Annotated in this window: 50 protein-coding genes and 4 pseudogenes; 30 read left to right on the plus strand and 24 right to left on the minus strand. The window is 59.1% G+C overall.

What is annotated here, in order from left to right:
* Positions 1-977: trans-sulfuration enzyme family protein (locus ACF8MI_RS04595; protein WP_392517382.1), on the minus strand; the 977-nt coding region annotated here is incomplete at its 3' end.
* Between the two features lie 163 nt (positions 978-1,140).
* Here ACF8MI_RS04595 and ACF8MI_RS04600 point away from each other — a divergent pair.
* Positions 1,141-1,752: a trimeric intracellular cation channel family protein gene (locus ACF8MI_RS04600; RefSeq protein WP_104834871.1), complete on the plus strand. Its 612-nt coding sequence runs from the start codon at positions 1,141-1,143 to the stop codon at positions 1,750-1,752.
* Between the two features lie 95 nt (positions 1,753-1,847).
* Here the strand turns inward: ACF8MI_RS04600 and ACF8MI_RS04605 are convergent, their stop codons facing one another.
* Positions 1,848-2,240, minus strand: a complete 393-nt coding sequence (locus ACF8MI_RS04605; protein WP_317851776.1) for an HD-GYP domain-containing protein — start codon at positions 2,238-2,240, stop codon at positions 1,848-1,850.
* A gap of 63 nt (positions 2,241-2,303) precedes the next feature.
* Here ACF8MI_RS04605 and ACF8MI_RS04610 point away from each other — a divergent pair, with 63 nt between their 5' ends.
* The 8 genes from ACF8MI_RS04610 to ACF8MI_RS04645 all read left to right on the plus strand — a co-directional run bounded on the left by ACF8MI_RS04610 (position 2,304) and on the right by ACF8MI_RS04645 (position 9,294).
* Positions 2,304-2,981 carry a thermostable hemolysin gene (locus ACF8MI_RS04610; RefSeq protein ID WP_104834869.1) on the plus strand — a complete coding sequence of 226 codons (678 nt, stop codon included), beginning with the start codon at positions 2,304-2,306 and terminating at the stop codon, positions 2,979-2,981.
* Positions 2,971-4,434 carry an AMP-binding protein gene (locus ACF8MI_RS04615; RefSeq protein WP_060501349.1) on the plus strand — a complete coding sequence of 488 codons (1,464 nt, stop codon included), beginning with the start codon at positions 2,971-2,973 and terminating at the stop codon, positions 4,432-4,434. Before ACF8MI_RS04610 ends, ACF8MI_RS04615 begins: the two co-directional genes overlap by 11 nt.
* A 7-nt stretch (positions 4,435-4,441) precedes the next feature.
* A complete protein-coding gene (locus ACF8MI_RS04620) occupies positions 4,442-5,122 on the plus strand; it encodes a TenA family transcriptional regulator (protein WP_156866712.1) in 681 nt (226 codons plus the stop codon).
* Positions 5,109-5,915, plus strand: coding sequence for an SDR family oxidoreductase (locus ACF8MI_RS04625; protein ID WP_186723055.1), 807 nt, complete (start codon positions 5,109-5,111; stop codon positions 5,913-5,915). The genes ACF8MI_RS04620 and ACF8MI_RS04625 overlap by 14 nt, the downstream gene beginning before the upstream one ends.
* Complete coding sequence (locus tag ACF8MI_RS04630) at positions 5,912-6,553, plus strand: hypothetical protein (protein ID WP_186723056.1); 642 nt, start codon at positions 5,912-5,914, stop codon at positions 6,551-6,553. The genes ACF8MI_RS04625 and ACF8MI_RS04630 overlap by 4 nt, the downstream gene beginning before the upstream one ends.
* Positions 6,554-6,555: 2 nt before the next feature.
* Positions 6,556-7,218: a response regulator gene (locus ACF8MI_RS04635; protein ID WP_060501341.1), complete on the plus strand. Its 663-nt coding sequence runs from the start codon at positions 6,556-6,558 to the stop codon at positions 7,216-7,218.
* Positions 7,215-8,579, plus strand: a complete 1,365-nt coding sequence (locus ACF8MI_RS04640; RefSeq protein WP_186723057.1) for an ATP-binding protein — start codon at positions 7,215-7,217, stop codon at positions 8,577-8,579. The genes ACF8MI_RS04635 and ACF8MI_RS04640 overlap by 4 nt, the downstream gene beginning before the upstream one ends.
* A 172-nt stretch (positions 8,580-8,751) precedes the next feature.
* Entirely contained in the window at positions 8,752-9,294 is a 543-nt protein-coding gene (locus ACF8MI_RS04645) for a cytochrome b (protein ID WP_186723058.1), read from the plus strand.
* Positions 9,295-9,419: 125 nt separating this feature from the next.
* Here ACF8MI_RS04645 and ACF8MI_RS04650 read toward each other — a convergent pair whose 3' ends face one another.
* Together ACF8MI_RS04650 and ACF8MI_RS04655 are read right to left on the minus strand one after the other, a co-directional pair.
* A complete protein-coding gene (locus tag ACF8MI_RS04650; RefSeq protein WP_060501335.1) occupies positions 9,420-9,599 on the minus strand; it encodes a CsbD family protein in 180 nt (59 codons plus the stop codon).
* Between the two features lie 72 nt (positions 9,600-9,671).
* Complete coding sequence (locus ACF8MI_RS04655) at positions 9,672-10,658, minus strand: hypothetical protein (protein WP_104834863.1); 987 nt, start codon at positions 10,656-10,658, stop codon at positions 9,672-9,674.
* Positions 10,659-10,855: 197 nt separating this feature from the next.
* Here ACF8MI_RS04655 and ACF8MI_RS04660 point away from each other — a divergent pair, with 197 nt between their 5' ends.
* Entirely contained in the window at positions 10,856-12,331 is a 1,476-nt protein-coding gene (locus ACF8MI_RS04660; protein WP_060501331.1) for a PAS domain S-box protein, read from the plus strand.
* Between the two features lie 146 nt (positions 12,332-12,477).
* Here ACF8MI_RS04660 and ACF8MI_RS04665 read toward each other — a convergent pair.
* Positions 12,478-12,696, minus strand: a pseudogene (locus ACF8MI_RS04665) (transposase domain-containing protein); the annotation flags it as partial.
* A 53-nt stretch (positions 12,697-12,749) separates the two neighbouring features.
* Positions 12,750-13,331, minus strand: coding sequence for an ABC transporter substrate-binding protein (locus ACF8MI_RS04670; RefSeq protein ID WP_233458177.1), 582 nt, complete (start codon positions 13,329-13,331; stop codon positions 12,750-12,752).
* Between the two features lie 217 nt (positions 13,332-13,548).
* On the opposite strand from ACF8MI_RS04670, the gene ACF8MI_RS04675 reads away from it, so the two are divergent.
* Entirely contained in the window at positions 13,549-13,806 is a 258-nt protein-coding gene (locus ACF8MI_RS04675; protein WP_060501327.1) for a type B 50S ribosomal protein L31, read from the plus strand.
* A gap of 91 nt (positions 13,807-13,897) precedes the next feature.
* On the opposite strand, the gene thrS is transcribed toward ACF8MI_RS04675, so the two are convergent.
* From thrS to ACF8MI_RS04705, 6 genes are read right to left on the minus strand one after another with little or no spacing between them, the layout of a single operon-like run.
* Complete coding sequence (gene thrS, locus ACF8MI_RS04680; protein ID WP_200928492.1) at positions 13,898-15,904, minus strand: threonine--tRNA ligase; 2,007 nt, start codon at positions 15,902-15,904, stop codon at positions 13,898-13,900.
* A gap of 3 nt (positions 15,905-15,907) precedes the next feature.
* Entirely contained in the window at positions 15,908-16,534 is a 627-nt protein-coding gene (locus tag ACF8MI_RS04685) for a 6-carboxytetrahydropterin synthase (RefSeq protein WP_060501323.1), read from the minus strand.
* Positions 16,528-17,958 carry a cysteine--tRNA ligase gene (gene cysS / locus ACF8MI_RS04690; protein ID WP_200928491.1) on the minus strand — a complete coding sequence of 477 codons (1,431 nt, stop codon included), beginning with the start codon at positions 17,956-17,958 and terminating at the stop codon, positions 16,528-16,530. Before cysS ends, ACF8MI_RS04685 begins: the two co-directional genes overlap by 7 nt.
* Positions 17,951-18,862, minus strand: coding sequence for a GTP cyclohydrolase FolE2 (gene folE2 / locus ACF8MI_RS04695; RefSeq protein WP_060501319.1), 912 nt, complete (start codon positions 18,860-18,862; stop codon positions 17,951-17,953). Before folE2 ends, cysS begins: the two co-directional genes overlap by 8 nt.
* Before the next feature lie 50 nt (positions 18,863-18,912).
* On the minus strand, positions 18,913-20,130 hold the full coding sequence (gene zigA / locus ACF8MI_RS04700; protein ID WP_104834857.1) for a zinc metallochaperone GTPase ZigA: 1,218 nt from the start codon (positions 20,128-20,130) through the stop codon (positions 18,913-18,915).
* Positions 20,131-20,176: 46 nt separating this feature from the next.
* The gene (locus ACF8MI_RS04705; protein WP_060501315.1) at positions 20,177-20,578 is read right to left on the minus strand and encodes a Fur family transcriptional regulator; all 402 of its coding nucleotides are present in this window, start codon (positions 20,576-20,578) and stop codon (positions 20,177-20,179) included.
* Between the two features lie 131 nt (positions 20,579-20,709).
* Here ACF8MI_RS04705 and ACF8MI_RS04710 point away from each other — a divergent pair, with 131 nt between their 5' ends.
* Entirely contained in the window at positions 20,710-21,876 is a 1,167-nt protein-coding gene (locus tag ACF8MI_RS04710) for an N-acetylmuramoyl-L-alanine amidase (protein ID WP_200928490.1), read from the plus strand.
* A 251-nt stretch (positions 21,877-22,127) separates the two neighbouring features.
* Positions 22,128-24,203: a TonB-dependent receptor gene (locus tag ACF8MI_RS04715; protein ID WP_200928489.1), complete on the plus strand. Its 2,076-nt coding sequence runs from the start codon at positions 22,128-22,130 to the stop codon at positions 24,201-24,203.
* Between the two features lie 50 nt (positions 24,204-24,253).
* Here ACF8MI_RS04715 and hemB read toward each other — a convergent pair whose 3' ends face one another.
* Positions 24,254-25,264: a porphobilinogen synthase gene (gene hemB, locus ACF8MI_RS04720; protein WP_060501309.1), complete on the minus strand. Its 1,011-nt coding sequence runs from the start codon at positions 25,262-25,264 to the stop codon at positions 24,254-24,256.
* Between the two features lie 5 nt (positions 25,265-25,269).
* Positions 25,270-25,704, minus strand: coding sequence for a DUF4440 domain-containing protein (locus tag ACF8MI_RS04725; RefSeq protein WP_060501307.1), 435 nt, complete (start codon positions 25,702-25,704; stop codon positions 25,270-25,272).
* A 97-nt stretch (positions 25,705-25,801) separates the two neighbouring features.
* Between ACF8MI_RS04725 and hisI the strand changes: the two genes are divergently transcribed.
* The 3 genes from hisI to dksA are packed head-to-tail and all read left to right on the plus strand — an operon-like array spanning position 25,802 to position 27,999.
* Positions 25,802-26,215 carry a phosphoribosyl-AMP cyclohydrolase gene (gene hisI, locus ACF8MI_RS04730; RefSeq protein ID WP_060501304.1) on the plus strand — a complete coding sequence of 138 codons (414 nt, stop codon included), beginning with the start codon at positions 25,802-25,804 and terminating at the stop codon, positions 26,213-26,215.
* A complete protein-coding gene (locus tag ACF8MI_RS04735; protein WP_392517383.1) occupies positions 26,212-27,558 on the plus strand; it encodes a dihydroorotase in 1,347 nt (448 codons plus the stop codon). Before hisI ends, ACF8MI_RS04735 begins: the two co-directional genes overlap by 4 nt.
* A gap of 36 nt (positions 27,559-27,594) precedes the next feature.
* Positions 27,595-27,999: an RNA polymerase-binding protein DksA gene (dksA, locus tag ACF8MI_RS04740; protein WP_104834852.1), complete on the plus strand. Its 405-nt coding sequence runs from the start codon at positions 27,595-27,597 to the stop codon at positions 27,997-27,999.
* An 81-nt stretch (positions 28,000-28,080) separates the two neighbouring features.
* Here dksA and ACF8MI_RS04745 read toward each other — a convergent pair.
* Positions 28,081-28,470 (minus strand): annotated as a pseudogene (locus ACF8MI_RS04745) (AMP-binding protein); the annotation flags it as partial.
* Here ACF8MI_RS04745 and ACF8MI_RS04750 point away from each other — a divergent pair.
* Positions 28,429-29,337 (plus strand): aldehyde dehydrogenase family protein, encoded by a 909-nt coding sequence (locus tag ACF8MI_RS04750; protein ID WP_233458176.1) that lies wholly within the window; start codon positions 28,429-28,431, stop codon positions 29,335-29,337. The pseudogene ACF8MI_RS04745 and the gene ACF8MI_RS04750 sit on opposite strands and share 42 nt — an antisense overlap.
* A gap of 239 nt (positions 29,338-29,576) precedes the next feature.
* On the opposite strand, the pseudogene ACF8MI_RS04755 reads toward ACF8MI_RS04750, so the two are convergent.
* From ACF8MI_RS04755 to ACF8MI_RS04765, 3 genes and pseudogenes are all read right to left on the minus strand, one after another.
* Positions 29,577-30,844, minus strand: a pseudogene (locus ACF8MI_RS04755) (tyrosine-type recombinase/integrase).
* A 334-nt stretch (positions 30,845-31,178) separates the two neighbouring features.
* On the minus strand, positions 31,179-31,640 hold the full coding sequence (locus ACF8MI_RS04760; RefSeq protein WP_186723060.1) for a type II toxin-antitoxin system YhaV family toxin: 462 nt from the start codon (positions 31,638-31,640) through the stop codon (positions 31,179-31,181).
* Positions 31,640-31,957: a type II toxin-antitoxin system PrlF family antitoxin gene (locus ACF8MI_RS04765; RefSeq protein ID WP_186723061.1), complete on the minus strand. Its 318-nt coding sequence runs from the start codon at positions 31,955-31,957 to the stop codon at positions 31,640-31,642. Before ACF8MI_RS04765 ends, ACF8MI_RS04760 begins: the two co-directional genes overlap by 1 nt.
* A gap of 362 nt (positions 31,958-32,319) precedes the next feature.
* Here ACF8MI_RS04765 and hchA point away from each other — a divergent pair, with 362 nt between their 5' ends.
* From hchA to ACF8MI_RS04795, 6 genes and pseudogenes are all read left to right on the plus strand, one after another.
* Positions 32,320-33,198, plus strand: coding sequence for a glyoxalase III HchA (hchA, locus tag ACF8MI_RS04770; RefSeq protein ID WP_200928486.1), 879 nt, complete (start codon positions 32,320-32,322; stop codon positions 33,196-33,198).
* A complete protein-coding gene (locus tag ACF8MI_RS04775) occupies positions 33,195-33,935 on the plus strand; it encodes a PA1136 family autoinducer-binding transcriptional regulator (protein ID WP_200928485.1) in 741 nt (246 codons plus the stop codon). The genes hchA and ACF8MI_RS04775 overlap by 4 nt, the downstream gene beginning before the upstream one ends.
* Complete coding sequence (locus tag ACF8MI_RS04780) at positions 33,925-34,695, plus strand: SDR family oxidoreductase (protein ID WP_200928484.1); 771 nt, start codon at positions 33,925-33,927, stop codon at positions 34,693-34,695. The genes ACF8MI_RS04775 and ACF8MI_RS04780 overlap by 11 nt, the downstream gene beginning before the upstream one ends.
* A 245-nt stretch (positions 34,696-34,940) precedes the next feature.
* Complete coding sequence (locus tag ACF8MI_RS04785) at positions 34,941-35,210, plus strand: hypothetical protein (RefSeq protein WP_200928483.1); 270 nt, start codon at positions 34,941-34,943, stop codon at positions 35,208-35,210.
* Between the two features lie 299 nt (positions 35,211-35,509).
* Positions 35,510-36,212 (plus strand): annotated as a pseudogene (locus tag ACF8MI_RS04790) (acetoacetate decarboxylase).
* Between the two features lie 16 nt (positions 36,213-36,228).
* Positions 36,229-36,594 carry a putative quinol monooxygenase gene (locus ACF8MI_RS04795; protein WP_392517384.1) on the plus strand — a complete coding sequence of 122 codons (366 nt, stop codon included), beginning with the start codon at positions 36,229-36,231 and terminating at the stop codon, positions 36,592-36,594.
* 94 nt (positions 36,595-36,688) lie between these two features.
* Here ACF8MI_RS04795 and ACF8MI_RS04800 read toward each other — a convergent pair whose 3' ends face one another.
* The 5 genes from ACF8MI_RS04800 to prpR all read right to left on the minus strand — a co-directional run bounded on the left by ACF8MI_RS04800 (position 36,689) and on the right by prpR (position 44,384).
* Positions 36,689-38,455, minus strand: coding sequence for an acyl-CoA dehydrogenase C-terminal domain-containing protein (locus ACF8MI_RS04800; protein ID WP_200928480.1), 1,767 nt, complete (start codon positions 38,453-38,455; stop codon positions 36,689-36,691).
* A 60-nt stretch (positions 38,456-38,515) separates the two neighbouring features.
* Entirely contained in the window at positions 38,516-40,177 is a 1,662-nt protein-coding gene (locus tag ACF8MI_RS04805) for a cation acetate symporter (RefSeq protein WP_392517387.1), read from the minus strand.
* A complete protein-coding gene (locus tag ACF8MI_RS04810) occupies positions 40,174-40,500 on the minus strand; it encodes a DUF485 domain-containing protein (protein WP_200928478.1) in 327 nt (108 codons plus the stop codon). Before ACF8MI_RS04810 ends, ACF8MI_RS04805 begins: the two co-directional genes overlap by 4 nt.
* A gap of 85 nt (positions 40,501-40,585) precedes the next feature.
* The gene (locus ACF8MI_RS04815; protein ID WP_392517385.1) at positions 40,586-42,181 is read right to left on the minus strand and encodes a long-chain fatty acid--CoA ligase; all 1,596 of its coding nucleotides are present in this window, start codon (positions 42,179-42,181) and stop codon (positions 40,586-40,588) included.
* A gap of 247 nt (positions 42,182-42,428) precedes the next feature.
* Positions 42,429-44,384, minus strand: a complete 1,956-nt coding sequence (prpR, locus tag ACF8MI_RS04820) for a propionate catabolism operon regulatory protein PrpR (protein ID WP_200929469.1) — start codon at positions 44,382-44,384, stop codon at positions 42,429-42,431.
* A gap of 196 nt (positions 44,385-44,580) precedes the next feature.
* Here prpR and ACF8MI_RS04825 point away from each other — a divergent pair, with 196 nt between their 5' ends.
* Genes ACF8MI_RS04825 through ACF8MI_RS04850 form a run of 6 tightly spaced genes read left to right on the plus strand, consistent with a single transcriptional unit; the run spans position 44,581 to position 49,025 of the window.
* Positions 44,581-45,639 carry a phosphotransferase family protein gene (locus ACF8MI_RS04825; protein ID WP_200928476.1) on the plus strand — a complete coding sequence of 353 codons (1,059 nt, stop codon included), beginning with the start codon at positions 44,581-44,583 and terminating at the stop codon, positions 45,637-45,639.
* A complete protein-coding gene (locus tag ACF8MI_RS04830) occupies positions 45,636-46,019 on the plus strand; it encodes a DUF6285 domain-containing protein (RefSeq protein ID WP_200928475.1) in 384 nt (127 codons plus the stop codon). The genes ACF8MI_RS04825 and ACF8MI_RS04830 overlap by 4 nt, the downstream gene beginning before the upstream one ends.
* Positions 46,009-46,722 carry a histidine phosphatase family protein gene (locus ACF8MI_RS04835; RefSeq protein ID WP_200928474.1) on the plus strand — a complete coding sequence of 238 codons (714 nt, stop codon included), beginning with the start codon at positions 46,009-46,011 and terminating at the stop codon, positions 46,720-46,722. The genes ACF8MI_RS04830 and ACF8MI_RS04835 overlap by 11 nt, the downstream gene beginning before the upstream one ends.
* A 25-nt stretch (positions 46,723-46,747) precedes the next feature.
* Positions 46,748-47,923, plus strand: a complete 1,176-nt coding sequence (locus tag ACF8MI_RS04840; protein WP_200928473.1) for an acyl-CoA dehydrogenase family protein — start codon at positions 46,748-46,750, stop codon at positions 47,921-47,923.
* Complete coding sequence (locus ACF8MI_RS04845) at positions 47,920-48,699, plus strand: SDR family NAD(P)-dependent oxidoreductase (protein WP_186723076.1); 780 nt, start codon at positions 47,920-47,922, stop codon at positions 48,697-48,699. Before ACF8MI_RS04840 ends, ACF8MI_RS04845 begins: the two co-directional genes overlap by 4 nt.
* 14 nt (positions 48,700-48,713) lie before the next feature.
* Positions 48,714-49,025 carry a monooxygenase gene (locus tag ACF8MI_RS04850; RefSeq protein ID WP_186723077.1) on the plus strand — a complete coding sequence of 104 codons (312 nt, stop codon included), beginning with the start codon at positions 48,714-48,716 and terminating at the stop codon, positions 49,023-49,025.
* A gap of 51 nt (positions 49,026-49,076) precedes the next feature.
* Here the strand turns inward: ACF8MI_RS04850 and ACF8MI_RS04855 are convergent, their stop codons facing one another.
* Positions 49,077-50,069 (minus strand): NAD(P)H-quinone oxidoreductase, encoded by a 993-nt coding sequence (locus ACF8MI_RS04855; RefSeq protein WP_200929468.1) that lies wholly within the window; start codon positions 50,067-50,069, stop codon positions 49,077-49,079.
* A gap of 166 nt (positions 50,070-50,235) precedes the next feature.
* Between ACF8MI_RS04855 and ACF8MI_RS04860 the strand changes: the two genes are divergently transcribed.
* Positions 50,236-50,545 (plus strand): LysR family transcriptional regulator (locus ACF8MI_RS04860; RefSeq protein ID WP_392517386.1); only part of this gene is annotated, 310 nt, incomplete at its 3' end.

Raw genomic sequence — 50,545 nt, forward strand, 5'->3', positions numbered from 1 at the left:
AGACTATGTGTGCCGCCCCAGCTTGCGCCAATTGCAAAGGTGCTAAGGGCATCAAAGAAGTTGCCAATACGCTCGTCTGATTTGAGCGAGAAGGAAAACAGCGAGCCTGGGCCGTTGAAGAGGTTTTTGTACAACTGGTGATCTTCAGCGCTCTCCAATGCTGGGTAGTACACCTTTTCAACCAGCGGGTGGGATTCCAGCCAATTGGCGATAGCGAGTGTGCTCTTGCCCTGGTGCTCGAGCCTCAGTGGATAAGTCTCCAGGCCCCGGAGGGTCAGGTAGCAATCATCTGGACTCACGTACATGCCCAGTAGGTCTTGCTGCAGACGCATGCGCTTGTAGAGCTCTGTGTCATTGGTCGTGACGCTTCCCATTAGGAGGTCGGAGTGCCCGCTGATCACCTTCGATAGCGCCTCGACAACCAGGTCGACCCCATGCGCAATGGGCTGGAAGTTCAGGGGGCTCGCCCAGGAGTTATCGATCAGCGTGAGGATGGAATGCTTCTTCGCAGTCCGCACGATGCTTTGAACGTCCTGCATCTCCATGGTGATCGACCCAGGAGACTCCACGAGGATTAGCTTGGTGTTGGGTTTGACGAAGTCCTCGATGGCCTGAGGCAATCCATCGGGGAGGAAAGTGACCTCGATACCGAATGACCGGATGTTGTTGGCGAGGAACTCGCGAATGGGCCCATAGCAGTTGTCTGGTGCGATCACGTGATCGCCGGCCTTCAGGAAGCTCAGCAGGACGAGTACCAGGGCAGCCTGCCCAGAGGGTAAAGCCACGGTATGTGCTGCACCGTGCAGCATAGAGATTGCCTGCTCCAGCTCACGGTTCGTCGGGGTTCCGGTCAGGCCGTAGCTGAAGCCATCAGGCTGACGCTCGCGACGGTTTGCAAAGTCGGCGAAGTTATCAAAGACGACTGTGGACGCCCGGTGAATGGTGGGCACGAGGCTCTTAAACGGTTGGGTTTTCATTGCTTTTTCATTCGTTTCGAAGGGGTGTGGACAGGCTATTCCCCGACCTTGAATGGATCAATATTCTGGGCTTATAGGGCGATAAGCGTGGCTTATTGAGTGCCAATGTATTTGTATGAAGTCAGAAGGTAGAGTTATCCATCTGATAATTTAGGTACTACCCATGCTTCATTACATATATTTAATGGCGATCACCGCAGAAGCGATGACAGGGGCATTGTCTGCAGGGCGAAGAGGCATGGATTGGTTTGGCGTAATACTGGTGGCTTGTGTCACAGCGCTAGGAGGTGGGTCGGTACGTGACATAGTGCTCGGTCATTATCCGCTCACCTGGGTAAAGCACCCCGAATATCTAATTCTTACCAGTATTGCAGCACTTTTCACCGTCATGATCGCACCATTGATGAGGCACTTGAGATCGCTATTTCTGGTTTTGGACGCCATTGGCCTCATCGCGTTTACTTTGATCGGATGCCAGACCGCGCTCGATATGGGGTACGGATTATTAATTGCTTCCTTGAGTGGCGTTGTGACAGGTGTTTTTGGTGGCGTACTTCGCGATATTTTTTGCAATGATATTCCGCTGGTGTTTAGGCGCGAACTCTATGCGGGTGTTGCATTCGTTGCTTCTTGGTTCTACTTCGCCTGCGACTACTTAGGGCTCTCACATAATCAAGCGATTCTCCTCACCTTTCTAGGAGGTTTTGCTTTCAGGCTTTTGGCTATTCGCTTCCACTGGGAAATGCCCAAGTTTCAATATAGCGATGAGGGGTAGTAAATATGTCCAATCTAAGGGATATAGGCTAGTGTGGTGTTTCAGAAACACCCCACTAGGTTTCACTGAAGGGGTAAGCGCGTGGGTGAGCACATTCAGCGCATCGGCGACGCATCGGTATTGATCGCTCGATCGATGGGACAGCCAGCCAACTGGTGCGAGCGCTTGAGAATGGCGGCGCCGATGCATGACCTCACATCGCAAAGCGCCACGATGCGCGCTTCAAGAGAGATTTGCTCGCCAGACAGCCCACGCGGGTGGCCGGTGCCATCCCATTTTTCGTGATGCCAGTATGCGATGTGCGCCGCCATCTCGGTCAGTTCATCCATCGTGCCATCATGCAGGATGCTATAGCCAATTTCTGGATGGCCCATGATCACTTGACGCTCTTGCGCCGTGAGGACGCCCTCCTTGAGCAAGATGTGGTCGGCAATCCCGATTTTGCATTTAGCCGTCAGGCCGAATTTACCTAAAGTCGAAAATGTCACTTCAGATTCTATTCAGATTCGACCCCGATAATCCCCCTGTCGAACCCAATTGGGGGGAGTTTCATGACCGAGTCTCAATGGAGCAGCCTGCTCCCGCTACCAATCGGTAGCCATGCCGACCACCGCGCGCAGCTTTCGCTTCATCTGGAGGGAGATGCTTCACGTGAGGATCTCGAGCAATTCATCCACGCGTGCTTTGCCGCCGTGCATCAAGCGAATGTGCAGCATTACCTACCAGAACTCTTGGCATTGCATGACAGCCACGGCCGCCTGATCGCCGCGGCCGGCATGCGCCCGGCCAGCCAGGGTCCCGTATTTCTCGAACGGTACCTGGACGTCTCATTGGAAACCGCCGTTTCTCAAGTTGCGGGCATTTCATTGGATCGCACCTGCATCGTCGAAGTTGGAAACCTGGCCTCCCTCAGCGCTGGCAGTGCTCGCATCATGATCATCGCGGTGACGTGGTTGTTGGCCAACCGTGGCCTTGAGTGGGTCACGTTCACTGGGGCGGCGACATTGATCAACAGTTTTCAACGACTAGGGTTGACCCCCACCGTGTTGGCCTCGGCCGATCCCGACCGTCTGGTGGGACAGATGGACCAGTGGGGAACCTACTACGAGCAACGTCCCCAGGTATTCGCCGGAAACATCGGCTATGGCTTCGACGCCCTGACCCGAGCCGGCGTGTTCCAAAGGCTGGGTTTCCCAGTGCTCGCCGAGGAGACTGGCCATGCCGCGTGAACTGGAGCGGTTTCAAGAGCTGCTGATGTCGTTCGCCCGCGATCACGCCGGTGCCGTGGCGGTGAAAGGTGATGCTCACAGCTACACATACCGGCAGTTACTCGGTGAAGTGGGACTGCGAGCCCATGCTCTGCACCGACAACCTGCTGGAGCGTTGGTGCTGGCCCTGGATAACGGCCCTAATCTGCTGTTCTGGGACCTGGCCGCCCTGTTCGCTGAACGCCCCTGCGTGATCGTGCCGTCGTTCTTCAGTGCGACGCAGTTTGATCACTGCATTGCCCAGAGTGGTGCTTCAACCGTGCTTTGCACGACGCAGTGGGAGCCGCGACTGGTCAGTGAGGGGTTTGTTCTGGAAGGTGAGTTCTGGGTGCGCGAGCGGTCGGTCAGCGCACCCTTGCCTGATGGTACCGCCAAGGTGACCTACACCTCTGGCAGCACCGGGCACCCTAAAGGGGTCTGCCTGAACGCTGACGCCATGCTGCGGGTAGCACGGGAATTGGAGGCGGCAAGCCGGCCCACTGAACCGCAGCAGTACCTGGCTGTGCTGCCTTTGGGCGTATTGCTGGAGAATCTCGGCGTCTATGCCGCACTGATGGCGGGGGCCTGCGTACAGCTTTATCCGCAGCATCAGCTGGGCATGGGGGGCGCAAGCCAGGTGGACTTCAAGCGACTGCTGGGCGCCATTGCCCTCAGTGGTGCGCAGAGCCTGATCCTCGTACCGCAGTTGCTGATGGGGCTGGTCACGGCCATCGAGCGCGGCCTGATGCGCGTTGGCCCGTTGCGGTTCGTGGCGGTGGGCGGTGCACGGGTATCCCCAAGCCTGCTAGCCAGGGCCGAGGCGGTCGGGCTGCCGGTGTTCGAAGGCTACGGCCTGTCGGAGTGCGCCTCCGTGGTCGCACTGAATCGCCCCGGTGCTGTACGCCACGGCAGCGTCGGCAAGCCATTGCCCCATGTGCAAGTGCGTATTGCCGAGGACGGCGAGGTGCTGGTGGCTGGCTCGACATTGCTTGGCTACCTGGAGGAGGCCCCGCTCACCCAGCAATGGTGGGCGACGGGCGACCTGGGCCACCTCGACGAAGAAGGTTATCTGTTCCTCGACGGGCGCAAGAAACACCAGTTCATCACCAGCTTCGGGCGCAACGTCAACCCCGAGTGGGTAGAGGCCGAACTCACTCAGAGCGGTGTCATTGCCCAGGCCTTTGTTCATGGAGAGGCCTTGCCGCACAACTTGGCACTGCTCTGGCCGCTGGATCCCAGCGCCAGCGATGAGGCCATCGAGCAAGCCGTGCAGCAGTGCAACGCGAAGCTGCCCGATTACGCCCGAGTGCACATCTGGCGCCGTTTGCTAGCCCCGCTTAGCACCCGTGACGAAACCTTGACTGCCAACGGCCGCCCGCGACGCGAGGCGATCTTGCAGCGTTACCACACCCTGTTATCCGACATCTCGTTGTGAGGTTCCCATGTCTTTTTTCGACACCCTGCAAATAGAAACAGCTCAAGAGCGTCAGGCGTTGTTCGCCGTGCCTGTGATCCGTGAAGCCTTGTCTGGTCAGGTCAGCCTGGACAGCTATGTCGCTTTCCTGAGCCAGGCCTACCACCACGTTCGCCACACCGTTCCACTGATGATGGCCTGTGGCGCACGTTTGCCGTCACGGCTGGAGTGGCTGCGTGGCGCGGTATGCGAGTATATCGACGAGGAATACGGCCATGAGCAATGGATCCTCAACGATATCAACGCGTGCGGCGGCAACTGGGAGGCGGTACGTGATGGTCGCCCGGCATTGTCGATCGAGCTGATGGTCGCCTACCTCTATGACCTGATCGCTCGCGGCAACCCCGTCGGGTTGTTCGGCATGGTCAATGTGCTCGAAGGCACCAGCATCGCGCTGGCCACTCAGGCGGCGGGTACCATCCAGAGCACCCTTGCCCTGCCTGATCAGGCGTTCAGCTACCTCAGTTCCCATGGTGCGCTCGATCAGGACCACATGGTGACCTACAAGCAGTTGATGGACCGCCTCGACGATGCCGCGGATCAACAGGCCGTCATCCATGCAGCGAAGGTCGTCTATCGCTTGTACACCGAAATGTTCCAGGGCTTGCCGCGTGCAGACCAGCCAGAGGTGCGCCATGCGCTTGCCTGAATCTGTGGTTATCCTCACCGGCGCCAGTGGGGGCATTGGCCTTGAGCTGGCCGAACAATTGTGCGCAGCTGGCGCCCAGGTGCTGGCTGTCAGTCGGCACATGGGCAAGCTGGCCGGTTTGATGAATCGGTATCCTGATCGCCTGCGCTGGCAAGAAGCGGACCTGCGCAGCCAAGCGGGGCGCGACCAGGTCATCGCCCGCGCCCGCGAGATGGGCACAGTCAACGTGCTGATCAACGCCGCTGGCGTGAACCGCTTCGCCTTGCTCGATCAGTTGGGCGAACACGCACTCGACGAACTGCTGGATATCAATTTGAAGGCGCCGCTGCAACTGACACGCGCCTGTCTTCCATTGCTACGCGCTCAGCCCAAGGCGCTGGTGGTCAATGTCGGGTCCACCTATGGCTCGATCGGGTATCCCGGCTATGCCACCTATTGCGCCAGCAAGTTCGCCTTGCGGGGTTTCTCCGAAGCATTGCGGCGTGAGTTGGCCGACACCACGGTCAATGTTCTGTATGCCGCCCCCCGGGCGACCCGCACCACCATGAACAGCAGCGCTGCGACGGCGCTCAATCAGGCGCTGAAAGTCGGCATGGACGACCCGGCCGATGTCGCCCGTGCAGTGCTCGAAGCCGTGCAGTCCGAGCGCAGTGAGCTGTATCTGGGGTGGCCGGAAAAACTCTTCGTGCGTATTAACGGCATGCTACCAGGCGTGGTCGATCGCGCGTTGCGCAAGCAACTGCCGGTCATTCGTCGCTACATCGGTAGCCATTCCAAGGAGTCGATCAAATGAATCGTCTGTTCGTCGCCAGCTTGTTGGCATTCGCCCCCTTCACCTGGGCACTGGACCAGGCCGGCACCCAGCACTTGAGCGAGCTCCAGCAGCGCTGGGCGCAGATCCAGTATCAATTGCCCAAGGACAAACGGGCCGATGCTTTTGAAAAGCTCTCTGCTGACGCGGCGGCTTTCGTTCACCAGTACCCTGGTACACCGGAGCCTCTGATCTGGGACGGCATCATCAACAGCAGCTGGGCGGGCGCCGTTGGCGGTCTGGGGGCACTGGGCAAGGTCAAAGCGGCGAAGACCAGCCTGGAACAGGCCATGAAACTGGACCCCAACGCACTGCAGGGGTCGGCCTACACCAGCCTTGGCACGCTCTACGACCAAGTGCCGGGCTGGCCGATCGGGTTCGGCGATGCCGACAAAGCGGACGCTTTGCTGCGCAAAGCGCTGCAAATCAACCCCAACGGTATCGACAGCAACTACTTCTGGGCCGATCATCTGTACCGACAAAAGCATTACCCTGAGGCTACTGCAGCCCTGCAGAAAGCCTTGCAGGCCCCAGCCCGGCCTGGGCGTGAATTGGCAGACCAAGGCCGGCGTGCCGATATCGATGCTTTAATGAAGGCGATCAAGGACAAACAGGACTGAACATGCGGCTGCTGTTGGTTGAGGACGACATCGCATTGGGTGAAGGGATCTGCGACGGCTTGCGTCAGGAGGGCTACACCCTCGACTGGTTGCGCGACGGTGTCAGTGGCTTGCATGCGTTGCAGCATGAAACCTTTGATCTGCTGATTCTGGATCTGGGGTTGCCCCGTATGGATGGGATTGAACTACTGCTGCGTTTACGCGCCGGCGGCGACAGCCTGCCGGTGCTGATTCTCACCGCACGAGACGCCCTCGACGATCGCATCACTGGCCTGGATGCCGGTGCCGACGATTATCTGGTGAAGCCGTTCGACCTCAACGAGTTGAAGGCGCGCCTGCGGGCGTTGCTGCGGCGCAGCGCCGGGCGCGCCAAGGTATTGATCGAGCATGCCGGCGTCAGCCTCGACCCGGCCACCCAGCAAGTGCACTACAACGGTGTCGAAGTGGTGCTGACCCCGAAGGAGTATGTGCTGTTGCACGAACTGTTGGCGCAACCGGGCAAGGTCTTCACCCGTGAGCGCCTGACCCAGCTGCTGTATGGCTGGGACGAAGAACCCGAGAGCAATACGCTGGAGGTAAACATCTATCACCTGCGCAAAAAATTGTTCAACGGTTTGATTCGGACGGTGCGTGGTATCGGCTATCTGGTCGAGGCCAAGGTATGAGCTCGCTGCGCCAGCGCACACTCTGGCGAGTGATGCTGTTGCTGATGCTTGGCACAGGTCTGCTCGCGCTCTACAACTACCATGACAGTCGCCGCGAAATTAACGAAGTGTATGACGCCCACCTGGCCCAGAATGCGCGCCTGCTACAGGGTGTCATGAGCATGCCGGTGCAGGAAGGATCGCGCGAGGCGCTCTATCGGGCGTTCAATGAGGCGCTGGGTAAGGCCGGACGACATCAGGTGGGCCACCCTTACGAAAGCAAATTGGCCTTCCAGGTTTGGCAGGATGGCGCTGGCTTGCTCGTGCACACACCCAGTGCGCCGACCATCGACCCTCCACCGACTGCTCCCGGTTTCTACGACTTTTCAACGAGTGGCCAACAATGGCGGGGTTTTGTCTTGCCAGTACCGGAGCATCACTGGGTGATCTGGGTCGGTGAGCGGGATGATGTGCGCTACGACCTGATCGACCGGATTGTTCGTCACACCTTGTTTCCGTTCCTGCTCGGCAGCCTGGCCTTGGCGCTGCTGGTCTGGGCTGCGATTGGCTGGGGACTGCGGCCGTTGCAGAACATGGCCAATGTCATCCGCGGGCGTCACGCCGACTCGCTGGAGCCTCTTCAGCTGGTACCGCTGCCCTCCGAGCTTGAACCCATGCAGGCGGCTATCAATCGCTTGTTGGCGCAAATTGAGGACCTGCTGCGGCGTGAGCATCGGTTCATTGCCGACGCTGCCCACGAAATGCGTACCCCCTTGGCGGTCCTGCGCCTGCACGCACAGAACGCGCTTGAAGCCAGCAACGATGCCGAGCGGCAAAAGGCACTGGGTTTTCTGATGGGCGGGGTCGACCGGCTGACCCGAGTGGTCAACCAACTGCTGACACTGGCCCGCGTCGAACCCAGGCTGGGACAGCGCGCCAATACCCGAGTCGATTTGGCCGAGGTCGTCACCGATACCCTGGCCGATCTGACCCCGTGGATACTGGATCGCGGCCTGGAGCCCTCGCTGGACATCGGCGAAGGCGACCATCACCTGGCGATCGATGCCGGCGCGCTAGGTATCGCGCTGCAGAACCTAGTATCCAATGCGGTTGAGCATTCACCGCCAGCAGGCCGCATTACCGTGTCACTCAGGCGTCTGGACAACGCTTTTGCGCTGGTGGTCGAAGATGAGGGGCCGGGTATCGATGAGGCGAGCCTCTCTCGCGTGTTCGAGCGCTTCTACAGCCGCAATAGCCCCAATGGGGCCGGCCTTGGGCTCTCTATAGTTGCAACGATTATCGATCGTCTAGGCGGGCAGGTGCGTTTGGATAACCGAGCAAGCGGGGGGCTAGCCGCCACCTTGCTCCTTCCAATCGATTGAGTCCGTCGGGCACACGCTTTCGAGATCGTGCAGGTTACCTGCAGCTGTAATTAATGCTGACGACTTCAGGCTTCCTTAAGCTTGGGCTGGCAACTTGAGGCTATCCAGTTGCCGGGAATGGCTTCACGCTTTATGGCAACGGATACCCCTCTAATTTTTCGAGGTCGTGGATATGAAGCACGATTCAACTTCCGACCGTTATGGTCGCCTATCCATCATCATGCACTGGAGCATGGTCGTCTTATTCATCGGTATCTATGCCTGTATCGAACTGCGCGGGGCATTGCCAAGAGGCAACGTGCTTAAGGGCCCATTGCTCGGATTTCATGCGCTGATGGGTATCGCCGTATTCGTGTTGGTTTGGGTGCGCTTGATGGGTCGGCTTAGCCCACGTCCTCCCATCTTGCCAAAACCGCCTACCTGGCAGACGGCAGTGGCTAGCGTCACACACCTGGCCTTGTACGGTTTGATGATTGTGACCCCCTTGTTGGCCTGGATGATGCTGAGCGCTGCCGGTAAGCCCCTGCCGTATTGGGGTATAAGTCTGCCTTCGCCGCTTCCTGTCGATCCCGCTTTGGCCAGGACACTGAAGGACTGGCATGAACTCATTGGGAATGCTGGCTACGCGTTGATTGGACTCCATGCCTGCGCAGGTCTGGCGCATCACTACTTGATCAAGGACAACACCCTCACACGCATGCTCCCTGGGCGTTGAGCTTGGGGGGCGGCAAGCAGGAGCTGAACCGCTCTACGCTTCTTTGTCCTGCAAAAGATCAGCAAAGATCGCCATGAATGAACGGTCGCCCTAAGACGACCGTTCATTTCTACCAGGTGGCTAGGTTAATCCTTGTTGACCGCATCCTTGACATCACCGACTACCTGCTGCGCTTCGCCTTTTTTCTCCTGCAGTTTGCCTTTCAACTCCAGTTCAGTGTCTCCTGTGGCCTTGCCTATGGCTTGTTTGACCTTGCCAACAGCCTCGTTGGCCATGCCTTTTACCTTATCCGAAGTGCTGCTCATGGTTTTCTCCTTCGACGACGATCAGTGAAGCGTGGGTTGGGTGAAACGTACGTGCATCGGTTGAAACGCGTGTCACTCAGCGATGACACGGATCTTGCGTGACGACAAGGCGAAGCGGCCTACCGCAAAGCTCAAGGCGGCACCGATCAACAGCGTTGCCAAGGTGCCCCAGGCGGCTTTCGATACGTTGCTGGTAGCGACCTGAGCAGCTTCACGTGCCTGCTGCTCTGCCTGCTCTTTCAGTGTCTTCACCTGTCCAGCGGCCTGTTGATAGGCACGGGCGTAGTTATCGACCACTTGCTCGGCCTCTTGCTGGCTCTTTCCGGTACGCGCAGCGACGATGTTGACCAAGGCTTCCTTGTCTGCCGCGCTCAGGGCAGGCTCACCCGCCTTGCGTACCCGCTCGAACCACTGCTTGAGCTGATCGATCGCCAGGGTCGGGTTTTCGGCTGCTACCTGGCCTGCAGACTCGCCTTGGGCCTGAACCTGATCGGCCTCTTGCTCCAACGTCGAAGGGTTCAGTTCAGCCTTGCCGGTCTGCTCCAGCGTTTTATTCAACTCTGCTTCCATGCTGTCCCAGTCAAGCGAGATACCCTGCTTATTCAGCTGTTCCTTAATGCCTTGGCCTACAGCAGGCGCGGCTGCCGCTACCCCGTCGGCTGCAAGCGACAGGCCTTTGCCGGCAATGTTGCCAGCGGTGCCGACCACGCTGCCGGCTAAAGAAGCCAGCAGCCAGGTAGCCACTAGCGTGGTCACTGTCCAACTCAACAGACCATGCAGGCCCCCGCGGGTTGGGGCGGTACGGCCAGCCACCCAAGCACCGGCTGCCACCGAGAGCACCGTACTGATAAACAACCACACGCCCGCGCCCGTACCGAAGCCGCGTAAGGGATTGCCTTCAGCTATGGGGTCCACGATTCCGGCGCCGATGGCCGTTCCCAGCACACTGAGTATCAGATAGCTGGCCAAGGCGATGGCGCCACCTGCAAACACGGCGCTCCACGATACCCGCAGCGTGCTGGCAGCGTTGGCTGGGGCGGTCACATACGATTCAGTCATCTATGCATCCTCGAGAGTTGAGACGGGAAGCACCAGCAACGGATACCTCTGGTGCAACGTCAGGGCCAGTTTGCAGGTCTCATGCAAGGCTGTATTGGCGCATCTGCACCTGATCGATTAGTGCATCCGCACCACCCTTGGCATGCCTGCAGCGATTAAGCTCCAGGTAAAACGTACATGCGCGATGGAGAACCGCCATGAGCGACGCCGTGCTCACCCGAGAGACCAACCGCCGCCAACTTCAGCAGATCATCGCCGGATTGTCCGATGGTGTGATCCTGCTGGAAGTCGACCAATCCATCATCTGGGCGAACGAAGCGGCCCTGCGCATGCATGACGTCGACAGCCTGGAGCTACTGGGTAGCAACGCTGAGGCTTATCGCGAGCGTTTCGCCCTGCGCTACCGCAACAACCACCCGCTTGAAGCCGAGCAGTACCCAATTGCTCGTGTGGCTGCTGGGGAAGTGTTCAGCGACGTGGTGGTTGAGGTTAGGCCCGTTGGCGATGAGGAAGCGCGCAGCCGGGTACACCGGGTGCGCAGCATGGTGCTGGCGGACAGCAAGGGCGATGCTGAATCGCTGGTGCTGATCATCGCCGATGCCACTGAATGGGCCAGCGCCGAACAGCGCTTCGAAAAAACCTTCAATGCCAACCCGGCCCCTGCGGTTATCTGCCGGCTTAGCGACCTGCGCTTTATCAAAGTCAATCAAGGTTTTCTGGAGATGACCGGCCATGTGCGGGAGAACGTCATCGGCAGGTCTGTCTATGAAGTGGATGTGCTGGAAAACGCCGAGCGCAAGGAGTTGGCGATCGAGCGTCTCATAGAAGGTGCAACCATCCCGCAGATGCAGGCTGAATTGCGCTTGCCGGAAGGTGGCACGAAGCTGGTTATTGTAGCCGGACAACCACTGGACATGCATGAGGAAGACTGCATGTTGTTCTCATTCACCGACCTTGAGCCCAGGCGCAAGGCGGAAAATGCCCTGCGGCAGAGCGAAGAACGCTTTGCGAAGGCGTTTCGCCTGAGCCCCGTGCCTACCTTATTGTGCAGCGCTGACAGGCAGCAATTGATCGATGCCAACGAAGCCTTTCTCGACACTCTGGGATACACCGCACAGGAACTGCTAGGCAAAACAGTGGCTGAAATCGATTTCATGGTCGATCGGCGAGTGACGTCGCAGATATTCGACGTACTAGAAAAGACAGGCCGTATCGACGGGCTTGACCTAAAACTGCGCAAAAAAAGCGACGAGCGACTCGACTGTGTCCTGCAAGCCGACAGCGTCAGCCTACAGGACACTCCCTGCTATCTGCTGGTTCTAATGGACATTACCGAGCGCAAGCGTTCAGAGCTGGAGTTGGTCGAGGCGATTGAGACGGTGATGCAGGATGCGTCTTGGTTCAGCCAAACGCTGATAGAGAAGTTAGCCAATGCCAAACGCATCAATACTGGCCGTTTGCCGGATACGTCGTTCAGCGACCTCACTCGCCGAGAGCGCGACGTGTTGGCGCTTATCTGCGAAGGTCTTGCCGACAAGGAGATCGCGGCGCGGTTGAACCTAGCACTGAACACCGTGCGCAACCACGTGGCCACAGTGTATTCCAAGCTTGACGTCCACAGCCGGGGTGAAGCGATCGTCTGGGCACAAGAGCGAAGATTGTTTGGTCGGTAAGTCTAGTGCCTTTTAACGACTACAAGTGCTGAGTAAAACTGAAATCAACTGAATCGCCCCTGGTTTCGTAAACACCTCCAAGCCTCATAATGAGGCCCAAATAGGAGGTGTCATGGTAAGCGTCCGCCCAACTCACCTTGCGTAAGTCAGGCTGGCACCCACTGATGCGGCAGCAGCTGCCCGATCTCACTGGCCCGTTGCGTCGGCAGCCGCGTCAGCACATCTTTGAAATAGGCATACGGATCATGCCCATTCATGCGCGCCGACTGGATCAGGCTCATGATCGCCGCGGCCCGTTTGCCACTGCGCAGCGACCCGGCAAACAACCTGTTCGAGCGCCCGAGTGCCCATGGCCGGTACGGGTTTCGCCACGGCCTGCGCCCAGGTAGGTGGTCTTCTCGATGCTTGGCTTGGTTCCCTAGTAACCCTCGAAGCGTTCTGCGGCCAGGCGCTGAGGGGGCTCTACCAAGGTGGTCTGGTATGGCCCGGTGCCGATGACCTTGAGCACGTTGTCGTTGGCGTCGTAGGCGCTGGCGGCAAGGATGCTGGTCGACGAGTGCGCCAGCAGCGCTGGCAGCGGGGCGAAGGGCTGCTTCAGGGTAATGACCACATCGCGCCCCTGGGCACTGATCGACTCGATGTTGGCGCTGCGCAGGATGCCTGGTTTGTTGCGCGCGACGTTGAGTGCATGGGCCGCCACGGTGGCGCTGAGGTCGCTGCCGTCATGGAACTTGACGCCTTGGCGGATGGATAGCTTCCAGGTTTTCCCGTCATCGGAGACTTGCCATTGTTCGGCCAGCGCGGGCAGCGGTTGGCCCTTGGCATCGGCCTCCAGCAAGGTCTCGGTGATCTGCATGCGCTGGAAGATGAAGCCGGACACGGACGGATCGAGGCCCACGATCTCGAATGGGGCGACCACATCGAATACACGGTCCGGAGCCGCGGCATGCGCTGTGCAGACTGCACTGGAGGCCAATAACAACGCTGCGAGCAGCTTCAAGCGGGGCTTCTTGACAGACAACATGAAATGCCTTTCTAGAGCGCGACCTTTCTTGCTTCAGGCCAGACAACTGAACCTTGATGAAGAAAATTTCATCAAGAGGGGCGCGCATGATGTTTGATGTAATAACGTAACGCCAGAGCGCGCACTAAAATTGCAGTTGAAAATTATTCGCGTTAAGTGTGTAATGTTATTGTGTAACTTAAAGGAGTTGTTCATGAAGCCTGGCATCCACCCTAACTATCGTCCTGTGCTGTTCCACGACACCTCGGCGAACGTGTTCTTCCTCATCGGCTCGACAGCCGAATCCGACCGCACCTACCAGCACACCGATGGCAAGACTTATCCGTACGTGCAGCTTGACGTGTCGAGTGCCTCGCACCCGGTGTATACCGGCCAGCAGCGACAGGCCACCACCGAAGGGCGCATCGCCAACTTCAACAAGCGCTTTTCCGGGTTTGGTGGCAAGCCGTAAGCGGCTGGCTGGACAAGCAGGGGTAACGCGTCAGCGCACTCTGGAGGACCGCACGGCGTGCTGCCTTCCAGAGGCGTGTTTCAAGGCGGGGTCAAGCGGTAGTCGAGTGCTTGGCAGGCGATAAGCCCGCCCACAGTTGCTCGATCGCCTGTCGGCGTTCAGCCGCATCCGGCGCTTCGCATTGCTGCATCAGCATGTCGAGGGCCGCTTTCACTTCGAAGGTGCCTAGATCCTTTCCGTCGCGGTTGCGAATGGCAATAGTCCCTTCTGCCTGTTCCTTGGCACCGGCAATCAGCAGGAACGGGATTCGCTGCAGGGTTTGCTCGCGCACCTTGTAGCCGATCTTCTCATTGCGGGTATCGACCTCGGCCCGCAAGCCGACACTATGCAGCAGCTTCGTGACGTCCTGGGCATAACCCGCGTATTGCTGGGTGATCGACGACACCACCACCTGCACCGGCGATAGCCAGCTCGGCAGCTTGCCGGCATGGTGTTCGAGCAGGATGCCGGTGAAGCGCTCCAGCGAGCCGAACAAGGCGCGGTGCAGCATCACTGGGCGCTGGCGCTGGCCGTCCTCGTCGACATATTCCAGGCCAAAGCGTGCCGGCAGGTTCATGTCTACCTGCAGGGTGCCACATTGCCAGTCCCGGCCAATGGCGTCGCGCAGCACGAACTCGAGCTTCGGCCCATAGAACGCGCCTTCGCCAGGGCTGACCTGGTAGGCCAGCTGCATGTGCTGTAAGGCGGTGATCAGCGAGCCTTCCAGCAGGTCCCAGGTGTCATCGTCGCCCATGCGGTTGTTTGGCCGAGTGGACAGCTTGATGCGTACATCCTCGAAGCCGAACTGGCGATAGATGTCGAGCACCAGGGCTACCACCGACTGGCATTCCTGGTCCATCTGCTGCGGGGTGCAGAAGATGTGCGCATCATCCTGGGTAAAATGGCGCACCCGCAGCAGCCCGTGCAGTGCGCCCGAGGGTTCGTAGCGGTGCACCTTGCCGAACTCGCCCATGCGGATCGGTAGGTCGCGGTAGCTCTTCAGGCCGTGCTTGTACAGCAGCGTACCGCCGGGGCAGTTCATCGGTTTGAGCGCCAGTGCCCGGCCATCCTCGGTTTCGGTGGTGAACATGTTGTCGCGGTAGTTGTGCCAGTGGCCGGAAATCTCCCACAGGCTGCGGTCCATCACATCTGGCGTGTTGACTTCGATGTAGCCGGCGTCGTCCTGGCGTCGGCGCATGTAGGCGATCAGCGATTGGAACACCGCCCAGCCCCGTGGATGCCAGAACACCGCGCCAGGGGCATCGTCTTCGAAGTGGAACAGGTCGAGCTCGCGGCCGAGTTTGCGATGATCGCGCTTCTCCGCTTCTTCGATCCCGCGCAGATGCTCCGCCAGTTGCTTGGCATCGGCCCAGGCGGTGCCATAGATGCGTTGCAGTTGCTCGTTCTGTGCATCACCACGCCAGTAGGCACCCGCCAGCTTGGTGAGTTTGAAGGCCTTGAGCAGGCGGGTGTTCGGCACATGCGGGCCACGGCACATGTCGACGTATTCCTGGTGGAAGTACAGGCCCAGTTGGGTCGCCTGCTGCAGGTCGTCGATCAGGCGCAACTTGTAGTTTTCGTTGCGGGCTTTGAACACCTCAATGGTTTCTTCACGGCTGAGCATACGCTTGACCACGTCGTAGTCCTGGGCGATCAGCTCGCGCATGCGTGCCTCGATGGCTTCCAGGTCGGCCGGGGTGAACGGCCTCTCATAGGCGACATCGTAGTAGAAGCCATCGCGGACTACCGGGCCGATCACCATTTGCGCGGTGGGGAACAGCTGCTTCAGCGCGTGGCCAAGCAGGTGCGCACAGGAGTGGCGGATGATCTCCAGACCTTCTTCATCTTTGGGAGTGATGATCTGCAGGCTCACATCGTGGTCGATGATTTCGCAGGCATCGACCAGGCGCCCGTCGAGCTTGCCGGCAACGGTGCTGCGGGCAAGGCCTGGGCCGATCGCGCGGGCGACGTCGAGGACGCTGACAGGGCTGTCGAAGTGACGCAGCGCCCCATCGGGCAAGGTCACTGATACGGCTTGGGATAGGGGTTGTTCTGGCATTTTTCAGGCTCGGGTGGTCAATAGCGTGGTCGGGATGGGTCTATCCAACCCTTGCAGCTCGGTCTGCAGCATGGCGGGGTGAGACTTCAGTTGTTCGAACAAGCCCGGGTTTGCCCAGGCTTGGGTGATGGCGGGCGAAAATTCGATGCTGTGCAGGTCGATCAGGCCCATTCGCGGGTTCTGCGCATCCGCTCGGAAGCACTGGGCGTAGCCAGTCTCGGTTTCGTGCACGATGACTGAATGCAGGCTGACCTCGGCCTCGCCATTGCGCATTTCGGCCTGTGACAGCGCTGCATCGACCAGGCAGAAGAACAGGCGCGAGAACTGCTCGGCGCTGGGCGAAACCGGAATCAGCACCCAGCGTTCCGAATGGCGACGAACCGATGCCAGGTAGTCGGGGTCATCACCAGACCAGAGTGCGACGGCATGGTCGAAAGCGTCGATCAGGTCCCTGATATCGCCCTTGAGCAGACCGAAGTCGTAGATCATCTGGCCATTGTCCAGCGCATCGGCGTGGAGGATCAGCTCGACCTTGTAGGAGTGCCCGTGGATCGAGTGGGAGCAGCGTCGGGTGCTGCAGCCCCGCACGATGTGGGCGTTTTCGAATTTGAACAGTTTGCGGATCAGCATGGGTCACCTGGGTTGGCGCGGGCGCTGGTCGTCTGCACGAGGGCGCGCAGCCTCGGTCCTTGTGCGGTGTCCTCGGCGGTGAAGCCGGCCGCTTGCAGTTCGCTGCGCAGCCTGTCGGCGGTGGCGAAGTCACGGGCCTTGCGCGCGGTTTCGCGGGCCTCGAGCAAAGCGTGCAACGCGGCTTGTGGTAGTGGCGCGTCGATGTGCGGTTGCAAGGCTTGCAGTGCGGCCAGTGGTGCTTGCTGCAACAGGCCGAGCAGTGCGGCCGACTTCACCAACCGGGCCTTGGCCAATGCCCGGGCGGCATCATCGCTGGCGTCATCGAGCGCTTGGCGTAGCACATTCAGGCGAGCCAGGGCTTCGGCGATGCCCAGATCGTTTCTCAGGGCGTGGAGCAATTGCTCATCTGGCTTTACATCGGCAGCGCAGGGCAATGCCTCGCAGCGCGCCAGGCTGGTGTAGAAGCGAGTGAGTGTCTGCACTGCCGCGCTCAGGCGCTGGGCGTTCCAGTCCATCGGGCGGCGGTAGTGGGTGGACAGCAGCGCCAGTCGGATCGCCTCGCCAGGCGCTTGGCTCAGCAGGTCGCGCACCAGCAGCACGTTGCCCAGCGATTTGGACATCTTCTGCCCATCCACGGTGATGAAGCTGTTGTGCACCCAGGTGCGGCAGTACAAGGTGCCGTGGGCGCAGGTGCCTTGGGCGATCTCGTTCTCATGGTGTGGGAATATCAGGTCCTGGCCGCCGCCATGGATGTCGATGGTATGGCCCAGGTGCTGGCCGATCATCGCCGAGCACTCCACATGCCAGCCCGGCCGGCCTCTGCCCCAGGGACTGCTCCAGCCGGGCTGGTCGGCCGTGGACGGCTTCCACAGCACGAAGTCCAAGGGATCGCGCTTGTAGGGCGCGACTTCCACCCGGGCGCCGGCGAGCATGTCCTTGGTGTTGCGCCCGGAGAGTTCGCCATAGGCGGGGTAGGACGGTACGTGGAACAGCGCATGGCCTTGCGCCACATAGGCATGGCCACGCGCGATGAGGGCCTGGATCAGCTCGATGATCTGCGGCATGTGCGCGGTGACGCGAGGTTCCAGGTCAGGTGAGGCCACCCCGAGTGCAGCCATGTCCTGGTGGTAGGCCTCGATGAAGCGGTCGGTGATGCTGGCAATGGGCACGCCAGCCGCGGCTGCGGCGGCATTGATCTTGTCGTCGACGTCGGTGAAGTTGCGGGCGTACACCAGCTCTGCATAGTCGTGGCGCAGCAGCCTGGCCAGCAGGTCGAACACCACGGCCGGGCGGGCATTGCCGATGTGCGGGTAGTTGTAGACCGTGGGGCCGCAGACGTACATCGTCACCCGGTCGGGCCGCTCGGTGCGCAGCACCTCCTTGCGCCGGGTCAGCGTGTTGTGCAGGTAGATCGGCTCAGTCATGCGCAGGGGCCTGCGGGGCTGACCAGGCCGAGGCGTCGTGCGGGTGCAGGCTTTCCAGGTGGCGAACGTGCACCTGAGTGTCGCGATAACCCTGCAGGCTGGCCTGGATGCGCCGCGCAGCATCTTCGACGAACATCAGGTTCTGCCCGTTGAGTGCCGCGAACGCCTGTTCGTCGGCCCGTTTCACGGCGGTCTGCACCGGCGTGCGCAGGGCGCCTTCGACCTGGTCGATCAGGGCCAACAGCCCGAGATTCGGGGCATCTGCGGGCACCGCGACGCGCACGCGTGCTTCGCTGCGTTGGCTGTGCGGCGTCGCCAGCGAAGCGTTGCTGCGCAACCACTGCGCAACGGCACTGGCCTCGAGCAGCGGCTGGCCCTTGAAGGTTTGCAGGAAACCGTCTTCGATCAATTGCCGGGAGAGGGCGGCCGAGCACGGGCAGGTTGACGAGTAGCCGATCCGGACCTCGACGCTCAGGTTCAGCGCATCGCTCACCTTCGTGGCGAGCAGGTGAACGGGGTAGGATTTCCAGCCGGAGAGGCCCTCGGTCACCAGCGCAGGGCGGCGAACCAGCAGGTCGAAATCCAGGCGCAACCTGGCATTGCGGCTCTCACAGTCCTGATGGCTATCGATCATCTCTTGTAACAGGTGAAAGAGGTTAACCGGCGAAACCGACCCCGCCTGGCCCCAGGCGTCCAGCAGGCGATACAGCCTGGACATGTGAATGCCTTTGACGTGCGGTGCCGGCAGGTCGACCTGGACATCCGCCCGGGCGTGCAACTCGCGCTGATAGGTCGGTTCTTCGATGCGAACCGGCAGGTCGATACCTTGCATGCCGACCCATTGCAGTGGGCTGAGGCTAGGGGCCAGGTCGGTGACGGAAACGTCGGGTAATGCTGAGCTCATCATGTCTATCCAGTGGTGGGAGCCTTGCGCGTGGCAGCAAGGCGTATCAATCAGTTCCAGCCGGGGAAGGGGTTGGCCAACTGCTTCCAGGCTTCCGGCCCTTGGGCCATTTCATCATCGGTCAGCAGGCAGTCATCGAAGCGTGCACGCAGCGCAGCCTCGTCCATTTCCATGCCGATCAGCACCAGCTCCTGGCGGGCATCACCCACGCCTTCGTGCCATTTCGACCGGATGTGCAGGACTGATTCGCTGTCGGTCGGCCAATGTTCCTCGGGAACGGCCGCCCACCAGTAGCCTGCCGGGCCGTGGCGCGCGACGGCCCCGGCCTGGGACCAGTTGCCGGCCATGGCTGGCTCGCAGGCGAGCCAGAAGTAGCCCTTGGAGCGCACCACCCCAGGCCATTCGCTTTCTACCAGCGCGTGGAAGCGGCCTGGGTGGAACGGCCGGCGTGCGCGGTACACGAAGCTGGCGATGCCGTACTCTTCGGTTTCGGGGGTGTGGGTGCCGCGCATTTCCTGCAACCAGCCAGGCGCGCGTGAGGCTTCGTCGAAGTCGAACAGGCCGGTGTCCAGCACGCGATTCAGCGCGACCTTGCCGAACTCGGCGATTTCGATTTTTGCCCTTGGATTGAGGGTATTGAGGATGGCCATCAAGCGCTCGCGCTCTGCGTCACTGACCAGGTCGATCTTGTTCAGCACGATGACGTCGCAGAACTCGATCTGCTCGATCAGCAGGTCGACCACCGTGCGCACGTCTTCCTCGCCCAGCGATTCACCGCGGGCCTGCAGGCTGTCGCGCGAGCTGTAGTCGCGCAGAAAGTTGAAGGCATCGACCACGGTGACCATGGTGTCCAGGCGTGCCACTTCATTGAGGCTGCGGCCATCCTCACCTTCGAAGGTGAAGGTTTCCGCTACGGGCAGCGGCTCGGAGATGCCGGTCGACTCGATGACCAGTTGATCGAAGCGGCCCTCTTTGGCCAGGCGGTCCACTTCCAGCAGGAGGTCTTCGCGCAAGGTGCAGCAAATGCAGCCGTTGCTCATTTCCACCAGCTTTTCGTCGGTGCGCGACAGCTCGGCGCCGCCATCACGGACCAGCGCGGCGTCGATGTTCACGTCGCTCATGTCGTTGACGATCACGGCGACGCGCCGGCCTTCGCGGTTGTTCAGGATATGGTTGAGCAGGGTGGTCTTGCCGGCCCCAAGGAAGCCGGACAGCACGGTGACGGGAAGCCTTGCGGCTTGATTGGCAATCGCGCTAGAGGTGCTCATCAGGTGGCCTCACGGTAGTAGGTAGTGTGCATGCGTGCGGCTCTACTCAGTCCTCGCCGGTATCACGGCGAGTACAGGCGGCGCATTTACCGTGCAGCTCGATGGTCGAGCTGCACAGCGAAAACACGTTCTGGGTCATCCAGTGCCCCAAGGCCTGGTTCAGGTGCGGGACGTTGAATTCATCGACATGGCCGCAGCTATCGCAGATGGCGAACGCTCTGAAACCTGCTTCGCACTGGCTTGGGCAGGCGCAACTGACATAGGCATTCAACGATTCCAGGCGGTGGATCAACCCTTGCTCGGTCAGGTGGCCCAAGGCGCGGTAAATCTGCGTTGGCGCCCGGAAACCCTCATTGCGCAGGCTGTCCAGAATGGCGTAGGCACTGAGCGGCCTGGCGGCCTGCTGAAGCGTCGTCAGGACACGTTGCTGATTGCTGGTCAGTTGCATGCAGGTCTCCTTCCGCTCGCTTTGCAGTCTTCATGTTTGTTCATGGCGTGAGATGTTATAAAGTAACATTAATAAAATGGCTAGCGAAATCGCCCGGGGCTTCGCTGGTATGCAGGTCAATTGGAGTACGTATGGATCGACGCCGTGTGCTGAAACTATTGGTCGCCTGCCTGGCATTGCCGCTGCCCTTCGCGGCGCAAGCAGGCCAGGCGGTAAAACGGATTCGGCTGAGCCGTTCGGGCAGCATAACCAAGGTGTCGCTGGAGCTGACCGGGCCGGTGGCCGCGAAGCACTTCAGCCTCGCGGCGCCGCCGCGGTTGGTGATTGATCTTCCCCAGGCCAGCCTGCAGGCGTCACTGAACGAGCTTGCCCTGCAAGGTTCTGCGGTCACGGCCGTGCGCAGTGGCGTTACCGCGGCGGGTGACTTGCGTATCGTGCTGGACCTGGCCGACGCGGCGGTGCGCAGCGAAGTCCGTTCGCTAAATCCCGGGGGGCATGGCCTGGAGTTGGTGCTCACTGGACCAGCGGTGTCCGTTGCGCCGGTAGCCGTCAAGCCCTCGACGCGTCAGCGCGACCTGTTGATCGTGGTGGATGCCGGGCATGGTGGCAAAGACCCTGGCGCTGTGGGGCCCAAGGGCGAGCAGGAAAAGCGCGTGGCGTTGCAGATCGCCACGTTGCTGGCCAAGCGCATCGATGCACAGAAGGGCTACAAGGCACGCTTGGTGCGCAGCGACGATGTCTTCATTCCGCTGCGCAAGCGCGCCGAACTCGCTCAGCGGCTCAATGCCGACTTGTTCGTTTCGGTGCACGCCGATGCCGCACCGCGGCTCACGGCGTCGGGGGCGTCGGTGTTCGCCTTGTCGCAAGGGAGCGCCACATCGTCGATGGCTCGCTGGATGGCGCAGCGTGAAAACGATGCCGACATGGTCGGTGGTGGTTTGCCGGTCAAGCTGCGCCAGCACGATCCGATGGTCGCCGGTGTGCTGCTGGACATGTCGATGAGTTCGACGATTGCCACCAGCCTGGACCTCGGTCATCAGGTGCTCGCACAGCTTGGCCAGGTGTCGGGTCTGCATCAGGCGCGGGTGGAGCAGGCAGGGTTCGCCGTGCTCAAGTCGGCGGCCGTGCCTTCGATCCTGGTCGAGACAGGCTTCATTTCCAATGCCGGAGATTGTCGTCGGCTGCATGATTCGCGGCATCAACGCAAAGTCGCGCAAGCGATCTTCGCCGGGCTGGACGGCTATTTTCGCCAGCAACCGCCGGCTGGCAGCCTGATCGCTGCCAAGGGGCAGGTGTGATCAGTGCTGCGAGCCCTCGAACAGGGGGCTCATTGTGCGCGGATGCGTTCCCGATAGTGCCATTCACTGCCGGCAAGACAGGCCGTGGGCTCCGCCATTTGCGGAGCCAGTCTGTTGCTGAATGTTATAAAGTATCTTGAAGCGATATCATCATGATATAACGTTGCTTCTGGAAGGCGCAGTCTCAGACCTGCGTCACCGCTTGACCCCGCGATCAGCCGCACCTTCACCCCTGCAGTTCAGGAGCTTCCATGAGATTCACCTCGGCCTCCATTGCCGTCGTCACGGCATTGGTAACCCCAGACCTTCTCGCCGATCAGGCTGGTAACTCAACCATCACCCTTGGCGAAGTGAACATCACGCAGAAAGCCGGCGTGGCACTAAGCACGGAAAATGTACTCACCTCAGTCGACGTCATGGGCGGTGACCAGGTGGAAGACAGGAACGTGATGAATAGCTGGCAACTACTGGGTCAGATGCCGGGCATTCAACTGACCGAGACGGGGCAGGGGGCTGAGTCGGGCAAGGCCACTTTCCGGGCCTTCAATGGCGAGGGTTACATCAACGGCATCAAAACCCTGATCGATGGCGTGCCGAGTAACGTAAACAGCGGCAACCAGCGTTTCATCGACATGATTTTCCCGCTGGAGATCGATTACATCGAGGTGGTGCGCGGCACCAACGATCCGCGTTACGGCCTGCACAACATCGGCGGCAACATCAACTTTGCGACCCGTCAGGGCGGCAACTATGCAGACAGCCGCCTGACTTACGGGAGCTTCAATACCCGTGAAGTCCAAATCGCCCTCGGCCACGAGGAAGGTAACTTTGCGCAGAACTACATGCTGGCCAAGCAGGACACCAACGGTTCACGCGATCACAGCAACTCCAACAAGTATTCCCTGGGTGGCAAGTGGTTCCTCAGTAATGACGAGCAAAACTTCCGTGTAGGTGCCATTGCACGTCTGTACCACCAGCAAGCGGACGAAGGCGGGTTCCTCACCCGCGAAGAGTTGCACGCCAGCCGTACCGACTCACCTGCCAAGAATGACAACGATCGCAGCGATCGAGACATGAAACAGCTAAGCCTGCACATGGACTGGCAACTGCGTGACGATCTGAACCTGAGCAGCAAGTTGTATTACAACAGCTACAACGATGACCGCTCCATCACGTTTACCAGTTACGAGCCTGGCAACGGGCCGCGCCAGCGTCGTTTCTGGGATGAGCAGCAGCGTGGGATGCTCAGCAATCTCACCTGGCGGGTGAATGACATGCTGACCCTCGATGGCGGCATCAACTATGAAGAACAGCATAACGCGTACGAGCGCAGGCGCTTCAACTTCAGCGTACCCACCAACTTCGATGGCCCGCCAGCGCGCGTTCAAAACGATGACCACTACACGCTTCGTAACCTGGGTGGTTACGTACAGGCGGTTATCCAGCCAATTGACTCGTTGAAGATCATCCCGGCGATGCGCGTTGACAAGTTCAGTGGCAACACCAACATCTCAAGCACCAACAATGGTGTTACCACGAGTGCCAAGGGGCCTCTGCAGGACTACGGCTGGATCGAGCAACCCAAACTCAGCGTGGTGTACAGCGTTAATGACGATATCGACGTCTACGCCAACTGGGGGCGCACGTTCCAGGTGCTGACTGGCAATGCAAACCCTGCTTACCTGGTCAATGGCGCCGGTACCTATGACCCGTCGATCAACACGGGCAAGGAAGTGGGGGTGAAATTCCGGCCTTTCGAGGGCACCGAGGCACGCGTTGCCGTTTGGCAGCAGGACGCTACCGACGAGGTAGCGAACATGCCAGCCATCGATTCGACCGTTGGCCTGGGCGAAACCCGGCGTCGCGGTATCGACATGCAGTTCACCTCACGTTTGAACGATCAATGGACGGTGTGGGGCTCCCACGCCATCCAGGAAGCCAAAGTGATGAAGGGTAACGACGCGAACAACAACTCCCTCAAGGGCAAAGAAGTATTTTCCACGCCGCGTTACATCAGTAACCTGGGGGCAGAATATCGCATGAACGATGATTGGCGTTTCGGCATGCAGGCGCGCGCGCAAGGCGACTACTACATCGATGCGAACAACGAAGCGGGCAAGTACGGTGGTTTTGCCGTACTGGATGCGAGCGTCAGCTATCGGATCAGTGTTTCTACAAGCGTGGATCTGCAGGTCAAGAACCTGACGGATCGCGAATACGAATACGTCTGGTACGACAATTTCTGGTGGCCAGCTGGCGAAGAGCAGCCAATGTTTTCTCCGGCACCCGGCCGGTCTGCGTTCGTTTCACTCAACATGAAGCTGTAACCCGCCGGGACGCATTCACACGGTTGCTGTGAATGCGTCCTCCCGGCCGCTCAGCCGTGCTTCAAGCGTGCGGCGGCCTCCAGAGCGAAGTAGGTCAGGATGCCGTTGCAGCCGGCGCGCTTGAACGCCATCAATGCCTCCAGAATGACCGTGTCCGGGTCCAGCCAGCCATGGTCGATCGCGGCCTTGAGCATCGAGTATTCACCGCTGACCTGATAGGCGAACGTCGGTACGGCAAAGGTGGCCTTGACCCGTTGAATGATGTCCAGGTAAGGCATGCCGGGCTTGACCATCACCATGTCGGCGCCTTCCTGCAGGTCCAGCGCCACTTCGCGCAGGGCCTCGTCGCTGTTGGCCGGGTCCATCTGGTAGGTGCGCTTGTCGCCTTTGAGCGCGGCCGCCGAGCCCAGCGCATCGCGGAAGGGGCCGTAGAAACCGGAGGCGTACTTCGCGGCGTAGGATATCAGGCGCACATCGTTGAAACCGGCCAGGTCCAGTGCGGACCTGAGCGCGCCGATGCGGCCATCCATCATGTCCGAAGGTGCCAAGGTGTCGATGCCGGCCTGGGCCTGGACCACGGCTTGCGCCGCCAGTACCTGCAAGGTCTCGTCATTGGCCACGCGGCCTTGGCGCAGTACGCCGTCGTGGCCATGGTCGGTGTAGGGGTCCAGTGCCACGTCGCCGATCAGGCCAAGCTTGGGGAACGTAGCCTTGAGCAACCTGGCGGCGCGGCAGATCAGGTTGTCCGGATCGAGGGCATGGGTGCCCTCGCTGTCCTTGCGCTGCACCGGGGTGGCGGGAAACAGGGCGATGGCCGGGATGCCCAGTTCGACCGCCCGCCCCACGTGGTCCGGCAGTTCTGTCAGGCTCACCCGGACCTGGCCCGGCATGGCACTGATCGCCTCGCGTGTGCCTGAGCCTTCCTTGAGAAACACGGGCCAGATCAAGTCATCGCGGGACAGGCTGTTTTCCGCCACCAGCCGACGCGTCCAGTCGTCAGCGCGATTACGGCGCAAACGGGTGGCCGGGAAACTGCCCATTGAGCTCGGGAAGTGGTTCATGTTGCTCATGCTTCGATGGAGGAATGGTGGCCGGTGATCAGCCAGTGCTGGTCGATCAGCTCGAAGGTGAACAGAAAGCGCGCCGGCACCACCCGTTGCTCGCCGTTTTCACGGTAGACGAACGTGTATTGACCACCGACGACCACGGTGCCCAGCTTGCGGCTGACACGCTTCTTGAACAACTGGATGTCACAGACCAGCCCGTCGTTGGCGAGGAAGTTCTCGAAATAGTTGCGACGGCTGTCGTCGCAATCGCGCACCTGGTTGGACAGGGTCGGGACCAGGATCGCATCCGGTGCATACAGTGCCAGCACCTGATCCACATCACGTGTGGCCACGGTAGCGGCCCATCGGTAAAGCGCCGCTTTGGCACCGGCCAGGCATGCCAGTTCGGTGTCGGCGTAGGTCTCGGTGGTCGCGCTCGGGCGTGTTCCTGTCATGGCGTGTTACCTGCGTAAGTCGAAAAGATGAACAGTAGCGGCGTGATCTGCTAAGCTGTAGGTGTTATAACATAACATTTTAGGCAGGTTGCAAACCATGTTCCTTACGCTTGAACAGGCAGAGGCGGGTAGCCGCTTCGCCTTGACCGATGTGCTTCGCCACATACCCTGGAACGCCCAGGGGTTGATCGCTGCCATCACCCAGCAGCATGACAGCGGCGAAGTCCTGATGTTGGCTTGGATGAACGAAGAGTCGCTGCTCGAAACCCTCGAAACCCGCCGGGCCTGCTACTGGTCGCGTACCCATGGACGCCTGTGGCGCAAAGGCGAAAGCTCGGGGCATGTCCAGCATGTACACGACGTGCGGCTGGACTGCGATGGCGACGCGCTGTTGTTGCTGGTGGATCAGACAGGTGTCGCCTGTCACACAGGGCGTCGCAGCTGTTTCTACAACGCGATCCAGGGTGATCAAGTGGTGGTGACGGGCAACCCCGCCGAGGTGGGCGCATGAGTCAAGTCATCATTCGCAACGCCCGCCTGGTCAATGAAGGTGCCATACAGGAGGCCGATGTACTGGTCGCCCATGGCCGTATCGAGAAAATCGGCCGCAGCATCGCGGGCGTCAATGCGCCGCTCGAAATCGATGCCCGGGGCCAATGGTTGCTCCCCGGCATGATCGACGACCAGGTTCATTTTCGTGAGCCTGGCGCTGCGCACAAGGGCACCATGGCCAGTGAGTCGCGCGCAGCAGTGGCGGGCGGTATCACCAGTTTCATGGACATGCCCAACACCAACCCGGCCACGCTGGATCTTGCCGCCCTGCACGACAAGAAAGCCCGCGCCGCCAGCACCTCGGTTGCCAACTACGGTTTTCATTTTGGCGTGAGCAAGGACAACCTCGATACCGTGGCGGCCCTCGACCCGCGCGAAGTGGCGGGGGTGAAGGTGTTCATGGGCGCCTCCACCGGCGACATGCTGGTGGACGACCCGCGGGTGCTGGAACGGCTGTTCGCCAGCGTGCCGACCATCCTCCTGGCGCACTGCGAGCACACCCCGTCGATCCTGGCCAACGAAGCGCGCATGCGTGAGCGCTACGGCGATTTCATCCCTCCAGCCATGCACCCGATCATTCGAGATGCCGATGCCTGCCTGCGCTCTTCGAGCCAGGCGGTGCAGCTTGCCAAGCAATTCGGTACCCGTCTGCACGTGCTGCACCTGACCACCGCTCAGGAGCTAAGGCTGTTCGAAGCAGGGCCTTTGCAGGGCAAGCAGATCACTGCCGAAGTGTGCGCGCATCACCTGCTGTTCGACGACCGCGACTATGCTAGGCTCGGCCACCTGATCAAATGCAACCCTGCCATCAAGACCCAGCAAGACCGTGACGCGCTGCGCCAGGCACTGCTGTGCGACCGTATCGATGTCATCGGTACCGACCACGCCCCCCACACCCTGGCGGAAAAGCAGCGCCCTTATGCGTCGGCGCCATCAGGGTTGCCGCTGGTGCAGCATACGCTGCCCGCGCTCTTCGAACTGGTGGAGGAGGGCGTGTTGACGGTTGCCCAGCTGGTGCGCAAGACCAGCCATGCCGTCGCTGACCTGTTCGCCATCGAGGCGCGCGGCTACCTGCGTGAGGGCTACTGGGCAGACCTGACGCTGATCGAACGATTGCCCGAGCCCCGTGCCGTCAGCCTCGACCCGGTTCTGGCGCACTGCCAGTGGACACCGTTCGTGCACCACCGTTTCCAGCACCGCGTGGCCACGACTTTGGTTTCCGGGCAACTGGCCTGGCATGAAGGCCGGCTGGTCGAGGGCTGCCAAGGTTTGCCGCTGGCGTTCAACGCCCGACGCGGCTGATCGCCCTCTTTTTTCATTGACCTGAGCGCACCTGCAATGACCGAACAAGAGCTGCTGTCCCAACCTGAAGACGCTTACATGGACGCTGCGCAGCAGTCGTTCTTCCGCGAGCTGCTGCATGCCCAGCGCAAAGAGCTTCAGCAACGTATCGCTGAAGAATTCGAAGTGATATGTGACTTCGAACCCACTAGCGATCCTTCCGACATCGGCACTGCCGAGGAGCATCGCCAGTGGCAATTGAGGCTGCTGGAGCGGGAGAAGAAGCTGCTGGACAAGATCGACGAGGCCCTGGAGCGCGTCGCCCGTGGCGAGTATGGCTGGTGCAAGGAAACCGGCGAACCGATTGGCCTGAAGCGTTTGCTGCTCAGACCGACCGCCACGTTGTGCGTGGAGGCCAAGGAACGCCAGGAACTGCATGAGCGGCACATGCGCGACGATTGAGCGTGTGGATTTTTTAGTGGGAATGATTTGCGTTAATTTTATATTGTTGCGTTAACGCAGGTTCCCATGCACGTCTTGTCATCGCTTATCCCGATAGGCGATTCGTATCCCGATCGAGCCGACGTAGCGTTCGCCATGGGGAGGATTGACCGAGGAGGCACAGGCGCCTTCGGTGAGGCCGTAGCCTTCGAGAATCTTCACCCCGGTCCGCTGCTCGAACTCGCGGAAGAGCTCGACCGGCATCGGTGCGGCGCCACACAACGCATAGCGCAGGCTGGACTGATCGCGGCCCGACAACTCGGTCTGCAGGAGCGCGGCATAAACGGTGGGAACGGCGGAGAAGAAGTTGATTTCGAAGTGTTCCACCATCTCTCCGAATCGGGCGATCACGCCCTCGCCACGGTAGCCTTGCGGCGTGCCGAGAATTACGTGGTCGCCGAGGGTCCAGGGCATGAGGCCCGTCACCAGTTCTGGTCGGTGACCTCGGCCTATGACCGCTCGGCGGTCCTGCGCCGTGGCGCTGCGCTGGTGCGCGAGCGACATGAGCACATGGCCCATTGCATGACCCTGGACCAGGGCAAACCCTTCGCCGAATCCACGCTGGAGGCGAAAAGCGCCGCCGACCATATCGAGTGGTACGCGAAGGAGGGGCGCCGTGCCTACGGCCGCATCGTGCCGGCTCGCAACCCGGCGGTCCGTCAGTTGGTGGTACGTGAACCGGTCGGCGCGGTGGCGGCCTTCACACCCTGGAACTTCCCGATCAACCAGGCGATGCGCAAGATTGCCGGCGCGCTGGCCGCCGGTTGCAGCATCATCATCAAGGCCCCCGAGGAGGCTCCCGGCTCCGTGATCGAACTGGTGCGCTGCTTCCACGATGCCGGTGTACCCAAGGGCGTGCTCAACCTGGTGTTTGGCATTGCGGCGGAAGTCTCCGATTACCTGATCCGTTCGCCGATCATCCGCAAGGTGTCGTTCACGGGCTCCACCGAAGTGGGCCGTCAGCTGGGCGCGCTGGCCGCCGAACACCTGAAGCTGAGCGAGGAACCGTTTGGGCCGGTAGCACCGCTGCTGCGCTTTGACGACCCGGACAGCGTGATCCGCCAGGCCAACAGTCTCGAGTACGGCCTGGCAGCGTTTGCGTTCACTGCATCGCTGAAAACCGCCACTGAGTTGGGCAATCGCCTGCAACGCGGGATGGTGTCGAGAAACCACTTCGGTCTGGCACTACCGAATACACCGTTTGGCGGTATTAAAGCCAGTGGCCACGGAAGTGAGGGTGGAAGCGAAGGCCTAGATGCTTACCTCACTACCAAGTTCATCAGCCAGGTCGGTTGCTAATCGAATTGGAACCGTGTGCAGCATGCACAAGACCAAGCACCTTATGGCTTGAACGCCTGTGCTGACAAGTCAGCGCTTGCTAGCGGAGTACTTTGAGTCCAGAATCGAGGCTATTCCTGTTTCCGGTAAACAGGAAAAACCTTAGATTTCAAGGGCTCGCAAGCCCGGTGCGAGTCTCGTTTCCCGCTTCGCACTCATCGTTCTCAACAGTGCTTCAACCCCCGCATGCGCACCTGAACTTACTTAGCCAGTGCAGCATTTTTGCGTAACCGATCTAAGTAATCCGTCCATTGCTGTGCGGCCTCCCGACGCTGCGGCAGCAATTGCGCGCGGGCATACACGGCACCCAGTGCACCTGGCATGCGGTGCGATAACGACAACTCCAGTACAATCGGATCGATACCTAAATGCTCGTGAGCGATAGTGCGGTAGGTGGCGGGGAAACCGTGCGCAGTGATGCGGTATTCCGGCCAGATCCGCTGGTAGGCCTTGGCCAGGGATGTGGCGTCCACTGGATAGCCTGGGTAGACCGGCGATACAAAGACCCAGCCATTGCCCGCTTCATCCACCACCCGCCGTTCATGTAGTTCACGCAACAGCACAAGGGCTTGCTCCGGCAGCGGCACGATGTGTTTGCTCTTATCCAGATGGCGTGTTTTCCCTACTACATAGCGCCAGTCGGCGCTGACCAGATCGATGTCTTCCCAACGCATTTTCACCAGCTCGCCGGGGCGCACCGGCAGCATGACCAGCAAACGCATCGCCATGCTCACGCTGCTCGGGCTGAGCTCATCCAGACGAAGCAGAAGGTGGCCCAAATCGGCTGGACGTTCGATCGCTGGATTACTGGTCACCACATGGCGAACCTTGAGCTCTTCGGTGTTGCTCAGGGCCACGTTACGCTCCACCCAGCCGCGGCCCTCAGCGAAACCGAGCACGGCACGGATGATGGTACGCACGCGCTTGGCCATGGCCAGTGTGCGTGCTCGGCGCAAGGTAGCGATGATCTCGATGATGTGGTCCAGTTTGATCTCGCTGACGGGAATGTTGCCGATCGTGGGCAGGATGTGATTGTTCAAAGCGCCGCGAAAGCCCGCGAGGGATTTGCTCACGAGGTCGTGTGACTTGAAGGCCAGCCACTGTTCGGCGACGTAACTGAATGAGCGTTCCTCATTAAGTAGCTGCTCGGCGATTTTCTTGCGTTTGGCCTTCAGCGGGGGCGACGTGATGAGCTACGTTCTGGCGCGCGGCTCGGGCCAGGTCGCGGGCGTCTTTCAAGCCAATGTCGGGATAACGGCCAATCGCGTACACGTTCTCCTTGCCGTTCAGGCGATACCTCCATCCGCCAGTATTTTGCTGCAGGCTTGTTCGACTTCTGCGAGGCCTGAACATGCAGGTAAAGACCGGGTACCTCGCCGTCGGCGTACTTGCCGGGGTCAGCAATGGCACGCAAGAAGGCATCGCTGAGTTTAGGCCGCAATGCAGGCGTGGGGAGGGAAGTCGTCATGTGCGGGTACTTTTTTTCGAAACGGAAAAAGTATCCCAAAATATACCCGCAGGCGTATTGGAAATGAGCGGAATACGACGAACGGCCTTGGATGTAGACTCAGGTTAAGATACTGATTTTATTGATTTTTGCGGATCTTGATGGAAGTCGGTCACAAGCTATCGGGATCCCCAAAGAACATTTGGACATTCATATAAATCAAATGGTTATGAATGGGAAATTGTATTTGTACCCGCAGATTTACCCCTTTTAACAGCAGCTACGAGTGGATTGTAGTGGACGCAACAAGGAGGGATCGGTTTCAAAGATGCAATCCCTCACCCACTCGCGCAATTTATGCTTTGGGCTCGTCCCAGTCGCTACGCGTCGCAGCAGTCAGCGCATCCCAGTCATCAGGAGGGTTGCCGCGGCCCAGCATCTTCTCGAATATGGCGTAGGGATCGGATTTGCTGCCTGCGGAGCGTAGGGTGTTTTCGTCGTTGACCCATGCATAGACGATGACCTTGGATCTTGAGTCGTAGCGAAAGAACAGCCGAAAGCGCCTGCCGATTTTTGCACGGCGCCAATGTCTGTAGGCAGTGCCCAGCGTATTGCCTTGACGGAACTCATCACGGCCTGGGTCGGCAGGCACAGCCTCCATGATCAGATGGCTCAATGCCCGAAACAGCTTGACGTTGGCGTTGCTCTCAAAACCTCGCGGATCGTTCTGCTCGGCCCGGGCGGCGGCTTCTTGCAATTTGCGTAGCTGTAAAGTCACACCTTCATGGAACAACAGTGTCCAGCCATGTCGCAGCATCAGATCGCGACCTCACCATCGATATCTTCGTCCAGGTTTACGGAGTGGTTTGCGTTGGCGAGCATGGTTTGCGCCAAGTCTTCCGGCAGAGTGGTCAGGTTGCGGCCGCCTCGGATATCAGCCTCCAGCAAACCCAGGAACGCACCGATGGCAGGGTCTTCGTGGGTGGTTTCTACGCGGCTGACCACGATTTCACCCTCGCGTACGTCGAATGCAATCTTGCCACCAGTGTCAATGCCCAAAAGCTGGCGTATGGATTTGGGCAGTGTGACCTGTCCCTTCGAGGTCAACGTGGCGATTTCGTGGATGGCAGGCATGAGTGTTCTCCCGGATGTATTGATCGGATGGTAAGGAATAATCCTTACTCGGTCAATCTTGGTTTTCTGCTGATCAAGCATAGGCGGGGAGGACGCCTAATAGCGCCGCAAGATGGAGTTACACCACTTCCAGGGACACGATCCCATCTCTCGACTGCCCTGCATGAGATCGACTATCCCAAGGTACAGAATGAAGATAGGGCCATCGGTCGGGGTTTTTCACCCGCCTTGCCGTTGCACTAAAATTTTAATCTGAATCTCAGTTGAGGAGCTGCACGGTTAGGGGAAAACCCTCATTGCTGACGGGATGGGCGGGCCCCTAGCATGATCATCGTATTTTGCCAGCCACGACGGAGTAAGCTATGACTAATGCACAAGCTGAAGACAAGCGCCCAACCGAAGACCCCGCAGAGGACAATGCGTTTTTCCCCTCGCCTTATTCGCTAAGCCAATTCACTTCGCCAAAATCCGATCTCAGTGATGCCGACTATCCTGATCCCTATAAAGGTGGCCGGTGGAAGGTGCTGGTCATCGGCGCTGACGAGCGTTATTTGTTAACCGATAATGGCACCATGTTCTCCACAGGCAATCACCCTGTAGAGACGCTACTGCCGATGTACCATCTGGATAAAGCAGGGTTCAAATTCGACATTGCGACCTTGTCCGGCAACCCGGTCAAGTTCGAGTTCTGGGCGATGCCATCTGAAGACGTCGAAGTGAAGGGGCTATACGCTAAATATCGCGATAAGTTCAAACAGCCTAAAAAACTGGCTGAGGTAATCGACCAGGCATTAGGTGACGACTCCGACTACATCGGCGTGTTTATTCCTGGTGGCCACGGCGCACTAATCGGGTTGCCAGAAAGCGTCGATGTAAAAAGGGTGCTTGAGTGGGCGTCCAGGAAAGACAAGTTTGTGATTTCGTTGTGCCATGGACCCGCTGCGCTTATCGCTGCAGGTTTGGGTGAGAGCCCAGAGAGCTATATTTTCAACGGGTACAAAATTTGTGCGTTCCCTGACGACCTGGATGCGAAAACGCCGGACATTGGCTATATGCCGGGGCACTTGACCTGGAAGTTTGGTGAAAAACTAAAAGCGTTGGGCCTTGAGATCATCAACAAAGATATATCTGGAGCGGTGTATAAGGATCGTAAATTGCTGACCGGCGACAGTCCGTTGGCGGGTAACGCTCTGGGCAAGCTGGCTGCGGCTGAACTGTTGAAGGAGGCTGCAGAGCAATGAAATCCGGTCTAGCCGATGCTGCTATGCAAGTCGTCTTGGAAATAGAGCGAGCTTCGATGCTCTCGTTGATCGAAGATGCTGTTCGTGTCTTCGCCAAGCGCTTCGGCTATGACCGTTTTGTTCTTTTCTCTGTTGCCCCATCAAGGGATGACCTGGTCGATCGTATTTTTTGGGTGGAGGGCAATTGGTGGGAAGATGGCCAAACGGTTGATGCCAAAACATACGTCAGACGTTGCCCTGTCACCCGTCATATTTTGGAGGCTCGAGAACCGTTCTTCTGGACGAAAACCCACTGTGTGACAGGGGACAGTTATCGGGTGGTCCGGCGTCCGATTGGGCCTGGACCACACGGACTGCAGGTGCCGGTGTTCGGCCCTCAAGGACTGGAGGGGGCGATGAGTCTAGGTGGCGATAAGGTAGATAGCAGCCCCGACGCTCGCTTGGTATTGGCTATGGTGGCCACCGCTGCTTTCAATGCCGCTCACAGATTGCTGGAAGCGCCCCACACTGAAGGTGTCCGACAACTTTCCGTTCGCGAGCGCGAGGTGTTGACTTGGACGGCAGCGGGTCGACGGCATGCTGATATTGCGGCGACGCTGGGCTTGTCGGAGCGTACTGTGGAGAACCATCTTCGTGCGGCGCGGCGCCGTCTTGGTGTCGCTACCACTGCTCAAGCGATCAAGATCGCCATTCGCAACGGCGACCTTGGTGATAGTCGAGACCAACATGATGGTTAAAAAAGTGTTGGTGACAGGCGCGGCAACCGGTTTTGGAAGAGGCGTGGCCTGGGCGTTGTCGGAGCGTGGGCACAAGGTGATCGCTGGATGCCAGATATGGCCGCAGGTGTGGGAGCTGCGTAACGCTGTATTGTCGGCCGGGATTGAGATGCAAGTTATTAAACTTGATGTCCTCAACGAGATTGACCGCAAACATGCGCTGGCAATCGAAATCGATGTTCTGTTCAACAATGCAGGCATCATGGAGTCAGGTCCCATTATCGAAATACCTATGTCAGTGTTTCGTTCGGTTTTTGAGACCAACGTATTTGCCGCTCTTGAGTTGGCGCAAGGCTTTGCTCGGGTGATGGTCCAGCGCGGCTCTGGGCGGATCGTCTGGACGTCGTCGGTGGCCGGCTTGGTCAAAGTGCCTTTCGATGGAGCGTATGCCGCCTCCAAGCACGCGGTCGAAGGCATCTGCTCGGCAATGCACGATGAACTGATGCCCTACGGTGTCCAAGTAGTGACGGTCAACCCAGGTGCCTACCGCACGGGCTTCAACAACACGGGCATGGAGAGCATGGATCAGTGGTGGGATCAGGGTGATAGGGTTGTCGCTCATTGGCCGGTGCGTGAGCTCAATCGTCAACATGATCCTGCCGAGATGATCAGTGCCATCATTGCGGTGATTGAACAGGACAAGCCCAGATATCGTACTGTTCGACCAGCCAGTGCTGAAGAAATGGTGAAGAAAGAGCAGTCAGACGTATGGAAACGATAGCCTCACTGAAATAGCCCAGGATGCTGTAGAAAAATTGGAGGCGCTTGAAATCGGCATTGCCCAATATATCGGCTGATGAATCGAGGAGTTTAAGATGCAAGCATCCGTAGACATCGCTAAGCACTTTTTCTCGCGGTATAACGCTCATGACCTTCAAGGCATGTTAGCCTGTTTCTCTCCAGAGGGTCGAGTTGATTATCTGCCCATTGGCCTGGAGGGGCGGTGGGTGTTGCTGGCCTTGAAATATGGGGGCACTGATTGATGCAATTCCCGATTTGAACAATCAGGTGAATGTACACTATATGGATGAGCGCGCACAAGCGATTGTAGTCGAAGTGACTATTCGCGGTACTCAGGCGAAAGATGCTTTCGGCATTGACAACCTGGGGCGCAGCTTCGAGTTACCACATGTCTTCATTCTTGGACTTAATGATGATGGCCTAATTCTGGCGATGAAGGCCTATTGGGATAACGTCACGTGGTATCAAGCCCTAGGTAAAAAGAAAATTAGCTAACTGCTCATAATAAATATCACTCAACTCAGTTGAGGAAGCAATTCCTCTAGCGCTGTAGCGACTAGCTGTTTCTCAACTATCGCTTGGAGGCAACAGTCATGAACTGTCCAGTTGATTTTTCACGCAGGCAGGTTTTACTAACGGCAGGCATCGGGCTTGTGGCAGCTTCGTCACCCTTGCTCGCCCAGTCGCTCAATGGCACACAGCACTCCAGTCGCTCGTCGGGCGGGCTCTATCTTCCGAATTCTGCCGCCGGCACGCCATGGACGCCTGAAAGCGTTCGTCAAAAGGCTTATGCGATGCCAGTAGTTTCGCCGGCTTACCCGCAACCACCAAGTTGGTTTCTGGAACGCCCGTCGCTGACGATAACTTATCGCACCGATATTGAACTCGCGCGGGCAATGGTGCCTGAACCATTGATGGTCAAAGACCCGCTCGTCAGCCTTTCATTCCTTTGGATGGTTGCGCCCGGGATCGGTGACTATTACGAGTTCGCCCAGAGCATCGCTTGTTTTCTGGGTGACGAGGCTGTCAGTTTTCGCCCGCTCATGGTGGCCGAGAATGTCACCGCCATCATGCTGGGCCGCGAGGTCTGGGGATTGCCCAAGAAATACGGCCATCCTCGTGTTGGGCAAAACAATGAATCTTATGTCGGCACGCTCGAGTACGACGGCACGTTGGTGGCCAGGGCCAGCATGGCCTACAAGTACCAGGAGGTCGACTTGGCGCAAGCAGCGGCGGCCATGCGCACCCCCCGGGGTTGTTCTCAAAGTCATTCCCGATGTGGACGGCAAGACAGCGCGTATTGCCGAACTGGTGAGGTTCGAATATTCGACGGTAGAGCTCAAGGAAGCCTGGACGGGGGCCGCGAGCCTCGAGCTGTTCGATCACGAGGCGGTCCCGATCGCCGCGCTGCCCGTTCGCGAGATCGTGTCAGTGCGCCATACGCTAGGCAACTTCATGCTGGCGCCCGGCAAGGTCGTGCACAACTATCTCAAGTAACAGCGGATGGCGGTCGTTGGACGAGGCTTGGCTGCGATTCAACCCCCGGCTGCGTCACCCAATTTACTTCCACGCAGAGAACCCGTCGATGTCTACGTTGTATGTCACCGCCAGCTTCCTGGTGAAAGCCCAAGGGCTCGAAACTGTGCTCGAGGTGTTGACCACTTTGAGCGAAACTACCTTGCAAGAGCCGGGTTGCCTGGACTATGGCTATTATCAGTCGCTGGAAAATCCCTTGCAGCTGACATCCTTCGAAGTCTGGCAAGACGAAGAAGCCGAAGCGCTGCATTGGCGAACCGAACACCTTCAGGCCGCGTTGCGTCGGGTTTCCGGATCGCTGCAGGGTCCGGCGCAGGTCACCCAGTATCGTCGCGTGTGCTGAGTTGGATGATGGCGTTGGAATTTCACGGCCCTGGCCCGCCGGGGGCGGCCATCCAGGCCAGCCCCCGGCGACGCTGCGCTGCAGCGCCGATCTCTCAGAACTGTTCGGCGTCCAGCACGTAAAGGCAGGCACTTCCCGCGCGAGCGACACTGATCAGGGACTCGATGCGAGGTAACAGGCGGTCGAAGTAGAAGTGGGCGGTGGCCAGTTTAGCTTGATGGAAACTGTCTTCCTTTCCGGTAGCGGCCCGTGCCATGCGTGCCCACATATAGGCGTAGGCGGTGTAACCGAAAATATGCAGGTAGTCGACGGCTGCGGCACCTGCCTCGTAAGGGTTGGTCCTGGAAATTTTGATCAGATAATGGGACAGCGCCTCCAGTTGCCCTAGTGCTTCCAGCAGGCGGTGGCTGAAGGCTTCCTGCGGCATTTGCGCCACGAAGGCGCGTATTTCTCCGGCAAAAATATTAAATAGCGTGCCTTCATTGGTCAGAACTTTACGTCCCAGCAAGTCCAGGGCCTGGATACCATTGGTCCCCTCATAAATCTGCGAAATGCGTACATCACGAACAAGCTGTTCCTGACCCCACTCGCGGATGTACCCATGCCCACCGAAGACTTGCTGGCCGTGTACGCAGCTTTCCAAACCGGTGTCGGTGAAGAACGCTTTTGCGATTGGGGTTAGCAGGGCGACCAGTCCTCCCGAGCGGGCGCGCTCCGTCGCCACTTCGGAATATTTGGCAATGTCGAGGTGTTGACCAAGATAGGTGGCGAATGCTCGCCCCCCTTCAGTCAGCGCCTTCATGGTCAGCAGCATGCGCCGCACATCAGGGTGGCCGATGATTGGATCGGCGGCTCTGTCATGTTGTTGAGCCCCTCCAGGTGCGCGACTTTGCAGCCGTTCACGGGCATAACTCACTGCATTCTGGTAGGAGTTCTCGGCGCATCCAATGCCCTGAACACCTATGGACAGCCGTTCGTAGTTCATCATGGTGAACATTGCCGCAAGGCCTTTGTTGGGTTCGCCCACCAGCCAGCCGACCGCACCGTCGAAGTTCATTACACAGGTGGCCGAGGCCTTGATGCCCATTTTGTGTTCGATGGAGCCGCAATGGACCTGGTTGCGCTCACCCAGTGATTGGTCCGCATTGACAAGCACCTTGGGCACCAGAAATAGCGATATGCCTCGGGAACCGGTCGGAGCGTCGGGCAGTTTGGCCAACACCAGGTGGATGATGTTTTCAGTAAGGTCCTGCTCTCCACCGGTAATGAAAATCTTGGTGCCGGTGATGGCGTAGCTGCCGTCTGTGTTCGGCTCGGCCCGGGTTCGAATCAGCCCGAGGTCGCTGCCGGCATGAGCTTCGGTGAGGCACATCGACCCGGCCCAGCGCCCTTCGTACATGGCCGGTAGATAGGTAGCCTTCAGTGCTTCGCTGGCATGCGCGTCGATGGCCAGGCAGGCACCGGCAGATAGCGTGGAGTAAAGGGCGAAGCTGGCATTTGCGCCATACATCATTTCTTCGAACTGCACAGAGAGCATTTTCGGCATGCCCATGCCGCCATACTGCGGATTGCCCGCCAACCCGATCCAACCACCCTCGCCATAGATGCCGTAGGCATCGCGAAAGCCGTTGGGGGTAGTGACTTCGCCGTTGTTCCACTGCGCACCTTGTTCATCGCCGCTGCGGTTGAGTGGGGCAACCAGTTCGCGGCTGATTTTTGCTGCTTCTTCAAGAACCGCGTCGGCGATATCGGCGTCGATTCGTTCGGCCAAGGCGGGTAGCCGTTGCCACAGTGCGGGTGCGTCAAATACCTCGGTGAGCAGAAAGCGCATGTCGCGCAGTGGGGCATTGTATTCGGGCATTGATTGGACCTCTTGTTGCGGTGGCGGGTAGGGCCTTGGCGGCAACGCTTACCCGATGAGTCAATGTTCGCTGGCGCCAGCGATGCCCACGCCAGTCTGAGCTCGGACCATTTGATCGTCGAAGCCCTGATGATCGAGCGCTGCTCTGGCGCTGTGGTCGAGCTTGGAAACCAGCACGATGACCAGGAACGTCATTGGCATGGCGAACAGTGCAGGGTGGTCGTAAGGGAAGATGGCGTGTTCGTGCCCTAGAACAGTGACCCAAACTGTCGGCGACAAAATCACCAGGCCCAGCGCGCTGAGTAGGCCTGTCACGCCGCCGTAGATGGCGCCTCGTGTGGTCAGCCCCTTCCAGTACATCGCCATGAGCAGCACAGGGAAGTTGGCCGAGGCGGCAATGCCGAACGTCAGGCCGACCAGAAATGCGATGTTCACTTGCTCGAACAGGATGCCGAGCGCGATCGCGAGCACGCCCAGAGCAACCACCGCCGCACGTGAAACCAGCATCTCCCGGGCTTCACTGGCGACGCCGCGCTTGATGACCATGGCATAGAGGTCGTGGGAAATGGCGGATGCCCCGGCCAATGTCAGCCCTGCGACCACCGCCAGAATGGTGGCGAAGGCAACAGCGGACAAGAAGCCAAAGAACAGATTGCCGCCGACAGCCTTGGCAAGGTGCATGGCCACCATGTTGTTTCCGCCCAGGATCACTCCGCCAATCTTGCCGTCGACGTAGTAGGCAGGGTCTGTGCCGACGATGACGATGGCGGCGAAGCCCAACACACAGACCACCACAAAGAAGTAGCCGATGAAGCCGGATGCGTAGAACACCGATTTTCGTGCTTCACGGGCATCGGGCACGGTGAAGAAACGCATCAGGATATGCGGCAGGCCCGCAAGGCCGAACACCAAGCCCAATGCCATGGAGGCGACATTCAAGGGGTTTGCCAACATGCCACCGGGCGCCATGATGGCCCAACCGCCGGAGTGGCTCTCAATTGCGCGGCGCGCCAGTTGCTCCAGGCTGAAGTCGAAGGGCGCCAGGGCCAGTAGCATCAGAAGGGTCCCGCCCACCAACAGCAGGATCGCCTTGGTGATCTGCACCCATGTCGTTGCCAGCATGCCGCCGAAGATGACATACACCAGCATCAGCAGCCCGACGATGACCACCGCCACGGAGTAGTCCAGGCCAAACAGCAGTTTGATCAGCTGACCTGCGCCCACCATCTGCAATAGCAGGTAGCAACACACCACCGTCAATGAGCCGCAGGCTGCAAGCACACGTATTCGACGTTGATCCAGGCGGAATGAAACGATGTCTGCGAAGGTGAAACGGCCGAGGTTGCGCAGGCGCTCAGCCATCAGGAACGTGAGGATTGGCCAACCGACGAAGAAGCCGGTCATGTAGATGATGCCGTCGTAGCCTTTGCTGAACACCATGCTGGATAAGCCCAGCAGGGTCGATGCCGACATGTAGTCACCGGCAATTGCCAAGCCATTTTGCAGGCCGCTGATGCCTCCGCCTGCTGTGTAGAAGTCGCGGGTCGATTGGGTTCTTCTGGCCGCCCACCACGTGATGACCAGCGTAATGGATACGAATAACAGGAACATGCCGATCGCATTCAGGTTCACACCGGGTTCTGTAGCGACAACGGTGGACGCGTACACGGGTTGCCAAGGCAAGGCGATGACGGCAAGCAAGGCATGGATGGGCTTCATCACTGGCACTCCTCGACGATCTTCGCACTGAGTTTGTCGAAGTGCGTGTTGGCACGGCGCACGTACCAACCGGTCAGCAACCAGGCCATCACTATCAGCAAGATCGCAATGGGGATACCTGACGACAGGTGGCTGCTTTGATGCAGGGGTATCTGCAGTAGCTGCGGCCGACAGGCGGCAACTGCCATGAACGAGAAATAGGAACAGAGCACCAGCGCACTCAGCCCCCATGTAAGCCTTGAGCGGGCATTGATCAATGCGATGAACCCAGGGTTTTCCCGGATTCGTTGGTAGTGCTCGGCCTGTGAGACAGTGACCTTGTTCATGGCGCCTCCGTTTTATTGTTGTAGGGCTACCTGTTGGCTCACCAGCAGGCGAGCCAATTAGCGCGGTGCGTAACAGGGTGTCGGGTCAAGGCCAGACGTAATGGTCGAATTGCTCGCGCAAGGTCTTTTTACTCACCTTGCCAGTGGCGGTATGGGGCAGTTCGTTCAGGTACTCGCTTGCATCGGGCAGCCACCATTTGGGAATTCGCCCTTCCAGGAATGCGATGAGCTCATCGTGTCGAGGGACTTTTTCGGGATGCTTCGGCACAACGATCAGCAAAGGACGTTCGCTCCAACGCGCATGCGGTACACCAATGACGGCCGCCTCCGCGATCAACGGATGAGCCGTTATCGCGTTCTCGATCTCGACAGAGGAAATCCACTCGCCGCCAGACTTGATGACGTCCTTGATGCGGTCGGTGATTAGCAGGTACCCGCGCCGGTCAATGGTTGCCACATCGCCGGTATCGAACCATACGTGCGAAGCAGGCTGGCCGAAGTAGCCACTGCATACCCAAGGGCCACGTACCTGCAACGAACCGGAGGACTGGCCGTCGTGGCTCAGCGCATTGCCGGCCTCATCGACGATGCGCATCTCGACGCCGAACAATGCCTGGCCTGACTTGAGCACTTGCTGGCTACGGGGCTCTTCTGGCAACACGTCGTACCATGGCTGATGGCGGTTGTAGCTGCCCATCGGGCTAAGTTCGGTCATGCCCCAACCATTTTCCAAGGCCACACCGTGACGCCCCATGGCATGAATCAGCGAAAGTGGACACGCCGCGCCACCGCTGACGGCACGTTTCAAAGTAGGAATATGCTCGCCCTGGGCATCGAGATAGGTCGAGATGTTGGACCACAAAGTGGGTACAGCCAGGGAGAAACTCACGTGCTCCTGATTGATCAGCCTGACCATGGCTGCAGCATCGCCGACTCTTGGCCCCGGCAGCACCAGTTTCGCTCCCACCATTGCGGCGTTGTATGGCATGCCCCAGGCATTGACGTGGAACATGGGGACCATCGGCATTACAACATCGAGGGCACGCAAACCAACATTGTCCGCCATGTTTTGCGCCATGCCGTGCAGGACGGTACTGCGGTGACTTGCCAGCACGCCTTTGGGGTTTCCCGTTGTCCCGGAGGTATAGCAAAGCCCGCTGGCGCGGTTCTCGTCCAGTTCTGGCCAGTTGTAGTTTTCATCGGCGTCTGCAATCAGCTTTTCGTAACTGAGCAGGTTGGGAAGCGTGCTGTCCGGTATCTCATCCCATGGGCACAGGGCAACGTACCAACGTACGCGATCCAGCTCGGGTTGAATGCTTTCCAGCAAAGGAATGAACTGCAGATCGACGAACAACACATCATCTTCAGCGTGGCGAATGATGTAGCTGATCTGTTCTGGGGACAATTTGGGGTTGATGGTATGGCAGATTCGCCCCGAGCATGGAATCGCGTAATGCAGTTCGAAGTGCCGATGATCGTTCCAGGCCAGGGTGCCCACCCTCGCATCGTCAGGGCAACCCAGTGCGTCCAACCCATCGGCTAATCGTCGTGCTCTGGCAAAGGCGCTGGCGTACGTGTATCGATGTACTCGGCCATCGGCGAAGAGAGAGACAATCTCGGTATCGGCAGCAACCATGAGTGCCTGCCGCATGACCGCGGCGATACTCAGGTTGAAGTTCATCATCATGCCTTGCACAGGCACCTCCAGCCTTGTTCTTCTTGAGGTTCGAGGCTGGGCGCGCGAGGGCGCCGAGCTTGGAATGAGCAAGGAGCAAGGGGTGTGCCAATTTTTAGATCAATCTAGATTTAATAAAAAATCTATAAAAATCATTTAGTTATGATTTTCGTTGGTTTTGCTGGGCTCGGCAGGTCCAGGTAACCGGATTTCAGAGTTGAATCGGATTTCAAGGTTGCAAAGGCGCAGACGCTTAACTTTTTTCATCCTTGAGGCGCCGCCACAGGGTCGTGCGGCTGATGCCAAGTCGCTTGGCGGCTTCATCCATGTCACCCGCGCAATGAGCCAGCACTTCCCGAACTCGCCTTACTTCTTCGGCGCGACTGTGGCTGCGCAGGTCCTGGCTTGTCATGGCTTGCAATGTCGCATGCGGGGCCGGCTCGAACAGTTCGTCGAACAAGGCCTGTAACAGCCGAGGGTTGTCCTGGCCTTGCAGTGCACTTGCTGACAGCGCCGCACGCTCGACGATGTTTTCCAGCTCTCGAATGTTCCCTGGCCAACTGTGCCGCTCCAGTTGAGGCATGAGCCTCTCGAGCAGGCTGCTGGACGATTCAGTGGCCGAGCTGTGTCCCGTCAGTTTGTCCAGAATTGACCTGGCAAGCATTGGAATGTCGCGGGAGCGTTCGCGCAGGGGTGGCATGGTCAAGCGCAGGATGTTGAGGCGATAGTAGAGGTCTTCGCGGAAACAACCTTCGGTGATGCGTTGGCGAAGGTCCCGGTGGGTGGCAGCGATTACCCGGATGTCTACCGGTGTCGGCTCTGCCGCCCCCAGGCGTAACACCTCACGTTCTTGAAGCACGCGTAGCAAGCGCGTTTGCAAGGTGACCGGCATATCACCGATTTCATCGAGGAACAGGGTCCCGGTGTGGGCGTTTTCTATCAAGCCAGCCTTGCCACCCTTGCGCGAACCTGTGAAGGCACCTTCCTCGTAACCGAACAGCTCACTTTCGAGCAATGTTTCAGGGAAGGCTGCGCAGTTGATTGCAACGAAAGGGCCTGCCTGGCGTTGGCTGGCGTTATGTATGCTTTGTGCCAGTAGCTCCTTGCCCGTCCCGCTCTCTCCGTGAATCAACACAGTGGCGTCGGCCTCCGCGTAGTGGCGGGCAAGCCCCAGCATGGCCTGGAACCCGGCTGTGTCTCCAAGCATTTGTTCAAAGTGATAGCGAGCCGTGAACTGCTTGGGCTTCACCTGACTGCGGATACGCCGGTCCGCGCGTTGGATTGCATTCGCTTCCTGACAGGTGATGACGACCCCGTCGGGCTTGTCGTTTTCGATGATGGGCGTGATGTTCGCCGCCAGTGTCCGGCCCGCTGCTTTCAGAATCCGGTTTTCCTCGCTTTCACCACTGCAAAGTACCGCCGTTATATCCAGGCCCGGGATGACCTCGGCGAGCGGGCGTGCGCGTGCCCACTCGCTGGAAATACCGAGAAGTGTGGCCATGCGTGGGTTCAGGGACTGAACGAGCCCTTCAGCGTCCACCGCGACTACGCCATCGGACAAGTTGCGCAGTATCGAATTGAGGCGCTGTTGTTGAACCAGGCTCTGCTGGCGACTGCGGCAGATGGCCAATGCATCTTCCATGGCGCGCCGCACTGTGTCGGTGTTCAGCGCCAGTACACCCTGTGCGCCCACCGACTCGGCAAGTTCAACGGCGGTGGATGAGCCTACCACCACTCGGTATCCATCATCGACCAGGCGGTGTACCTGCTGGCGAGCCTCTTCATAGCTGGTGTAGGTGGCCTGGCGGATATCGACGGTAAAAAGCGATGACATCGCTTCAAGCTCTGGATGAGCGTGCTGGAAACTGAGAATACCGACCTGGGTGGCTTGGGCGCGGGCGAGGTCCAAGGCTCGGATGAGGTCATACTCGCCCATGCGAATCGACAGGATGGCCGTTGCGATGTGCTGCCTCAGGTACTCGGAGGTTGCGCCCGAGCAGATGATGACGTCCACATCCCCTCTGGCCTCCAACTCAAGGCCTGTGCTGCGCAGTTCGCCGACCGTGGTTTCGACAATTTCGACGCGCGCACGGCCGGCATAGTCGGGAATCACCTCTTCGACTATTCGCGCCATGCGGCTGAGCCCCTCAGGCAGACGAAGGTGGGTAATCAGGGCAACCACCTTGGGAAAGTACTCTCGACCACGCATGATTGAACACTCGACAATTTTTTCCATGTTGAAACAGAAATTTCAGGTCTGCAACGAGGAACATGCTTCGACAACTGCTGATTCAATCAATAAGCTCGATAACTAATTGATTTAAAAGAATAAATTAAAATTTATCGTCATCTGGCCCAGCTCTTGCTCAGTGGCTTTGAGTCATTAGAGCGAGTTCGATATTGCGATGAACAGCATTCCCAACCCACGCCCCGCAGATGTTCGGGCCAGTATCCCAGATGCGTACCCGGCACTTGCGCGATATTTGCAGCAACAACTCGGCGCCGATCTAGTGAACATAGATCAGGGCCAGCGCCTTTCAGGTGGCGCCATTCAGGAAAATTGGCTACTGAACGGCACAGTCCAGTTTGGGACAAACACATTCGTCGACAGCTGGGTCCTGCGAACCGATGCCGCTTCGTCCGTGGCCGTCAGCATGAGCCGCGCAGAAGAGTTTGCGGTGTTGGCCGCCGTTCACACTGCTGGAGTCCGCGTACCAGAGCCGCTTTGGTTATGCGAAGACGCCTCGGTTATAGGCCGCCCGTTCTTCATCATGCGTAAGTTGAATGGCATTACCAACGGCCATCGGCTGACATCAGATCCAGGCCTTGATCCGAAGCGCGACGAACTGTGCAGATCGCTTGGTCTGAATCTCGCCCAACTGCATCAGATCCGTCCGCACCACCCAATGCTGGCGTTTCTGGCGCCACCGGCCGCTGACCCCATACAGGCCAGCATCGACCAGTACCGGCGGTTTCTGGATGCATTGCCCGACAACCATCCGGTCGTCGAATGGGGGCTTCGATGGTGTGAACTCAACAAGCCCGCACCGTTGCCTGCCGGGCTGATCCATCGTGATTACCGCACTGGCAACTTCATGGTCGAGCAAGGCCAGCTCAGCGGCATCCTGGATTGGGAGTTCACCGGTTGGGGAGACCCCCGTGAGGATATTGGCTGGTTCACAGCCCGTTGTTGGCGCTTTGCCCGGCGAGACCGTGAGGCGGGCGGTATAGGGGACATCGACGCCTTCCTGGCCGGCTACGCGTCTGTATCCGGTTACTGGGTGAGTCAAGAAGAGCTGCGGTACTGGCAACTGATGGCTCATCTACGTTGGGCGGTCGTGGCGCTGCAGCAAGTGCAGCGGCATATCTCCGGCCAGCAGCCCTCTCTTGAATTGGCGCTGACTGGCCATCTGCTGCCCGAACTCGAACATGAGATCCTGGCCCTCAGTGGAGAAACCGTATGAACGCTAGCAACGTCAGCGCGATTGACCTGTTGAACACGGCCCGACATGTCCTGATCGACGACCTTTTGCCCTTGCTGGGTGAGGCGAACCACTACGAATGCAGAATGATTGCCCGGGCCATGTCAATCGCTGCCCGAGAGATCGAGCTGCGCGCAGAAGTCAGCGCACTTGAATCGAATGTCCTGGGCGAAGTCATGGGGCGCCATGGGCTGTTGAAGCTGACACCGGCCCATGCGCGCCACTTGCTGGTCGGTTTCATCAGAAAAGGTGTTTTCGATAATGCCGACTCTGCGCAGTCCAACATGCTTGAAGCCCTGAGACAAATTACCCATGCACGACTGGCCATCAGTAATCCGAAGGTTGCGTGCCATGGCAAATAGCATCGGGGTCAAACGACGACGCTGTTATCTGGTTCGTCATGGCCATGTCGATTATTTCGACGCACAAGGCCGTCCTTTGGACCCGCGCTCGGTGAGTCTCTCCGACCAAGGTGCTTTGCAGGCGAGAGCGCTTGGCGTGGTGATGCACGCAACTGCGTTGGATCGCGTACTGGTTTCCGATTATCCGCGGGCGCAGCAAACACTCGACCTCGTGCTGATGGGGCGAGCGCTGAAGGTTGAATCCACGCCTGCGTTACGCGAAATCAGAGCCGGCCGTTTGCGTGAGATACCTGAGCCATCCATGCAAGAAGCCATCGTGGGCGCCTATCGCAATGCCGCCGAGCCTGATGCCACGTTCCTGGGCGGCGAACGCTGGAGCGATTTCAGCCAACGCGTGCTGGACAAGTTTCACGCAGTGCTGAACGAGGATGGCTGGGAGTCGCTGCTGATCGTTGCCCATGACGCCGTCAACCGCATCGTCCTGGCATGGGCCGCTGGTACAGGCCTGCCAGGGATTGCGGCTTTCGAACAGGACACCGCGTGTCTTAATGTCATCGACATCGACGGGGAGGGCGATGGCTCATTCGCCGCGATCATCCGCGCGCTCAATGTCACGCCCTACGACCCAGGCAAGGTAGGTATTCGCGACACCGTCCTAGAGAACCTTTACCGCCACATTCGCCCGGGCAAGCCATTGGCCTGACTCAGGACTATCCGAGGAAACAACAATGAACTTCGCATTTCCCGATGATCTGATTGCGCTGCAGTCGCGTGTCCGAGAATTCATCCTCAACGACATCATTCCCATGGAAGCTGACCCTCGACAAAGCCCCCATGGCCCGTCGGAAGAACTTCGGCACGCGCTCGTCGAAAAGGCGCGTGCCAAGGGCCTGCTGACCCTGCACGCTTCCCGCGAGATGGGCGGGCAGGGCCTGAGTCACGTTGAAAAGGCTGTAATCTTCGAGGAGGCCGCCTACTCACCCTTGGGCCCCACGGCGATGAATATTCATGCGCCCGACGAAGGTAACATCCACCTGATGGAAGTTGTCGCCACCGAAGCGCAGAAAGACCGCTGGTTGAGGCCCCTCGTACAAGGTCACATTCGCTCCTGCTTCGCCATGACCGAGCCTGCGCCCGGGGCAGGTTCTGACCCTTCCATGCTTGCCACCACGGCCGTCCGAGACGGTGACGATTACATCATCAATGGCCAGAAGTGGCTCATTACCGGCGCTGAGGGGGCAGGCTTCGCCATCATCATGGCCCGGACCGAAGACGGTAACGCCACGATGTTCCTCACCGATACGAACCAGCCAGGCTTCATTCTCGAGCGAATGATGGACTCCCTGGACAGCTGTTTCACCGGTGGCCATGCGGTGCTGCGTTTTGAAAACCTTCGCGTGCCCGCTTCCCACGTTCTAGGTGAAGTCGGCAAGGGCTTCCGTTATGCCCAGGTGCGACTGGCGCCGGCGCGCCTGACCCACTGCATGCGTTGGCTGGGCCAAGCGCGTCGTGCTCATGATGTGGCCTGCGCCTACGCCAAGCGGCGCGAGTCCTTTGGCAAGCGGCTGGGCGACCACCAGGGGGTGGGCTTCATGCTCGCCGACAACGAAATGGACCTGCTCACCACACGCCTGACCATCTGGAACTGCGCCTGGGTGCTGGACCAGGGCGCACGTGGCAATTTCGAGTCGAGCATTGCCAAGGTGGTGAGCTCGGAGGGCATTTGGCGAGTGATTGACCGCAGCGTGCAGGTTCTGGGCGGGCAAGGGGTTACCAGCGAGGCGATCGTCGATCGGATTTTCCGAGACGCCCGCGGTTTCCGCATCTATGACGGCCCTAACGAAGTCCATCGCATGAGCCTTGCACGAAAAATCCTGGACCGTGTCGTCGGAGGTGAACAGTGAGCGCTCTCGTCTCCAAACTCTTTGACCTGACCGGTAAGCGTGTGCTCGTGACCGGTGCATCCAGTGGGCTGGGTTTGCATTTTGCCAAGACCTTGGCTTCGGCAGGTGCTCGTGTTGCGGTTGCGGCTCGGCGCGTCGATCGCCTTCATGACCTGGTAAGCGGCTTGCGTTTCGAGGGGCACGACGCAAGAGCCTACGCGCTGGATGTGACTTCGCGCCAATCGGTGATCGAGTGCATCGACGCCATCGAAGCGGATTTTGGTGGGCTGGATATCGTGGTCAACAATGCCGGCGTAAGCGATACCAAACGCGTGCTCGATTACGACGATCAGGATTGGCAAGCCATTTTAGATACCAACCTCAAAGGCGCGTGGATCGTGGCGCAGGAGTCGGCCAAACGGATGGTCAAGGCCGGGCAGGGGGGGAGTGTGATCAATATCACCTCGATCCTCGCAAGCCGCACCGGAGGAGGTGTAGGGCCTTACTGTGCGGCCAAGGCAGGGCTTAGCCATTTAACCCGATCACTCGCGTTGGAGCTGGCACGTCACGGAATACGGGTGAACGCGCTTGCGCCTGGGTACATCGCTACGGAAATCAACGACGCGTTTCTTACCAGTGACGCCGGTGAACGGTTGCGTGCGCGTATACCCAGTCGTCGGTTTTGCACGAGCAGTGATCTTGATGGTGCCCTGTTGCTCCTGGCCTCTGAAGCTGGGCGTGGCATGACGGGTGCAGAGATCATTGTCGATGGCGGTCACGCCTGCGCGGGTCTTTAAAAGGAGTTGCTACGATGATTACGGCAGTGGTGCGCATTCGCCTTCCTGAAGGGCTTGAGTTGGCGGCAGCCAAGGACATTTTCAAAAGCACAGCAGTGCAATACCAAGCTGTGCCCGGGCTTGTCAGGAAATACTATTTATTGGCCGAAGATGGCCGCTCTGTAGGCGGCGTCTATTTGTGGGAGTCGCGAGAACAGGCGCTGGCGCAATACACAGATGAGTGGAAAGCTTTTGTTGAGGGCAAATACGGAACACCGCCGAGCGTTGAGTTGTTCGAAACCCCGGTGGTCGTGGACAATCTATTGAACAGGGTGGTGGTTGCGTAGAGGCTCAGCTAAAAAAGATGACGCTGCCTTGAAGGCAGCGTCATGCTTGAGTTAGGTTTTCGTTGACACGTTCAAGACAACCTTGCCGATGTGTTGTCCAGACTCCATGAGGGCATGGGCCTTGTCTGAGTCCGAAAGTGGAAATTCTTTGTAAAGCAGCGGCTTTATGGTGTTGTTCTTGAGGTGTGGCCAGACGTGCTGCTCAAGCTCCGCCAGAATGCTGGCCTTGTCGTCATGGGTTCTTGAACGCAAGGTCGAACCGATATGAGTCAGGCGCTTGACAAGCATTGGGAAAAGATCGACGTTGGTTGCGGCGCCTTTGATGACACCAATTTGCACGATTCGACCGTTCATGGCGGCGACCCGGAAGTTTCGCGAAACATAGTCGCCGGCAATGATATCGACAATGACGTCAACGCCCTGGCCGTTAGTGCCCTGCATGACTTCATCGACGAAGTCCTGTTCGTTGTAATTTATCGCCACATCGGCCCCCAGGTTCTGGCTTGCAACCTGCTGCTCTTTATTGGCGACGGTTGTGAACACTTTAGAGGCGCCAAAAGCCTTGGCCAGCATGGTTGCGGTGGTGCCGATGCCGGAGGCGCCTCCGTGGATAAGTACCGAATCGCCTGCTTTGAACTGACCGCGTTGAAAGAGATTGACCCATACCGTCATGAAGGTTTCAGGAACAGCCGCAGCTTCCTGCATGGAAAGCCCAGCTGGCAAATGTACAACCGTCCGCTCATCCGACACGGCGTACTCGGCATATCCACCGCCTGGAACCAGCGCCATGACCTTGTCGCCGGCAGAGAAGCGCGTGACTTCATCGCCTACCACCGCGACCACGCCTGAGATCTCCAAGCCAGGAATGTCGGAGGCTCCGGCGGGCGGGTCGTAGAGCCCTTTGCGCTGAAGAAGGTCTGGTCCGTTTACGCCCGCTGCATGAACTTCGATCAGGACATCACGAGGCCCCAGCGTCGGGACCGCTCGCCGGGTCGGTTTCAAAACCTCCGGGCCACCAGGCCGGGTAATTTCAATAGCCGTCATCTCAACGGACGGCTTGCTGTTGGTTATGCTCATGGAATATTCCTGAAAAAGAGTGAAAGCCAGCCAACACGGCTAGCGTGAAATCAAGGGTACGAAAGTGTTGAGCCTGGGGCGCGCGGCGTTTTTGCGACGCTCTGTTGCAGTTGTTCTTCAAGGAAAAAAGCTTATGAACTGGGATGATGCACGGGTCTTGCTGGCGCTTGGGCGAGAGTTGACGTTGCGCCGCGCGGGGCGCGTGCTTCGGATTGACCAAGCGACGGTGGGAAGGCGGATTGCCGCGATGGAGGAAGATCTGGGATCTACTCTGTTTCTGCGCACGCCCACGGGTTATCAACTGACCGCCATCGGAGAAGTGGCATTCGAAATGGCGGAGAAAATGGAAAGCGCCGCCATGGAGTTGGCTCGTCGAACACGTGGAGCCGACCAGGAGCAAGCGGGGGAAGTGCGTTTATCTACAACGGACTCACTGGCCTATG

The organism is Pseudomonas sp. yb_9, assembly GCF_043103635.1.
In the GTDB taxonomy this organism is placed as follows: domain Bacteria; phylum Pseudomonadota; class Gammaproteobacteria; order Pseudomonadales; family Pseudomonadaceae; genus Aquipseudomonas; species Aquipseudomonas monteilii.

Bases quoted from the DNA above. Each gene is read 5' to 3' on its own strand.
- ACF8MI_RS04600 (WP_104834871.1), top strand. From the start codon at position 1,141: ATGCTTCATTACATATATTTAATGGCGATCACCGCAGAAGCGATGACA.
- ACF8MI_RS04610 (WP_104834869.1), top strand. From the start codon at position 2,304: ATGACCGAGTCTCAATGGAGCAGCCTGCTCCCGCTACCAATCGGTAGC.
- ACF8MI_RS04615 (WP_060501349.1), top strand. From the start codon at position 2,971: ATGCCGCGTGAACTGGAGCGGTTTCAAGAGCTGCTGATGTCGTTCGCC.
- ACF8MI_RS04620 (WP_156866712.1), top strand. From the start codon at position 4,442: ATGTCTTTTTTCGACACCCTGCAAATAGAAACAGCTCAAGAGCGTCAG.
- ACF8MI_RS04625 (WP_186723055.1), top strand. From the start codon at position 5,109: ATGCGCTTGCCTGAATCTGTGGTTATCCTCACCGGCGCCAGTGGGGGC.
- ACF8MI_RS04630 (WP_186723056.1), top strand. From the start codon at position 5,912: ATGAATCGTCTGTTCGTCGCCAGCTTGTTGGCATTCGCCCCCTTCACC.
- ACF8MI_RS04635 (WP_060501341.1), top strand. From the start codon at position 6,556: ATGCGGCTGCTGTTGGTTGAGGACGACATCGCATTGGGTGAAGGGATC.
- ACF8MI_RS04640 (WP_186723057.1), top strand. From the start codon at position 7,215: ATGAGCTCGCTGCGCCAGCGCACACTCTGGCGAGTGATGCTGTTGCTG.
- ACF8MI_RS04645 (WP_186723058.1), top strand. From the start codon at position 8,752: ATGAAGCACGATTCAACTTCCGACCGTTATGGTCGCCTATCCATCATC.
- ACF8MI_RS04650 (WP_060501335.1), bottom strand. From the start codon at position 9,599: ATGAGCAGCACTTCGGATAAGGTAAAAGGCATGGCCAACGAGGCTGTT.
- ACF8MI_RS04655 (WP_104834863.1), bottom strand. From the start codon at position 10,658: ATGACTGAATCGTATGTGACCGCCCCAGCCAACGCTGCCAGCACGCTG.
- ACF8MI_RS04660 (WP_060501331.1), top strand. From the start codon at position 10,856: ATGAGCGACGCCGTGCTCACCCGAGAGACCAACCGCCGCCAACTTCAG.
- ACF8MI_RS04675 (WP_060501327.1), top strand. From the start codon at position 13,549: ATGAAGCCTGGCATCCACCCTAACTATCGTCCTGTGCTGTTCCACGAC.
- thrS (WP_200928492.1), bottom strand. From the start codon at position 15,904: ATGCCAGAACAACCCCTATCCCAAGCCGTATCAGTGACCTTGCCCGAT.
- ACF8MI_RS04685 (WP_060501323.1), bottom strand. From the start codon at position 16,534: ATGCTGATCCGCAAACTGTTCAAATTCGAAAACGCCCACATCGTGCGG.
- cysS (WP_200928491.1), bottom strand. From the start codon at position 17,958: ATGACTGAGCCGATCTACCTGCACAACACGCTGACCCGGCGCAAGGAG.
- folE2 (WP_060501319.1), bottom strand. From the start codon at position 18,862: ATGAGCTCAGCATTACCCGACGTTTCCGTCACCGACCTGGCCCCTAGC.
- zigA (WP_104834857.1), bottom strand. From the start codon at position 20,130: ATGAGCACCTCTAGCGCGATTGCCAATCAAGCCGCAAGGCTTCCCGTC.
- ACF8MI_RS04705 (WP_060501315.1), bottom strand. From the start codon at position 20,578: ATGCAACTGACCAGCAATCAGCAACGTGTCCTGACGACGCTTCAGCAG.
- ACF8MI_RS04710 (WP_200928490.1), top strand. From the start codon at position 20,710: ATGGATCGACGCCGTGTGCTGAAACTATTGGTCGCCTGCCTGGCATTG.
- ACF8MI_RS04715 (WP_200928489.1), top strand. From the start codon at position 22,128: ATGAGATTCACCTCGGCCTCCATTGCCGTCGTCACGGCATTGGTAACC.
- hemB (WP_060501309.1), bottom strand. From the start codon at position 25,264: ATGAACCACTTCCCGAGCTCAATGGGCAGTTTCCCGGCCACCCGTTTG.
- ACF8MI_RS04725 (WP_060501307.1), bottom strand. From the start codon at position 25,704: ATGACAGGAACACGCCCGAGCGCGACCACCGAGACCTACGCCGACACC.
- hisI (WP_060501304.1), top strand. From the start codon at position 25,802: ATGTTCCTTACGCTTGAACAGGCAGAGGCGGGTAGCCGCTTCGCCTTG.
- ACF8MI_RS04735 (WP_392517383.1), top strand. From the start codon at position 26,212: ATGAGTCAAGTCATCATTCGCAACGCCCGCCTGGTCAATGAAGGTGCC.
- dksA (WP_104834852.1), top strand. From the start codon at position 27,595: ATGACCGAACAAGAGCTGCTGTCCCAACCTGAAGACGCTTACATGGAC.
- ACF8MI_RS04760 (WP_186723060.1), bottom strand. From the start codon at position 31,640: ATGCTGCGACATGGCTGGACACTGTTGTTCCATGAAGGTGTGACTTTA.
- ACF8MI_RS04765 (WP_186723061.1), bottom strand. From the start codon at position 31,957: ATGCCTGCCATCCACGAAATCGCCACGTTGACCTCGAAGGGACAGGTC.
- hchA (WP_200928486.1), top strand. From the start codon at position 32,320: ATGACTAATGCACAAGCTGAAGACAAGCGCCCAACCGAAGACCCCGCA.
- ACF8MI_RS04775 (WP_200928485.1), top strand. From the start codon at position 33,195: ATGAAATCCGGTCTAGCCGATGCTGCTATGCAAGTCGTCTTGGAAATA.
- ACF8MI_RS04780 (WP_200928484.1), top strand. From the start codon at position 33,925: ATGATGGTTAAAAAAGTGTTGGTGACAGGCGCGGCAACCGGTTTTGGA.
- ACF8MI_RS04785 (WP_200928483.1), top strand. From the start codon at position 34,941: ATGGGGGCACTGATTGATGCAATTCCCGATTTGAACAATCAGGTGAAT.
- ACF8MI_RS04800 (WP_200928480.1), bottom strand. From the start codon at position 38,455: ATGCCCGAATACAATGCCCCACTGCGCGACATGCGCTTTCTGCTCACC.
- ACF8MI_RS04810 (WP_200928478.1), bottom strand. From the start codon at position 40,500: ATGAACAAGGTCACTGTCTCACAGGCCGAGCACTACCAACGAATCCGG.
- ACF8MI_RS04815 (WP_392517385.1), bottom strand. From the start codon at position 42,181: ATGAACTTCAACCTGAGTATCGCCGCGGTCATGCGGCAGGCACTCATG.
- prpR (WP_200929469.1), bottom strand. From the start codon at position 44,384: ATGCGTGGTCGAGAGTACTTTCCCAAGGTGGTTGCCCTGATTACCCAC.
- ACF8MI_RS04825 (WP_200928476.1), top strand. From the start codon at position 44,581: ATGAACAGCATTCCCAACCCACGCCCCGCAGATGTTCGGGCCAGTATC.
- ACF8MI_RS04830 (WP_200928475.1), top strand. From the start codon at position 45,636: ATGAACGCTAGCAACGTCAGCGCGATTGACCTGTTGAACACGGCCCGA.
- ACF8MI_RS04835 (WP_200928474.1), top strand. From the start codon at position 46,009: ATGGCAAATAGCATCGGGGTCAAACGACGACGCTGTTATCTGGTTCGT.
- ACF8MI_RS04840 (WP_200928473.1), top strand. From the start codon at position 46,748: ATGAACTTCGCATTTCCCGATGATCTGATTGCGCTGCAGTCGCGTGTC.
- ACF8MI_RS04850 (WP_186723077.1), top strand. From the start codon at position 48,714: ATGATTACGGCAGTGGTGCGCATTCGCCTTCCTGAAGGGCTTGAGTTG.
- ACF8MI_RS04855 (WP_200929468.1), bottom strand. From the start codon at position 50,069: ATGACGGCTATTGAAATTACCCGGCCTGGTGGCCCGGAGGTTTTGAAA.